Genomic DNA, 57,671 nt, shown 5'->3' on the forward strand with positions numbered 1-57,671 from the left:
AGTTCTGCGAAGACTTTGCAGGTTTCGTACATTGGTATGCAGACACAAGAAGTGGCAATTAAACGCAATCTAAAGATCGTGCTTAAGGCAGATGCTGCTATGCTTGATGAAGTAGTAGTAGTGGCTTATGGTGCTGCAAAAAAGAGTTCGTTAACCGGTTCTGTTGAAATAGTAAAAGCTGATCAGTTGTCAAAAGTACCGGTAAACAGTGTAGACCAAGCATTGCAAGGTAAAGCAGCAGGTGTGCAAGTAACTGCTGCAACTGGACGTCCGGGAGCAAGTGCTAATATTAAGATTCGTGGTACAAGTTCTATATCTGCCGGTAGTGATCCACTATTCGTAATCGATGGTGTACCTGTTTCTTCTGCAGATTTTGCAGCACTAAACTCGAATGATATTGAATATATGTCTGTATTGAAAGATGCATCTGCAACCGCAATATATGGTTCCAGGGGCTCTAATGGTGTTATTCTTATCACAACCAAGAAAGGTCAAAGTGGTAAAACTACAATTGACTTAAAAGCCATCTTTGGAATTTCTACCAGAACCTTATCTGATAGTGATTTTACAATGATGAATGCACAAGAAAAGCTTACTTATGAACGTCAGCTAGGTATTGGCCGCGGTTCATCTGGCGGAGCTAATGGTGGAGCAATGACTGATGCTGAAATTGCTGCTGCTAAAAATACAAATTGGGCTGATGAAATTTTCCGTACCGGTACTACACAGTCTTATGAATTGAATGTGGCAGGAGGTACTGACGCTACTCGTTTCTATTTATCAGGCCAATATTTTGATCAGGATGCTATAGTACCTGGTTCTTACCTTAGAAGAAGTACATTGCGTGCTAATCTTGAGCATAAAATTAAAGATGTAGTGAAAATTGGCTTTAATTCTTCTGCAGGTATTTCCAAGGAAGGTTTGCTAAGAACAGACCGTAATGCTTTGAATCCGTTCAACTATATCTTTAACGCTAATCCTTATGATGCTCCTTATAACGAAGATGGTAGCTATAATACTGACATGAAGGTTGCTGGTAATCAAATTAATATTTTTGAGAATATTGCAAATAATCCTGCAAGCTTAAGTAAACTTAAAATTATTGCAGCTTTCAATTTGGAATGGAGAATTTGGGATCAGCTCAAATATACAACGGTAGCAGGTGTAGATTTTACTCAATATCAAAACTACCAATTTAATAAACCGGAATCTCAATTATCACAGATTTTAGGTTCACCTTATGGTTATCGTAACGATCGTATTCAACAACGTTCTACTTGGGTATGGACCAATATGTTGAGTTATGACAAAACTTTTAATGATGTTCATGAAGTAAAAGCTGCAGCTGCAATGGAAGCTCAATCCAGCCATTACCGTACACTGACAGCTTCTGTTAGTGGTTTTGCAACTGGTAAATTGGATGCTATTTCAGTTGGAGCAACAGATAAAGATGTAGCAGGAAATACTACTGATTGGAGAATGCTTTCATATCTGGCAACTGCCGGTTATACTTATGATAGTAAATACATTATTGATGCAGCAATTCGTTGGGATGGTTCTTCACGTTTTGGAGCAGATAACCAATATGGTATGTTCTGGGCTGTAGGTTTAGGCTGGAACATGGAACGTGAATCATTCTTGCAAGATGTAAGCTGGCTTACTCGTTTGAAAGTTCGTGGTAGTGTAGGTACCAGTGGTAATAATAACATTGGCGATTATGCTGCACAAGGTGTATATGGTTATGGTAGCTATAATGGTGCATCAACTGCTTATCCTGCACGTTTACCGAATCCTGACTTATCTTGGGAAAAGAGTATGCAGGCATCTGTGGGTTTGGATGCTTCTTTGTTCGATTCACGTTTAAACGTTACATTTGATGTCTACCAACGTAAAACAACCGATTTGTTACTTTCAACTCGTTTGTCTATGACTTCAGGGTTCTCAAGTCGTATTGATAATGTTGGTGAATTGATGAACAAAGGGTATGAACTCTCTATCAGTGGTGATCTTATCAGAACCAATGACTGGAAACTGACATTGAATGGAATGATTTCTCAAAATAAGAATGAAATCAAAAAATTATATAAGGGAAATGATATTTCTGTTGGTTGGAATAACCTGATTAAAGAAGGTTATCCTATCAATGTCTATAAGATGGTTCGTTGGGCTGGAGTAAATCCTGCCAATGGTGACGCTTTGTACTATACTGCAGATGGCAGAATTACCAATACTTACAATTCAAATGACGCTGTAGTTTTGGATGGTAAGACTCCTGACCCCAAATATTTTGGTTCTTTTGGTGCAAATCTGTCATATAAAGGATGGGAATTAGCTGCAGATTTCTACTTCTCTGGTGGAAATTATATCTATAATCATATTCGTTTCTTTACGGAAAGTGATGGTGCACAGTATGGTAATAACCAAGATAAGAGTATGCTGTATGACCAATGGAAAAATCCGGGAGATATAACTAATGTGCCCAAACAAAGTATCAACAATAGTTCTTATCAGTCTACCAGATATCTGGAAGATGCTTCATACTTACGTTTGAGAAACTTAACCTTGGCATATACTTTCCCGAAGCAATGGCTAAAGGTAGCCCATGTAGAGAAGTTACGACTTTTTGCACAAGGTTTGAATCTGTTTACTGTAACAGGATTTAAAGGACTTGACCCTGAGGTAGGTGATTCACCTGCAGGTACAGGTGCAGGTGCTACAGGTGGTGTTCTTGACTTTAGCTACCCGGCTTCCAGAACGATCATGTTCGGTATTGAAATAGGTTTCTAATTATTATTTATGAATTTCAAAAAAGACACTCGTATGAAATTAATTAAAAAAACAATAATACCAGCAGTTGCTCTTTTTAGTTTGTCACTGACCGGATGTTCTGGTTTTCTGGATACCACTCCTCACGACTCTCTGAATAGTGACAATGCGCTAGAGTCTATGCAAGACTTTGATAATACAACCAATAGTGTATACGAATCAATTCGTTCGGCATCTTATACCACCGAGTTCATGTTGATGGTTCCAGACGTTATGTCTGATAATCTAACATTGAATCGTGACGGCCGTTTGATTTACAATGAATTTGCCGATTTCAAGTTTTACGCTGATACATATGGTGTAACTGGTATGTGGTCTGCTGCTTATAATGGTATTTTAGGTGCCAATGAGGTTATTACCCGTTTGGATGGTATGGAAATAGCTGAAGCAGATAAAAAGTTAGGTGCCAACCTACTTGCTGAATGTCTGGCTTTACGTGGCATGATACATTTTGATCTGGTACGTTTATATGGTAGAAACTATCAGCAGGCTTCTGACAGTGATTTAGGAGTTACTTATAAAAAAGATACGGAAACTGATTTTCCGGCACGTAATACTGTGAAAGAGGTATATACATGGTTGGTAGAAGATTTGGAAAGAGCGAAAGGATTGATGAGCGATGATTACAATGCTAAAATCAATTATCGCTTAAATAAGAAATCTGTTTGTGCTATTTTGGCACGTGTGTATCTAACAATGGGTGAAAATCAATTAGCTGTAACAAATGCAACAGCTGCTATTACAGGTGATGGCTCTGATATGGCAGATACTCAAGGTTTCAGCAAAGTATATACTACCAGTATGGCAGTTCCTGAGGTTTTATTCCGCATAGCACTTAAATCAGATGATGGAATTCTACCTGGTAACAGCTGGGGGCAAGGTGCTACAACCAGCTATGTAGGTAATTATTCTGTTTCTTGCGGATTAAGAGAACTGTATACAACCACTGACTGCCGTAATTCTGTTATCAAAATGGTTACCAGCGAAAGTGGTGATTGCAATATGGTATGGAAATGGGCTAATGGTGGTGCTTCTGCCGGTCTGGTTGATATTCCCCTTATACGTACTGCAGAAATGTACCTGACTCGTGCAGAAGCTAATTACAATTTGAAGCAGTATACTCCTGCTTTAGCAGACTTGAATATTGTACGCTCAAAACGTTATTCAGATTATGAAGCAGGTAATGAAAGTGGTGAGAGTTTGGAAAAAGCCATTCAGTTACAAAGACGTTTGGAACTGGCATTTGAGGGCCACCGTTTCTTTGACTTAAAGCGCAGACATGAAGATTTGGAGCGTGATGGTCTAGGTTTCTTAGCTGATGGTACAGGTGCTCCAGCCGGTGCTCAAGAAGTATCTGCAGACAGTCCTTACTATCTCCTGCCTATTCCACAAAGCGAAATAGATGCTAATGAGAATATGATTCAAAACAAGTATTAATTTCTAAAAACGGAAACAAATGAAAAAATTGACATATTTAATATTGGCTGTCGGGTTGTTGTTTACTTTTGCTGCATGTGATGATAACGAACCACAATCATTCAGAGCGGCAGATTCTAACGCAAGTTTTCCGACAACGACAGCTTCAGTAGATGAAAATGCTACCGAGCCCCTTCAAATTCCTCTTGCTTTAGCAGGGGTTAAAGGAAGTGGAAAAGTAACAGTAACCCTTACAGCTTCTTCCGAAGGAGAAAGTAGTCCGGCCATTGAAGGAACAGACTTTGTTATTGAAAACAAAGAGATTGTTTTTGAAGATGGTTGTGGAGTACAAAATGTAATTGTAAGACCGATAGATAATGATGTCTTTACCGGAAAAAAGACTTTCAAAATTATTATCTCAGCGACATCTCCTAAATTACTGGAATCTGAACAAAATAGTGTTCTCGTTACGATTGTAGACGACGAACATCCGTGGGCAGCTATAATCGGAACTTATAATATAACTGGTATTTCTGCTTTCGATGAAGTTACTCCGGTAAGTGTTCCAGCAGTAATTAGCGCTTCCGATGAAGATACGAATGTACTAAATGTGAATTTTGGTTATGGAACTCTTGCCAAAATGAGTGTGGAAGAAGTAGATGGGGAAATTGTGGTTGTAATGAAAGATAATCAATATATAGGTCCTATGCCGAAACCTACAGATGCATGGAACCGTTACTTCAGGGCCACTCATGTAGAGGGAGAAGATTTATATACAGTGAGTGCTTTAGCTGGAATTTTTGAGAATGGAGTAATTACGTTTGAATATGGATTTGGATTCCAAGCAATTCATCCATCTACAGGCGCATCTGGTGGCTTCTTTACCTTACTTATGGATGGCGTTGTGGCTACGAAAGCAAAATAATTCCTTCCTTATAGTCATTTAAGAATAAGGTCACCTATTTGATAGGGTGACCTTATTTTGTTTAAAATCAATAATATGATAAAGAAAAGATTACTTTTGATTTGTTTTTGGTGCAACATTTTCTGCTGGATGTATGCTGCTCCTTTTAGCTTTCTTGAAACAACAGTTACTCAACCTGATGGAAGTCAATTAACGCTGTATGCTTCAGGGGATGAATTTTACCATTGGGTACATGACAAAGATGGTTATACAGTATTGCAAGGAGAAGATGGTTACTGCTATTATGCTGAGAAAAATGATATGGGAGAATTGGTTCCTTCACCATTTTTAGTAGGAAAAACATCGATAGTTGATACAAAGCTCAAACCTTGGTTAAAAATTTCCAAAGAAAAATATGATGTTCGTCGTGAACGTTTGCAACCTTTATCGCGGACAAGGGGAATATTTCAACCTCAATATGCTTCTCATAAAAAGCCTTTGAATAACATTGTAATATTTATATCTTTCCAAGATGCTATTACTTTCTCAAAAAAGAGAAGTGTATACGACAGCCGCTTTAATAGTACTACCTCTTCTACAGGTTCCCTTAAGGATTATTACTTAGAAGTTTCTTATGATAATTTGACTATCCAGTCTCATTTCTTTCCTCATGCTGATTTAGAAGCTAATGATGTGGGTTATGTAGATTTTCATAACAGAGGTTTCTACCGGGCTTATAATGCAACGACTAATCCGGATGGATATAAAACTAGTGAAGAATCTACAATGAGAGAACATAATCTTGTTCAGAATGCAGTTGATGCAATGAGAAGTATTATTGAACAAGAGTTTACTCCAGATGAAATAGATAATGATAATGACGGATATGTTGATAATATCTGTTTTGTTGTTCAAGGAAATAGTGACGGATGGAGTGATCTATTATGGGCACACCGTTGGTCACTTTACACAAAAGAATGCTATATACATGGCAAGCGTGTAATGGATTATGTTTTTCAACCGGAAAACCAAGTAACTGTTAATACCCTCTGCCATGAAATGTTTCATGCTTTAGGAGCTCCGGACTTATATCATTACAGTGAAGAAAGTAAAAGTCTAGACCCTGTTGGTGCTTGGGATTTAATGAATAGTGGCTGGTGTCATATGGGAGCCTACATGAAGTGGATGTATGCAGGTAAAAGTTGGATTACTGAAATTCCGGAAATTACGACTACCGGCAGATATTCATTAGTCCCCCTTTCTCAAGGCCCAGATAACTCTTGTTACAAAATAAATTCATCCAATGCGAATGAGTACTATGTTTTGGAATATAGAAAGAAAGAAGGAAAATACGAAAAGAACATTCCAAGATCCGGTTTATTAATTTATAGAATCAATACAACTGTGTCTGATGGTAACCGGAATGGTCCTCCTGATGAGGTCTATATCTATCGCCCTTATGGTTCCTTGGTTGAAAATGGTTTTTTAGATGAGGCTGCTTATCAAACAAACGCTGGAGCAGTTATGACGGATAAAACCTATCCGAAACCTTTCTTATCTGATGATAGTGATGGAGGATTGCGTATTACAAACTTGGTTATTGAGAATGATAAACTTAGTTTTGATATTAATATCACTACCACAGGTGTTGAATCAGAACAAGAAACAAGTTCTTTCAAAATATATCTGGAAGGCAAAACATTGATAATTCATTCCAATGAGTTAATTAAGGATATTGTTATTACTGACCTTTCTGGAAAAGGTATTCTGAAATGGGATAATATAACTCAACCGATATCATTGCAACAGCTTTCCTCTGGAGTTTATATTGTTTCTGTTACTTTAGCTAATGATACGACGTATCAACAAAAAATCATTTTAAAATAATAATAGTATGGCGTCTATTTCTAATAAGATAATTGTATTGTGCTGTTGTTTTGTAAGCACTACTTTGGCTTGGGGGCAAAATGGTAAACATTTTGTTTTTCCCGAATATCAAGAAGGGCAGATTGTTTATAAAAATAAGAAAGTTAACAAAGTAGAGTTGAATTATAATAAGGCAACTGAAGAAATGATCTATACTGGTTCTGACGGTAAGAAAATGGCTCTTCATCCTATTGACCAAATTGATACTATCTATTTCGAAAAGAGGAGTTTTATTCCTTCAGGGAATAGTTTTGAAGAAGTTTTATTGTCAGGAAAGTACCCTTTGTATGCATCCTATCGCTGTCGTTTGAGTATTGGTGCTCAAAATATTGGTTATGGTAGTTCTTCTACAACGGCTATTGATAATATTTCCTCTCTTAATACGGGTGGAGAAATGTATCAGTTGAAATTACCAGAAAATTATAAAGTGGAGCCATATACTATATACACCATAGAAATAAATGGAAAACGTGAGCGTTTTAGGAGAATAAAAGAAGTTATAAAAATATTCCCTGAACGAAAGAAAGAAATCATGAGCTTTCAGAAAAAAAATAAGTTGAAGAATGATAACGAGGGGATTATCCAGGTAATTCAATATATTTCTTCTCTGTGATTTAGTTGGTTCTGATAGAAATAGTGGACTTTATAGTAAATAACTTACACATAAAGCGGGAGGCATATTCTAAATGATATGCTTCCCGTTTTTGTTTTGGATTACAGCTATATAGATAATTATTTTCCAACAATATGCTATCTAAAAGACTTTTAGTTGTAAATTAATAATGCAAACTACAACTATGTTTCTATTTATATGCTTAATAATTAGTAAGTTAGATTTATTATTAGGATATATACGGTAGATCATTATGATAATTATATTAATATATATGTCTTATAATCAATACAATAGTATATACAAATATTCGATTTATGGGTTCTTTTTGTTTTAGTAAATCGCTTATAATTAGGTCGATAGCTATATTGTAGTTCTGCGAAGACTTTGCAGATTTCGTACATTGGAATGCAAGCACAAGAAGTGGGTATTAAACCTACTGTGAAGGTTATTATGAAGTCTGATGCTGAGATGCTTGACGAAGTAATGGTGGTTGCTTATGGTACCGCGAAGAAGTCTGCATTTACAGGTTCTGCTTCAACTATCAAAGCAGATAAGTTGGCAGAGCGTCAGGTCTCTAATATAACTAATGCACTTTCAGGTCAGGTGGCTGGTGTACAAACAACCAGCGGAAATGGCCAACCGGGTACCGGGTCTACTGTACGTATTCGTGGTATCGGTTCGATTTCTGCCAGTAATAATCCATTATATGTAGTAGACGGTGTACCTTATGATGGAGATATTTCTGCTATTAACTCTCAGGATATTGAGAGTATGACAGTTTTGAAAGATGCAGCTTCTAATGCTTTGTATGGTGCACGTGGTGCGAACGGTGTTATTTTGGTAACTACTAAAAAGGGAGCTTCCGGAAAAGCAGTTGTTAACGTTGATGCAAAATGGGGTACAAATAGACGTGGGGTTCCCAGTTATGACGTTATGACCAATGCTAATCAATATGTTGAAACCTATTATAAAGCAATGCTTAATGGCTGGGCAGGTGGTGACCCCAATAAAATTGTTGATTATGCAGGAGATGGTTCTGTGATGATTTCTGGTAATAACCTAGTTAATGCCTTGATTTTTGGCAGTGACTATCTGGGATATCCTATATATACAACGCCGAATGGAGAAAATGTAATTGGTATGGATGGTAAAATTAACCCTAATGCTAAAATTGGTTCTGTTTATGGTGATTATTATGTAACACCAGATGATTGGGAAAAAGAATTGTTTGATAATAGTAATTTGCGTCAGGAATATAATGTTAGTATTAGTGGTTCAAGTGATAAGATGACCTACTATATGTCAGCAGGTTATCTGGATGACAGTGGTATTATTCCGGGCTCTGGTTATTCTCGTCTCTCTACTCGTTTGAAAGCAGACTATAAGGTACAAGAATGGTTGAAAGTAGGTGCAAATTTCTCATATGCCAATGTAAAGAGCCGTTATCCTGATGAACAAACAAAGACAGGAAGTAGTATGAACTTGTTTTATATTACTAATAATATAGCTCCTATTTATCCTCTATATATTCGTAATGCAGATGGTAGCATTAAACAGGACAGCCGTGGTTATACAATGTACGACTATGGTAATGGTATGTATAACAGGCAGGTGAATGGAAAGACTGAGGCTTTGAATCGTCCATTCTTGTCCAATTCTAACCCTGCTTCTTCACTACAGTTGGATAAACGTGAATTCTTAATGGATATTCTTAGTGCGAAAGGATTCGTTGAAATTGAGTTTATGCCAGGTTTGAAAGCTACTGGAAACTGGGGTATGGATTTGGATAATACTCGTTATTCAGAGTTGGTTAACCCGTATTATGGCCAGTATGCTTCAGAAAGTGTTGGCGGTCTTGTTTCTATGGAGCACTCTCGTACTTTCAGTGTAAACCAACAGTATTTGCTTACCTATAAGGATAATTTCGGGATACACAATATAGATTTGTTAGCAGGATTTGAATCTTATAATTATAAATCTCAGTATTTGTCCGGTAGTAAGCAAAAATTGTATAATCCTACAATTATAGAAATAAATAATGCAATCAAGACTCCAGCTGTTTATTCTGCAACTACTAATTATGCAACTCAGGGTTTCTTAGCACGTGCCCAATATGATTATGATAGTAAGTATTTTGCAAGTGCTTCTTATCGTCGTGATGCTTCTTCTCGCTTTCATCCTGACCACCGTTGGGGAAATTTCTGGTCTGTAGGTGCCAGCTGGTTGCTGAATAAGGAGGCTTTCATGAGTGATTTAACATGGATTGACATGTTGAAGTTTAAGGCTAGTTATGGTGTACAAGGCAATGATAATATTGGTAATTATTATGCTTATCAAGATCAGTACTCTGTATCTAATAGTAATGATGATTTCTCTGTTTCTCTTGCATATAAAGGTAATAAGAATATCACTTGGGAAACGTCTCATAGCTTCAATACTGGTTTTGATTTCGAATTCTTTGACCAACGTTTGAACGGTACGATCGAATATTTTAGCCGTAAGACTACGGATATGTTGTATAACAAACCAGTTAATCCGTCAGTAGGCTATTCTGCAATTCCAATGAATGTAGGTTCTATGATTAATCGTGGTGTTGAACTTGACTTGAATGGTGATATTATCCGTACTAATGATATTACGTGGAGTGTAAACTTCAACTTGACTCATTTTAAGAATAAAATCCAGAAACTGCATCCTGATTTGAATGGCGAATTGATTGATGGTAGCCGTATTTATCAGGAGGGGGAGTCTATGTATCAATTCTATTTGCGTAAATATGCAGGTGTAGATGAGGAAACGGGAGTTGCTCTTTACTATAAAGATATAACAGATGCGAACGGTAATGTTACTGGTCAGGAAAAGACTCAGAATTGGTCAGATGCAACTCGCCATGCAACGGGTGATATTCTTCCGAAAGTATATGGTGGATTTGGTACTCGTTTGAATGTTTATGGATTTGATTTTGCTATTTCATTGGCTTATCAATTAGGTGGTCGCGTGTATGATAATGGGTATGTATCCTTGATGCATGCAGGTGATGATCCTGGACAGAACTGGCATAAAGATATTCTGAATGCATGGACTCCGGAAAATAAGACAAGTAATATTCCGCAGATCAACGTATTTGCGCAGTATGCCAATTCTTTGTCAGACCGTTTCCTGACAAGCTCGGATTATCTAAGTATTAATAATATTACGGTAGGGTATACATTACCTAAAAACTGGACCCGCAAAATGTTAATCAGTTCTATGCGTATATATATGGCTGCTGACAATGTTGCTTTGTTCAGTGCACGAAAAGGATTGGATCCTCGTCAGAGCTATACAGCATCAAGTGCTGATGTGTATTCTCCGATACGAACTATTTCTGGTGGTATAACCCTTTCTTTCTAACCCCTTTAAAAAGCAAGAAAATATGAAAATAAATAAGAGTATATTGTTACTTTCATCTGTTTTTGTAATGGCTGCGTGTGATCTGGATAAGTATCCTGAAGGCTCGACCATGACGCAAGACCAAAAAGATGAAGTTATCTCCATGATTCCGGAACGTATTGAGTCTGAATTGAATGGTTTAAAAAGTGGATTGAATGTTTTAGGAACATTGGGTAATCCTAACTCTACCGGTTATCATTTTGACTATGGTTTCCCGGCTATATGTATGATTTACGATCAGGCAGGGCAGGATATGACTTGCAAGAATGATGCTATTGGTTACAATAAATATATATCCCAGCAGAAGTTCAGAGACCGTATAACTACTTCTGTTTTTAATGAGTTTATCTGGAAGAATTACTATAACCATCTGAAAACAGCAAATGACTGTATTGCAACATTGTCGGCTGCTTTCCCTGAAGATAAACGTACTGCTAAAGTAAAGAATTACTTTGGGCAGGCATTAGCTTCACGTGCATTCGATTATTTACAACTGATCCAGACTTATCAGTTTACTTATATTGGTCATGAATCAGCAAAAGGTGTACCTTTGGTTCTGGATACAATGACAGATGATGAGAAATTAAACAATCCTCGTGCAACAGTAGAGCAAGTTTATACTCAAATTATGTCTGATTTGAATACTGCAATTTCTTATTTGGCAGAAAATCCTGTTACTCGTAAGGATAAAGCACAAATAACGGCAGAAGTTGCTTATGGACTTCGTGCGCGTACTAATTTATTAATGGGTAATTGGGCTGCTGCAGCTTCAGATGCTGCTAAAGCATGTGCAGGTGCTCGTCCTTACTCTATGGAAGAAGTTAGTGTTCCTAGATTTTATGATGCCAGTGATGCTTCTTGGATTTGGGGGATTGTGATTACTTCAGAAGATGGAGTCGTGAAAACTGGTATTGTAAATTGGGCTTCTCATCTTTGTTCACTTACAGGTATGGGATATACTACTGCAGCCAGTGCTACAGACGTGTCATTTAGGGCTATTAATAACAAATTATGGGCAGAGATATCAGCGTCTGATGTTCGTAAGGCATGGTGGGTGGATGATCAGCTTCATTCGGATGCTTTGGTTAATGCGTATGGAGCTCAGAATGCTTACGGATGGGCAAATGGACTTTTTGGTTCAACAATATTCTCTCCATATGTAAATGTTAAGTTTGGTCCTGAAGGAGGGCAGATAGCTAATTCTGACAATGCACAAGACTGGCCTTTAATGCGTGTTGAGGAGATGTTATTGATTGAGGCTGAAGCTACTGGTAGAGATAATCTTGCTGCCGGTAAACAGAAATTGGAGGCTTTTGTAAAGGGGTATCGTGATGCTACGTATATTTGCAATGCAACTAATTTAGACGAATTTATAGATGAGATATGGTTCCAACGTCGTATTGAATTATGGGGCGAAGGGTTCTCATTATTTGATGTTTTGCGTTTGAAGAAACCAATTAAGCGTATTGGCACTAATTTCCCAGCAGGTAGTACATTTGCAGATATTGCTGCTGAATCCCCACTTTTGATCTATACAATTCCTGAATGTGAAACTGCAGTAAATAAAGCTATTACTCCTGCAGATAATAATGAAGCAGCGATTCCGCCGACACCTGTTCAGAATTAATGATTAAGTAAGAAGCATTAATATAAAAATTACTTATTGAGTATTAGAAATATGCACCCCAAATGTCGATATCGCCTTTGGGGTGCTTTTTTTAATACACTCTTGTCTTTGTTAATATACAAAATAGTAGATGAAAATATTTGCAATGTATCGAATTTCAGTAAATTTGCAATTTTCTTTTAATTATTCTAATAAATGATGCCTATGAAGAAATTACTACTCCTGTTTTTGGTTCTTCTGTGTAGCTTAACAGCATGGACAGCCCAGCGCTCTCCGGAAGAAGCTCTTTCTATTGCCCGTTCTTTCTTTATGCAGTCATCCGGGGCTGTAACCCGTAATGCTGGTGATATTCAGTTGGTGACAGTTTCCAATGATTTGCTAAAATCTGTATCTACCCGTAGCGTGGAAGGAACAGCTTTTTATATTTATAACTATGAGCAGTCTGCCTATGTCATAGTATCCGGTGATGACCGTATGAAACCTGTGTTGGGTTATTCGGATAATGGGAGTTTCATAACTGAAAACTTACCGGTAAATATACTTGGGTGGTTGGAATTATATAATGCTGCCTATGCTGAACTGGGTAATGGCGAAAAAGCAGTTACTGAACCTAAATTACTTACTAAAACAAGTTTTCCGGCATCTGTATCTCCTTTGCTGGGAAGTATATGTTGGGATCAAAGTGCACCGTACAATAATACCTGTCCCCTTTATCAGGGAGAACGCTGTGTGACGGGATGTGTAGCTACGGCAATGGCTATGATTTTGAAATATCATGAATACCCAGTAAAAGGAAAAGGTACTCATTCTTATAAAGCTCCTAATGGAATTGAATGTTCTTTTGATTATGGAAATACTACTTTTGACTGGAATAATATGCTTCCGCAATATTCTGGAACTTATACTGCCGAACAGGCTGACGCTGTTGCTCAATTAATGTCGGCCTGCGGTGTGGCGGTTGATATGCAGTATTCACCTTATAGTTCAGGAGCTTATTCATATCAGGTAGGCCAAGCATTAATTGACTACTTTGGGTATGATGGTAATTTGGGATTGGTATATCGTCAATATTTTACTTCTGCCGAATGGATGAATCTGATTAAATCAGAAATAAACGAGAGACGTCCTATCTACTATTTTGGCTCATCGGATGATGGAGGACATGCGTTTGTCTTTGATGGTTATGATACTCAGGATATGGTTCATGTCAATTGGGGATGGAGTGGAATGAATAATGGGTACTTTGAGGTTTCTTCTCTGAATCCTGATTCTCCCGGTATTGGTGGTGGAAGTAATCTAGGAGGAGGATTTACGAGAGGCCAAGGAATGTATCTGGGGATACAGCCACCTATTGCTACTTCAAACTTTACTTCTCATTTTTATATGACGGAGTTGGAAGTAAATAAAGAAGAAATTGATAAGGGAGACGTGTTTAAACTGACGATTACTAAGATATTCAATATGAGTATGGCATGCAAGAATAGTAAATTGGCAGTGATAGCAGAAAAAGATGGTAAGCAGTCAATATTAGGGCAGATTGCTTTGGCTACGATGATAAATACGTATGAAGGATATAATACTCTTGTTCTTTCTAATCTGAAAATACCCAATGATTTTGCTGATGGAACTTATTCTGTATATGCAGCTACCAAAGATGAGCGCGAAGCAACATGGAGCCGTGTGCGTGGTTACGTAGGTTCTGAAGCACAACTCATTCTTGTTGTGGCTGGTAATAAATGTACTTTGACTCTGTTTAGTGGTAATCTTAGTTATAGAGAAGACATAGAAGTAAATGTGGAATTAGTACATAATTTGTATAGTGGTCTCAAGGGAGATTTCAAAATGTTGGTTTCTAATAAAAGTACATCGGATGAATATTATGGTTTAGTGGGTGTTGCACTTTTTAAAGCTGATAAAGAACAGAACTTTGTAGCGATAGTCGGAGATGTACAGGTTGAAATAAAGCCGGGCACGGTGAATAGAGAATTGGCTGTATCCGGAGATTTGGCTGTTACAGAGAACGGCGTGACTACCAATATTCCTGCCGGAGATTATTATATTTGTCCCTGCATGGATTGGGGAGGAGCTACGTATGCCATCGGTGAGTTAACTCCGGTAACCATAAAGGAAGCCTATGGAGCTGCCGATTTAAAAGTCAGTCAACCCCGTCTGGAGAAAACGCAGCTTCAAGTGGGGGAGAATCTAAAACTGTTGGCTAATCTTTCATTATCTGGCAATGGAAATGTATATGCTGGGACATTAACAGTGGCTATTTTTCAGTATGATGATCAGTATGCGTCTAGTGTGCACTATCAAAATGTATTTGTGGAAGTAGGGCAGGCAGTTAATCTTGTTATGGAAATTCCTTTGAGTGTAGGTGTAGGGGATCATACGGTTGGTTTGTTTAAACCTGATGCAAGTGGGAACCCTACGCCAGTTCGTTATCTTTCTTTCTCTGTAGGACCAGCTACCGGTATTGAAGATGAAGTGGCTGATAAAGACGAGTTAGTTGTCTGTCAACAACCAGTAGACGATATTCTTAATATCCGTACTTCTAATGCTGTCCAAATGATCTCTGTCTATAATCTGTCCGGACAACAGATGATACAGCAAAAAGAGTTCGGAGATAAAAAAGAATATTCCATACCAGTAAGAGGGTTGACCGCAGGTTACTATATTGTAGTATTACAGTCGGCTGATGGTAAGGTATACAAGAGCAAGTTTATGAAACGTTAGACTATATATTTATAGTATGAAGGGCGAGGCTATACTATTAACTTAGGATGGCCTTGTTTTTTATATTCTAATGAACGATTTTCACTCTAAAACGTTCATTTGCGATAGGATCATCAAAAAAAGTATTCAAAATCATCTGACGAACCATATATTTCAGTAATTTTGTCTTTCTAATGAACAACAAGATAGTGATTTGTGTCATTTGTTGAGGTGCTACTAAAACAACTAACCCCTAACTATATGAGGTGTACACTACTCTTTCTATTAATTCTTCTTACAAGTCGGCTTCTTGCTGATAATGTAACAGCAGAGCAGGCTCATGCTTTAGCTGCCGATTTCTTTAAAACGAATGTTCAAACCCGTAACACTTCTGTATCACCACAGCTGCAATTAGTTTGGGATGGAGAAGATCTGAGTACTCGTAGCACAGGGAATCTTCCGGCTTTCTATGTTTTTAATAATACCGATCGGAAAGGCTTTGTTATTATTGCCGGAGATGATGTGGCTATGCCCGTATTGGGGTATTCTTTTACGGATAACTTTGTGGTAGATGGGATGCCTTCTAATTTGAAAAGTTGGATGAATGGGTTGAGAGAGCAGATCAATAGAGCCAGAGAGACAGGACTGAATGTTTCCGATGTTGTATCCAAAGCATGGAGAGGAGTGTCGGACATGACTACGGGAGACGTGGTGAAACAATATGAAACGGCAAAGTGGGATCAGTTAAGTCCCTATAACTTCCTTTGTCCTGAAATTAATCGCATTCGAACTGTAACAGGTTGTGTTGCAACGGCTGTAGCCATACTTATGAGATATTACGAATGGCCGGATGTGGGTACGGGAACTCTTCCGGCTTACAATTATACAGCACATATAAATGGAAGAGAAATTTCCCAGACAGTGCCAGAAAGGACATTAGGCAATACTTATGCGTGGAATAATATGCCACTTGAATATGATTGGAATTCTTCAGAAGTCACCGAAAATGAAGTTGCAACTTTGATGTACGATTGTGGTGTTATGGCTCAGGCTGAGTTCAATATAGCTTCTGCCGGTGGTACCGGTGCTGCTACATTGACAGCAGTCCGTGGACTGGCTGAGTATATGAAGTACGATAAAAGTATGTTGTGTCTTCGTCGCGAATGGTACTCGGATACAGAATGGATACAAATGTTGGAAAATGAAATAATGACAGTAGGTCCTGTACTTTATGGTGGAGCTACTCTTAGTAATGAAGGGCATCAGTTTATACTGGATGCATACACAACAGAGAATTATTTCAGAGTAAATTGGGGATGGAGTGGGCATAGCAATGGTTTCTTTCTGATTTCCGCTTTAAATCCGGATGATCAGGGGGCAGGAGGTAGTACAGGCGGTGGTTTCATTGCGAACCAAGATGCTTTGTTTGGGCTAAAGCCGGCAAAAGGAAATTCAAACTATCAGACTTTGCTGGGGATGCTTGCCGGAAAAACTGGCAGTGGAGAATCTTATTCCGGTTTGATGACTTCTGAAACACAGTTTAATGTAAATACTAATTTTACAGTGAAATGCGGCTTCTTCTGGAATCTCGGATTAATTCCGTTTTCTGGGAAAGTAGCTTTAGCCATAGTTGATAAGAATCAGAATGTTAGGGAACTTATATCAGGTACTTCATCTATTCCAAGCATGAATACGTATAGTGGTATGGCTTTTACGTTCCCTTGTAAAATCTCATTGTCTCCACAGCCCGGTGATCGTATTGTTGCAGTTTACAAAGGAACAAATGATGCTGATTGGAAAATTGTTCGTGGTGGTTCTGATACTACGAATGAGATTATCGTTAAAACTGATCCTACCCCAATAATCGAGACCGAACAAGAAACCCGGTTTACTGTTCATTGTGATAAGCAACAAGGAACTGTGATTGCCCATTTGCCGGAGAATTCCCATACGTTGAATGTATATGATGTAAATGGGTGTTTATTGAGACAAATATTGTCTGAAGGAAAAGATACTATAATTTTCTCTTGTCGGGAATATCCTGCGGGAGTATATATATTGCAGGTTATAACAGATAAGGGAAGTCAACAATGTAAGTTTTTAAAATGAAAAAGGAAATTAATGTTGTAATAGCGACCTTACTTGTACTATTGGCAGGTTGTCGCTCTGCGAAAAAAGAAACAACGGTTACATCGGATATGCAAAAGATAGAAATGAATTCTGTGGCGATTACTCCACAACTGACAGGGGGGAGTCCAGCCTCTACTTCGCCAATAGTCTATGTCTATAAGACAAAGGCTGATTATTTACATCGGGTACCGGTGATAATGGATGAGGCTCGTACACGTATCTTATCCTATCCCGCACCCGGGGATCTGAAAATGGGTAATGGATTGCGTCTGCCTACTGTTTTGAATAAAGGCTACTTGTTGGATAATAAAGGAATAGGTCCTAATGTGGCTTTTCTTACCTATACATATGAAGAGTATAGCCAGTTGCCCACAGCACCTTCCATGGACGATTTGATGTCACATATTCTTGATAAATATCCTTTATTGGAAATACATGCATGTGGTCGTCGTGCTGATTATAAAGACATTGTTCCAGAATTAAATGAGAAAATAGCAGAAGGAATTCTACAAAAATAATTATATTTGTCGCCCAATATTTAATAAATAGGTATAGTAAATGAAAGAATTTGTAATCTCCGAAGTACAGGCAGAAACGGCGGTATTGGTTGGTCTCATTACGAAAATGCAGGATGAACGTAAGACAAACGAATACCTCGATGAACTGGAATTCTTGGCTGAGACAGCCGGGGCGGAAGTAGTGAAACGATTTACTCAGAAGCTGGATCAGGCACATTCTGTGACTTACGTCGGCAAGGGTAAACTGGAAGAAATAAAAGAATATATCCGGAGCGAAGAGGAAGCCGAGCGGGAAATCGGTATGGTGATTTTCGATGATGAACTCTCTGCGAAACAAATACGTAATATTGAAGCGGAGTTGAAGATCAAGATATTAGATCGTACTTCGCTTATTCTCGACATATTTGCCATGCGCGCACAGACAGCCAATGCAAAGACGCAGGTGGAACTGGCACAGTATAAATACATGCTTCCCCGCTTGCAACGTTTGTGGACTCACTTGGAACGCCAAGGTGGTGGTTCCGGCGCCGGTGGCGGTAAAGGTTCCGTGGGACTTCGTGGTCCGGGTGAAACGCAGTTGGAAATGGACCGTCGTATCATCTTGAACCGTATGTCATTGCTGAAAGAGCGCTTGGCAGAGATTGATAAGCAGAAGGCAACTCAGCGGAAGAATCGAGGACGCATGATTCGTGCGGCATTAGTGGGATATACCAATGTGGGTAAATCTACATTGATGAATCTGCTGGCGAAGAGTGAAGTCTTTGCAGAAAACAAGCTGTTTGCGACATTGGATACTACGGTGCGTAAGGTGATTATTGATAATCTGCCGTTCTTGCTTTCAGATACGGTTGGTTTCATACGTAAGTTGCCGACAGACTTGGTCGATTCTTTTAAATCAACTCTGGACGAAGTGCGCGAGGCGGATTTGCTGTTGCACATTGTGGATATTTCACATCCTGATTTTGAAGAACAAATAGAAGTAGTCAATAAAACTCTGGCAGATATCGGTGCATCCGGTAAGCCTATGATACTTGTTTTTAATAAAATAGACGCTTACACCTATGTGGAGAAAGCGGCTGACGACCTTACCCCCAGAACAAAGGAAAACTTGACACTCGAGGAACTGATGAAGACTTGGATGGCAAAGATGGAGGATAATTGCCTCTTTATCTCTGCCCGCGAGAAGATCAATTTAGAGGAACTGAAGAGTGTAGTTTATGCGCGTGTAAAAGAATTGCATGTACAGAAGTACCCTTATAACGATTTTCTTTATCAGACCTACGAAGAAGAAGAGGTCTAATCAATGAAGAATTAAGAATGAAGAATGAAGAATTGGGCTGCGTGCTCTTGTGCTGCATAGTAATTCTTCATTCTTAATTCTTCATTCTTAATTTACTTATTATGAATTACAGACATTTAACTGAAGACGAGATACTTCGGTTGAAAAGCCAGTCGTGTCTGGCAGATGATTGGGGGAAAGTAACGGTAGCGGAAGACTTTGTTACCGAATTTGTGCATCATACCCGGTTCTCGGGAAATGTACGTTTAGGTGTGTTTCAATCAGAATTCACACTACCGGGAGGAATCAAGAAACACTCCGGTCTGCGCCATGTGACGCTACACAATGTTTCTGTAGGAGATAACTGTTGCATAGAGAATATCCAGAATTACATTGCTAATTATGAAATCGGGCATGATACATTTATTGAGAATGTGGATATTATCCTGGTAGATGGTTTGAGTAAATTTGGTAATGGGGTAGAGGTATCTGTGCTGAATGAAACAGGTGGGCGAGAGGTACTTATCAATGATAAACTTTCTGCGCACCAAGCCTATATCCTGGCGCTTTACCGTCACCGTCCGGAACTGATTTGCCGGATGAAGGCTATTACTGATTTTTATTCCAATAAGCATGCTTCTGCAATAGGTAGCATTGGCAACCATGTCATGATACTCAATACAGGGTCTATCAAGAACGTGCGTATTGGAGATTACTGTCACATTTGTGGGACGTGTCGTCTTTTTAATGGAAGCATCAATAGTAATGAAGAAGCACCGGTACATCTTGGTCATGGGGTCATTTGTGATGATTTTATCATCTCATCCGGTTCGCATATAGATGATGGGGCGATGTTAAGCCGCTGTTTCATAGGACAGGCTTGTCGTTTGGGGCATAATTATTCGGCATCGGAATCTCTCTTTTTCAGCAATTGTCAAGGAGAAAACGGTGAAGCATGTGCCATTTTTGCCGGACCTTTCACGGTGACGCATCATAAATCCACTTTATTGATTGCCGGTATGTTTTCATTTATGAATGCCGGTTCCGGATCTAACCAAAGTAACCATATGTATAAGTTAGGTCCTATTCACCAGGGAACTTTGGAGCGTGGAGCTAAGACTACTTCCGATTCTTATATCCTATGGCCTGCCCGTGTGGGAGCCTTTTCATTGGTGATGGGACGCCATGTCAATCATTCCGATACATCCAATCTGCCTTTTTCCTATCTGATAGAGCAAAATAATACCACTTATCTTGTGCCGGGCGTTAACTTGAGGAGTGTCGGAACCATTCGTGATGCGCAGAAATGGCCGAAGCGTGACGGACGTACTGATACCAATAAGTTGGATTTCATCAATTACAATTTGCTCAGCCCTTATACCGTACAAAAGATGTTCAAAGGGCGAGAGACTTTGCAGAATCTGCGCCATGCTTCCGGAGAACTTTCTGATATTTATTCTTTCCATAGTGCTAAAATCCGTAATTCAGCGTTAGTGAAGGGGATAAAGTTCTATGAGATAGCTATTCATAAATTCCTCGGGAACTCTGTAATCAAGCGTTTGGAAGGTATTGATTTTAAGAGTAACGAAGAAATACGTGCCCGTCTGAAACCTGATACGGTGATAGGTAGTGGTGAGTGGGTGGATATTTCCGGATTGATAGCACCGAAGAGCGAGATAGATGCTTTAATCAATGATATAGAGTGTGGTAAAGTGGACCGTCTGAAGTCTATTAATGCGGAATTCGAGAAGATGCATCAGAACTACTATACTTACGAATGGACCTGGGCTTATGAGAAGTTAGAAGAGTTTTATGGTATCAAGCCTGAGAATATTACGACGGCAGATATTATCCGTATTGTAGAAAAGTGGAAAGAAGCTGTAGTTGGGCTGGACCGTATGGTGTATGATGACGCTAAGAAAGAATTCTCACTGGCCTCCATGACGGGCTTTGGTGCCGATGGTTCGCGTGCAGAGAAAGAAATGGACTTTGAACAGGTGCGTGGAGATTTCGAAAGTAATCCTTTTGTCACTGCTGTGCTGAAACATATTGAAGATAAGACAGCATTGGGTGACGAACTGATAAGTCGTATGCAGCGGATAGCATCATTTTACGCTAATTAAAGAAATATTTCAATAATAGTTCTTACCTTTGTGCTACGATTCATTAATTTAATTTACGAGTAATTATGGCAACAACACCTCCGTTCCATTATCAACCTATGTTTGAGCATGGAGAAGATAAGACAGAGTATTATCTGCTTACAAAAGATTATGTATCCGTAAGCGAGTTTGAAGGGAAACCTATGCTGAAGATTGAAAAAGAAGGTCTCACGGCAATGGCTAATACGGCTTTCCGCGATGTGTCATTCATGTTGCGCCGTTCGCACAATGAGCAAGTTGCTAAGATTCTGCGCGATCCGGAAGCAAGTGATAATGACAAATATGTAGCACTAACTTTCCTGCGTAATGCAGAAGTAGCCTCTAAAGGCGTGCTTCCTTTCTGCCAGGATACCGGTACGGCTATCGTTCATGGTGAAAAGGGACAACAGGTATGGACCGGATATTGCGATGAAGAAGCACTTTCATTGGGCGTCTACAAAACATATACTGAAGAAAACCTGCGCTACTCTCAGAATGCTCCGTTGAATATGTACGACGAGGTGAATACAAAATGTAACCTGCCCGCACAGATTGATATCGAAGCTACCGAAGGTATGGAATATAAATTCCTTTGTGTGACTAAAGGGGGTGGTTCGGCAAATAAGACTTATCTCTATCAGGAAACAAAGGCAATCCTGAATCCCGGTACATTGGTTCCTTTCCTTGTTGAGAAGATGAAAACCCTGGGTACAGCTGCTTGTCCTCCTTATCATATTGCTTTCGTCATCGGTGGTACTTCTGCTGAGAAGAACCTGTTGACCGTGAAGTTGGCATCTACTCATTACTACGATGAATTGCCAACTACCGGTAATGAATACGGTCGTGCTTTCCGCGATGTGGAACTTGAAAAAGAAGTACTGAAGGAAGCTCATAAGATTGGTCTTGGTGCACAGTTTGGCGGTAAATATCTGGCTCACGATGTACGTATCATTCGTTTACCTCGTCATGGTGCTTCTTGTCCGGTAGGTTTGGGCGTTTCCTGCTCTGCCGACCGTAACATCAAGTGTAAGATCAATAAGGATGGTATCTGGATTGAAAAGCTGGACAGCAATCCGGGTGAACTCATTCCGGAAGAAATGCGTCATGCAGGCGAAGGTGCCGTCGTTAAGATAAACCTGAACCAACCGATGGCAGATATTCTGAAAGAACTGACTAAATATCCGGTAGCCACCCGCTTGTCACTGAACGGTACGATTATCGTGGGACGTGATATTGCTCATGCTAAGCTGAAAGAACGTCTGGATCGTGGCGAAGACTTGCCACAATACATCAAGGATCATCCTATTTATTATGCCGGTCCTGCTAAAACTCCCGCCGGAATGTCTTGTGGCTCTATGGGCCCCACTACTGCGGGACGTATGGACTCGTATGTAGAGTTGTTCCAGAGTCATGGTGGCAGTATGGTTATGCTTGCTAAGGGTAATCGTAGCCAGCAGGTGACGGATGCTTGCAAGAAATACGGTGGTTTCTATCTCGGCTCTATCGGTGGTCCTGCTGCTATCCTGGCACAGAACAATATCAAGAGTATCGAATGTGTGGAATATCCCGAACTCGGTATGGAAGCTATCTGGAAGATTGAAGTAGAAGACTTCCCGGCATTTATCCTGGTAGATGATAAAGGCAATGATTTCTTTAAGCAACTGAAACCATGGAATTGTAGTAAGTAAGCATTCTCTTTCTATAGATTAAGTAAAAGCTGTCCCGAAGAAGTTTATTAACTCCTTGGGGCAGCTTTCTCTGTTTATTCTCACCTTGGTGAGTATCTATTCTCTATTAAGTGAGCATTTATTCTCAATACGCTGATATTTGTTTCTCACTATGCTGAGCATTTTTTCTCACTATAGTGAGAAAAAGAAGATGCGAGCACCTGTCCGAAACTATCATTTATTGTGTTTCTTTTTCCACTGCTCGTATTTCTTGAATACTTTCAGCCCGTCACTATTATACCAACTGTATCCGTTACGGCGCTCATATCCGATTTCGGAAATGTCGAACTTCTTCACCCCATCACGATCGCTAACGAACGGACGGTTGTCTTCTAAAGTATAGAAACGTGCCCATAGAGGAGGACAATCTGTGCATGGAACCATACGGAAGTCTTTTTTGCCTTCATCATTCGTGAAGAACTCTTTCTTCATTCCTTCAATCTTTGATGCTTTGAACCATTCGATAGCGTTCTCTATACATTCGATAATCTCTTTTGAAGGATCAGGCAGAGACATTAACAGAATGACGATGTTGTCCGATTCGGCGCCACTCAATGAGGGAAGTTCATAAGCACGTGCTTTGGCGGGGGCAAGGGTGTGTTCATCATGTTGCGCACACCATACAGTCGGTTTTCCATTCAGTACTACCTGAGTTTTTAAAATACATTCTACACCTTTGTCGAAAGCGGCACGGGCACGGTCACAGATACTGTCAGGAACATAGGTGTAGGGCTCTTTCTTTTCATATACTTCACGCAGCAATTCCATGACATTTACCATCGCGTTGTCATTGTAGGTGATATGTGTATAGTAACCTTTAGGGCGGGGCCAGAATTGTGGCCAACCACCATTGGGATATTGTGCTTTGAGAATGTAGCGAATACCATCAAGTGCCCCGTCTTTGTATTTCTCAATGTGGGTGGCCAGGTACAAGCGTGAGAGATATTGTATCTCTGTGCTTGTAGCATCATTATCTATGGTACTTTCGTTTACTTCGTCTTTAGAGGCAAGTACATCTTCTAACTCCTGTTGAGTCAGTTCGGCAGGCATATAAATGTTTTTGGGCCAACCTCCGGTAGTTTGCTGGTAAAGTAAAACGTTGTCGCCAATGCGGATGGCTTCGTCGGTTTTAAAGAATTCGTCGTTGAGTTTGGGGGCCATCTTTACCCAAGTCTTGTACGGCATTTTTTCTTTGTAGTTTACGGTTTCTTGTGCAAATAGGTTTGTCAGGCAGATCAGAGCCAGGCAACACAGGCAAATCTTTTTCATGATCATTGTTTTTTATAGTTCTATGATGGCAAAAGTAGAGGAAAAAAACTTGCCTGATGGGGAATAATTGTTCTATTCCAGGTATTTTGTTACCTTTCCACTGATTTGCAACAAGGAAATCTCACAAACTTTCGTATTGTATTCCGCAGAAAGGATTCTTTCCTCCGCATCCAGAAGGCTCTTTTGTGCTTCACGCATCTCGATACCGGAAAGGTTTCCCAACATATAGCGTTCCATGGCAATCTCGTGATTCTCCTTAGCGGCTACAAGGTTCTGACGTTCCAGGTTTAGCATTTGCAGGTTATTCTGGTAGGCTTGCCACAAATTACTCAGGTCGGCACGCAATGCTTGTTCCAGTTGCTCCCGTTCCAGTCGGGCATTCTGAATGGCAATACGCGCATTGTTACGTTCACGGCGGCGATTCCCATCGAACAGGTTGAAGCCGATAGTCAGACCAAAGTTTGCTCCGAGATTACCACGCTGGATATTGGTAGCGACATCATATTTATTGAAAGTATAGCTATAGCCCCCGTTCAGCTTCAGATAAGGGTAGTCGCGGGAGCAAACCTTCTTGTAATCCAGTTGTGCAAGTGTATTGTTTTGATGGGCTCTCAGCAGGGAGGCATTCGTTTGCAGGGTAGCATTCCAAAGCTCTTCGAAGTTCAGACTGCTGTCTACGTTGATGAGGCTATCTTGGACAACAATCGGTTGGTCCACATCTTCATTTGCCATCAGTTCGTTCAGTTGGATACGGGAGGTATGCAATAACTCTTGCTGCTTCATGTACTGGGCACTGTCGGCATTGAAGTCCACTTTTGCCTGTTGGTAATCCAGACGGGAGAAGTTACCGATGTGATAACGCTCCTCTACGATACGTAAGCGTTCTTTGGATAGAGATACGGCGTAGCGAAAATTATTCAGGCGGATTTTATGTTGCAGGTAGTTGTAATATTCCGCTGCAATATTGGCTATCAAATCTTCTACGGCAATACGGGTGTTTGTTTCACCTTGTCGCTCCAGTTCTTTCAATCGTTGGTAGTTGGCGGTGATGTTGAAACCGTCAAAGATAGTCCAATTCAGATTGAGACCTACATTCATGGCCTGGTCGAATACACCATTCTCTTTGAGGTGTTCTCCGGTGGCACGCACTTTACTGTCAGTGTTATCAACAGTTCCTTTATAACTTGCTGACAGGTCAAGTGTCGGCAGATAGCCGGCGTTACCCAATGTTGCATTGTTCTTGGAAACTTGTTCCTCATTACGGGTAATGCGCAACGAGTAATTGTTTTGAAGTCCGTATTCCAGACAGGATTTCAGTGTATAAGATTGAGGCATCTGCGCCTGCAAAGCAAGCGAGGTGCAACCAACCGTTATGAGGGATAAAATCGTACGTTTCATGATTTCTTTAACTTACTGCGGTTAGTGGATATATAGCTATATATGGCAGGTACGATGTACATGGTCAGGAATGTGGATACCAACATACCTCCCACTACGGCCGTACCCATGGCAATACGCTGATTACAACCTTCCCCCGAAGCGAATGCCAGCGGTATCAGTCCCAGAATGGTAGAGGCACTGGTCATTAGAATAGGGCGTAGACGTTGTAGTGATGCATCTTTGATGGCTTCCATCTTGTCTTCTCCGGCTTCTTGCTTCTGATTGGCAAATTCTACAATGAGGATACCGTTTTTCGCTACCAGACCAATCAGCATAATGATGCCGATCTGGCTGAAGATATTCATCGTAATATCGCCGAAATACATGAATACCAGGGCACCTGCAATGGCCAGAGGTACGGTAAGCATGATAATCAGCGGGTCCTTGAAACTTTCGAACTGAGCTGCCAGAATCAGGTAAATCAGCAAGATGGCCAGTACGAAGGCAAACATCAGACTGGAAGAACTTTCCCGGTATTCTTTTGAGTCTCCGGTCAATGCGGTACGGAATGTATCGTCCAGTGTTTCCTTGGCTATTTTATCCATTTCATCCAATCCCTGTCCGATAGTCTTTCCATCGGCAAGTCCGGCAGAAATGGTGGCGGAAACGAAACGATTGTAACGGTATAACTGCGGTGGGGCAATACCACTAGTCAGTTCAATCAAATTGTCCAACTGCACCATCTCTCCTTTGTCACTACGGATATAGATACCTTTCAGGTCGGCAGGTTTATTACGCTGCTGACGGTTGATCTCTCCTAATATCTCATATTGTTTTCCGTTCATATAGAAGTAACCCATACGCTGGCCGCTCAATCCGTATTGTAAGGTTTGTGCAATGTTGCGTGTACTTACTCCCATGATACTTGCTTTATCACGGTTGATGTTGATACGTGCTTCGGGTTTGCTGAATTTCAGGTTTACATCAGCCATCTGGAATACCGGATTTTCATAAACTTTTGCCATGAATTTGGGTAATACCTCTTGCAACTTTTCGATATTGGTGGCTTGTAGTACGTATTGTACAGGCATGCCACCACGACGTCCGCCGAATGAAGAAGATTGTTGTACAAAAGACCGTGCCTTTGTTTTCTTTTGAACCGCCCGGGAAATCTGTTCCGCTACTTCCATCTGTGTGTAATCACGATCCTTCATATCTTTCAATGTGATACGCACATTACCACTACCGCTTGATACACGCGCGGTAACAGACTCTGCATCCGGAAGTATGGAGTCTACCAGTTGATTAATGTCTTCTGTGTAATCCCGTATATATTCATACGTCACACCCTCAGCTCCACGGGTGTTAATGCTGATTTGCGAACGGTCTTCAAGAGGGGCCATTTCAGCGGGGATCGCATTCCAAAGGAATACAATGATAAATAAAGTACCTAATATAAGAGGCATAGCCAGCCAGCGTTTGCGTAAGAAGATTTCTAGTGACCGGCTATATATGCGGTTCATTCCTTCAAAGAACGGTTCGGTTTTTATATAGAACCAGTTTTTCTTTTCTTGTTTCACCAGCAATTTGGTGGCAAGCATAGGTGTGAAAGTCAACGCAGCAAACGAAGAGATGATTACCGAACCGGATACCACGATACTGAATTCACGGAAAAGCCGTCCTGTCATACCATCCATAAATACAATGGGGAAGAATACGGCCACCAATGTAATAGTGGTAGAAATTACGGCGAAGAAAATTTCTTTAGCACCTTCGATACCGGCTTCTTTTGGGGGCATTCCACGTTCAATGCGGACATAGATATTCTCCGTCATAACGATAGCATCATCCACTACAAGCCCCACTGCTAATACTACTGCCAACATGGAAAGCACATTGATGGAGAATCCTGCCAGGTACATCACGAAAAATGCACCGATAAGCGAAACCGGAATTACGATACAAGGTACCAGTGTAACGCGCCAGTCACGCAGGAAGAGGAAAATAATAATGATAACGAGGATAAATGCCACATATACGGTTTCCTTTACTTCGTCAATGGAAGCACGGATAAACTTGGTGTTGTCAAAACCGTAAGAATATTGCACGTCTTCAGGAAGGTCTTTCTTCATCTGTTTCATGCGTTCGTAGACGGCATCTGCAATTTTAATATGATTGGCACCCGGCTGCGGAATCACAACGATACCCACCATAGGCACTCCATTCATCTTCATGTAACTTTTTATATCCGCCGGACCTAATTCTGCCCGTCCGATATCACTGAAACGAACAATGCGGTTATTATCTTCCCGCAGGATCAGGTTGTTAAACTCCTCTGCCGTATGCATCAGTCCTAACGTACGGATGGTAAGTTCCACCGTATTACCTTCAATACTTCCGGATGGGAGTTCTACATTTTCTTTATCTACTGCATTTTTAACGTCGATAGGGGTAATGCCATAACCTGACATCTTGATCGGATCTAACCACAAACGCATGGAATAACGCTTTTCTCCCCAAATACTAACGCTACTGACGTCTGCAATAGTCTGCAATTGTTCTTTTACGGTGAGGTCGGCAATTTCACTCAATTCCAACAGAGAACGTTTATCACTTTGTAATGCCACCATCAGGATAGGCATGGCATCTGCATCTGCTTTTGATACCGTAGGTGGGTCACAGTCACGGGGCAAGTAGCGTTGAGCACGTGAAACTTTATCACGCACGTCGTTTGCAGCAGTTTCCAAGTCGACGGAAAGCTCGAATTCTACCGTAATACGGGATGAGCCCTGCTGGCTGACGCTGGACAAGGAACGGATACCCGGAATACCATTGATATTTTGTTCCAGTGGTTCGGTAATCTGGTTTTCAATAACATCGGCATTTGCACCCGGGTAGGAGCAAGATACCGAAATGATAGGATTGTCCACGGACGGATATTCTCGGACGCCGAGGTAGCTGTACCCGATAAGTCCGAAAAGCAGGATGATGAGGGTAAGCACCGTAGAAAGTACCGGGCGCCGTATACTGAGTTCAGATATATTCATAAGGCATCCGGTTTAATAAATGTTATCCAAAGTTACAGGTAATCCGGTACGGAGTTGCAAGGTTCCTGAGATTATAATAGTATCCCCTTCCTGCAAACCTTGTAATACTTGAGTCTCGGCTTCCGTGCGTATGCCGGTTTGTATTTCTACAGGCTGGGCTTTCCCTGATTTGTAAAGAAATATCTTATCCTTACCCATCTCCGGAACAATCGCTTCGGATGGAACGGCAAGGGCATCCTGAATCTCGTTTTTGCTTAAACGGATGTCTGCATAGCGTCCCGGCATCACATGACCGTTGGCATTGGGATAAAGGGCACGTAAAGTCAATGTATGGGTGTTTTGATCCATTCTGGATTCCCGGGCATAAACTTTTGCGTGGAAAGTCTCAAGCTTACCTTCAAGTCCGAAATTCACTCCTGCACCGATTTTTACATCATTAGCGTAGCGTTCGGGAACGGAGAATTCTACCTTCAGTGGAGATATTTTGGTTAGTTTGGCTACAATGGTAGTAGGAGAGGCATAAGTTCCTACACTGACTTGGCGCAAACCAATCACACCGTCGAATGGTGCACGAAGCTCGGTTTGTGCAATGTTTGCCTCTATCAGATCTATGTCTGCATTCAGGGTTGCCAGTTCAGTTTTCACCTGTTCATAGGCTTCTTTACTGACTGCATCTCTTTCCAACAGAGCGTTTTGGCGGAATACACGGTCTTCGGCTAATTTCAATTGGGCAACAAGACGTTGCAACTGTGCTTGCAAAGGCCGGTCGTTTACTTTAGCCAGCAATTGTCCTTTTTTTACTTGGCTGCCCTCCTCGAAATTAATTTCAATAATTTTACCGGAAGTTTCGAAAGAAAGATCTACCTCTTCATCAGGCAATAAGCTACCACTGATTTTTATTTCATCTTTCAGCAGTTGAGGTTTTATGATCTTTGCATTTACATTCAGTATTCTCTTATTATTGCGGTTAGTGCTCATAACTTTGTCTGCAGCCGCCAATTCTTTGTTCTCCTTAGGGAGTTGAGAATAAATACCCCCACCTATTAGTCCGGCACCGATAAAAATGATGATGCCCCATTTAACTTTCTTATTCATGTATCAGTATTAGTATTACGTCAGATTATGTCAGCATGAATTTGGACATTTTGAGAACAGGAAGGTTTAATATGAGAAGCGTTAAAAAAGGTGATAAAGTGATGGTGATTTTAATATGCTGCCCGATATTTCCCTTCCTCCTTGTCTTCCAACATATTGAGGTAAGAGCTATAGCGTGACTCGCTGATATAATGTTCTTTTACAGCTTCCCGTACGGCGCAACCCGGTTCCTGGCGGTGAGTGCAGTTGCCATAACGGCAGTCTGCAGAGAATTTGAATATCTCCGGGAAATAGTGCCCTATCTCTTCCTCTTCCATATCGAATGTGCCGAAACCTTTGATACCCGGTGTGTCGATAATATATCCGTCTCCCGGAACGGAAAACATTTCAGAGAAGGTAGTGGTGTGCATACCTTTATTATGATAGGTGGAAATCTCACCGGTTTTTACGTCTTGTTCAGGCAATATCGCATTGATGAGGGTTGACTTTCCCACACCGGAATGTCCGGAGAAAAGTGTTACCCGGCCTTTTAATTCTTCCTGAATTTGTTCTATGCCCTCACCCGTTTTGGCCGAAACTTTAAAACAGGGATAACCGATGGTAGTATAGAGATTGATAAGTCCGTCCAGATAGTGAAGCTCATCTTCATCATAAGCATCTATTTTATTAAAGATTAGCTTAACGGGTACGCGATATGCTTCAGCAGAAGCCAGAAAACGGTCGATGAAAGTTGTGGAGGTTTCCGGATAATTGACCGTAACAATAAGCATGCTTTGGTCAAGGTTGGCAGCAAGAATATGCGATTGTTTAGAAAGATTGGACGCTCTCCGGATAATGTAGTTTTTCCGGTCTTCTATTTCGCTGATGAAAGCAGTTCCTTCCGGATTCAAGATAATTTGCACATAATCTCCCACAGCTACCGGATTGGTACTGCGTATACCTTTGAGACGGAAGTTACCTTTGATTTTACACTCCACACATTTCCCCTCGTCGGTCTTTACCAAATACCAACTACCTGTATTTTTTATTACCAGTCCCCTCAATTTAATTGTCAATTTTCAATTGACAATTGACAATTACTACTTGGCAACATACCTCAGTTACAGTCTCTTTCGGTACTTGTCAATTCTCAATTGTCAATTGTCAATTGGCTTTTATACGGTCATAATTTCTTTATCCTTTGCAATCAGCATATCATCGATCTGTTTGATATACTTATCGTGAATCTTTTGCAATTTTTCTTCACCCCCCTTTTGTGCATCTTCTGCCAGACCGTCTTTAACGGATTTCTTCAAAGCATCGATAGCATCACGGCGAGCATTACGCACACTCACTTTAGCAGTTTCACCTTCACCTTTACATTGTTTGGCGAGCTGCTTACGGCGTTCTTCTGTCAGCGGCGGAATACCGATACGGATAATCTCACCATTATTTTCGGGCATAATGCCGAGACTGGAGTCAATGATTGCTTTTTCAATTACCCGGAACATGCTTTTGTCCCACGGTTTGATAGCGATACTACGGGCATCCGGAGTATTTACGGCAGCTACATTGTTGATAGGAACCATGCTTCCGTAAGAATCCACACGGATACCGTCCAGCAAACGAACGTCTGCCTTTCCGGCGCGGATGTGAGCCAATGCTTCTTCCAGATACATAACGGCCATATCCATTTTCTCTTGCGCTTCATCTAAGATGTCTTTTACGTCTCTCATATTCTTCGGTTTTTGGAATTGTACTTTAATTGAAACTTTGCAAATATAATTATTTTCACCACAGAGCACACTGATATACAGAGTTTTTTCAGAGAAAATTAGTTGTGTACCAGTGTTCCGATCTCTTCTCCTTGCATTACTTTCTTCAGATTGCCTACTGTATCCATGTCAAATACAATGATTGGCAGATTGTTTTCTTTACACATGCAGGTGGCAGTGAGGTCCATAACTTTCAGGCCACGTTTCAGAACTTCATCGTAAGTAATCTTGTCAAATTTAGTGGCAGTAGGGTCCTTCTCCGGATCAGCGGTATAGATGCCATCTACGCGTGTGCCTTTCAGCATAACGTCGGCTTCAATTTCAATGCCACGCAGAGAAGAGCCTGTGTCGGTAGTAAAGAACGGATTGCCTGTTCCGGCAGACATGATAACCACTTCGCCTGCTTCCATAGATTCGATAGCTTTCCATTTATTGTAAAACTCACCGATAGGTTCCATGCGTACGGCTGTCAGTACACGCGCCTTTACACCGGTGGCTACCAAGGCAGAGCTTAATGCCAGGCTGTTGATTACCGTAGCGAGCATTCCCATTTGATCTCCTTTCACGCGGTCGAAACCTTTGTTTGCGCCACTTAATCCGCGGAAGATATTACCACCACCGATGACGATACCTATCTGGACGCCCAACTCATGGATTTCCTTGATTTGTGCTGCATATTCGGCAAGGCGCTTTTCGTCAATGCCATATTGTTTTTCGCCCATCAGGCTCTCACCACTGAGCTTTAACAGAACTCTTTTATACTTTGCCATTATGATATTACATTTAGTTTCTGCAAATATACGCTTTCTGTCTGTAATGATTAACTTTGGTACAAAATTTTTCTACTTAAAACTGCCTGTACGATGCCGCGCAGAGATAAGTAGACGATGAAAGCCAGCCAAAGGGCATGATTTCCCATCCACTCGTGTAAGGAGTAATAAACGAGGAAGAAACCGGCTGAGGCTGCCAGCATTGCATAAAACATTTGCCGGGTGGCAGTGGCTCCAATAAATATTCCGTCCCATAGGAAAGCGGCGAAGCCTGCAAGTGGGATAGCCAATACCCAATAAAAGTAATTTCCGGCTTCCCGGATGACAGAAACTTCATTGGTGAGCAGCCCTAGGAATACCTTGCCACCAAAGAAATAAAGTAATGTGAAGCCCGTAGAAAGTCCGATTCCCCAGATAAAGAGCTGGCGAACGGTACGGTGCAATGCCGGACGGTTGTCCGCACCGATATATTTACCAACCAACGCTTCACCTGAATAAGCAAAGCCATCCATTATATAAGAAAAGAGAGTAAATAGCTGCATTAGCAAAGTGTTGACTGCCAATACAACTTCTCCTTGTGCTGCTCCGGCGGAGGTAAAAAACAGCGTGACAATAACCAGGCAGAGAGTCCGTAGGAAAATGTCCCGGTTCACCTGAAAGAAACGCAGCATAGCTTCTTTTTTCAATATCTCCTGCCAGGCAATACGTTCTTTCAATTTGCCATAATATCGCCTCCATAATAATAATGCCATAAAGAATCCCGCATATTGGGCTGTAAGTGTCCCTAGGGCTACCCCGGCAACTTTCATATGGAACAAATAGACAAAGCAAAGGCTTGCAGCGATGTTCACAATGTTTTGTGTAATGGCAATGTACATTGGGAAACGCGAATTCTGCATACCAATGAACCAACCGGCAAAACCGTAAAGGCCCAGCATGGCAGGAGCTCCCCAAATACAAATTTGGAAATAGAGTGTAGCCAATTGTTCTACTTCCTCTGTCGTTTGTATAAAAGTAAATGCCAGTTTACGGATGGGATATTGTAAAGCCACCAGAATAATGGCAATGAGCAATCCTACTCCAACGGATCGTAACAAAAGTCGGGTAACTTCGTCCATATCGTGTTTGCCGTATGCTTGTGATGTCATTCCGCTGGTTCCCATCCTTAAGAATCCAAAGATCCAGTAGATGATGTTGAATAGCATTCCGCCCACGGCAATAGCTCCGATATACGCTGCAGATCCCAGATGGCCTACGATTGTCACATCAATCAGTCCCAGTAGTGGAACTGTGATATTCGAAATGATCGAAGGTACAGCTATCTGAAGTATTCTTTTATTGATAATATTCGGAGTTTGAGCAATCATTTTAAAGCACTGATTTGTTCTATTTATCGACAAAGGTACTCTTTTTGTCGTAAATGGTAAAAAGGCATTTGATAATAACAATTTTTATAATACATAATATTTTAAAAATGAGTATATTTGCGGAAACAAGAACTAGGTAATATTAATAAGCGATGAGAACCTTAACTTTACTATTTTCATTCATGGTTGCTTTCCCTTTTGTGCTCTCAGCACAATCAGCTGGGGAGTTGCTTCAAAAGGTGTCTGCTGCCTTATCTGAGGGGCAGGATGACTATGCGGTGAGTCTGTTTCGCCAGTCGATAAAGGCTGGGGCAGATCAGACTGAGATGTTTTATTGGACTCAGGTGGAAAAAAACAGCGCTGTAGCTCCGCGTTTGGTAAATGAGTTGGCCACCTATTATAAACGTAAGCGGAATTATGATAAAGCTTACTTATTTTATAGAGAATTTCTGCAGTATCATTCAGACGATGTTCCTGCTCTTGTATCGTGTGCCGAAATGGAGATGATGCGGGGTAAAGAAAAAGATGCTGTAAAAACTTATGAGAAGGTATTGATACTTGATGCTAATAATTTGCAAGCTAATATTTTTCTGGGAAATTATTTCTATTTACAGGCAGAACGTGAAAAGAAAAAGTTGGAAGATGATTATAAGAAGATAACTTCTCCTACACGAATGCAATATGCCCGTTATCGTAATGGGCTTTCTGATGTCTATTCTAACGGCTATTCCAAGGCAAAAGATTATTTGCAGCGGGTGTTGCAGTTGTTCCCTTCGACGGAGGCAGGAAATACTTTGGAAAAGATTAAGAAGTTAGAGATAGAAATCAAGTAAGCTATAGTAGGCTTCATACTAAAAAAATAAACCCGCTTATTTCTGTGATAAGTGGGTTCTCCTCTCTGTTCATTTTTAATTTTAATAGGTGTCACTAAATTCAATGGCTCCATTGGCTTCTCCTCCAATCGGACCATTACCTTGGAATTCCCATGCGAAGGGTGCTTGACCGCCAGCTGTTGTCCACCAGTACCTTTTAATTCCTCCAGAAGTGTTTCTACTGCCGTAAGTAGAGAAAACTTTCCCGTTTGCACTTGTTCCGGTCTTACACGTTACAGTTACTTACCAATAACCATTACAGGAATTTACATAGAAATTGCTTGTGATGTGGTCAGAGCCACTGAATTCTATATAACTACTATACCAATTACCGGCATTAAAAGACATATCTCCATGAAAAGCTCTTGTTTGGGTTTTAAGTGCTTTAGCAGATATATGTTCATCTTTAATTTTAATAATTGAACTTTCATTTACAGTATAGGATTTGAATCCTTTGTTGTTATATAGGGTTAAGGTGGTAGTTATTCCAGCTTGTATGTCCTCTTTGATACTTTTATTGGTCTTTGCTATATCCCGGAATATTCGCTCAACATTAGGATCTGTTAAGTGTTCGGCTTGCATGATACTGTCTGTTATTATAACAGAATAAAGATTGTTTATAGTGTCAATCTCTGTATAGTTGTTCACTATGGCTAATTCTTCGTCATAGGTAAGAACCTTGGGAGAATTTTCAACGGGCTTGTTTTCTTCCCATCTATCCTGACAGCTGCTAAAGCCAATAGCTATAGCAAGCAACGTACTAAATAATAGTTTTCTTTTCATGATTATCTTTGTTTTATAGAGAGGATTTATATTAATCTATTGTGAAGTGTCCTTGTAGGTTTATGTCTTTGTAACTTAATTCTATAGTGAATTCTTTCTCACCGGAAGAATTAAAACAGAAACTATAATTTTGACTTTGTAAAATGGTGAGCTGATTTGTATATATAATATCTTTATATTTATCTCTTATTGTGATTTGCATATTTTCTATTGCTATATCGGAGTGAATATATATCACGTTTCTATCATGTGAAACAGTAGGCTCCATAGATAAGGAGCGATCATCTATTGTTTGGTCTTTCGGAGCATCTCTGTATAGCAAAATGATGATTTCTTGTGCCAAACAATTCATATAAAATATAAAGCTGATAAGAATGAAAAATAATCGTTTCATTGTTTAAAGGTTTTAGTGTTCTTATTGTTTGCAAAGAAAATCTATTACGGATTTTAATCAAAGCATTAGAGTGTGCATTGGAGTGTGCATATTGTTTTACTGTGTGTAAGCAGTGTGCGGAAAAGTGTGCAAATATTGGATAAATATCTTATAATGAGAGAATAAAACTATCCCAATCTTTAGGGGTACCTTTCTTGCCGAATACTTTTTCATAAAGTCTTCGGCGATTAGAAGTAATAGCTTCTTTGCTATGCATAGTTAATTTTGCTATATCTATAGGAGATATATTTATCTTGATAAGTAGACAAACATGGTATTCGTGTTCATTCAAGTCATAGAGTTTGCGCAAGTTTTCGGTAAAACCTTCATAGGTATTATTTATGGCATCTTCGAGTTCTTTCCAATTATTGTTGGAAAGCAGATTTTTACTGATTTTAGTGGTGTGAGGTTGCTTTTGAATATGGTTGTAGATTTCCGATTTTAGAAGTATAGTGCTTGCTTGTTTGCGTCTGGCTAATTTTATTTCAGCCTGTTTGTTTGCACAAAGGGTCAATTCTATTTGTTCTTTCAACTGGTCTCTTAAAACTTTATTTGTTTGGTCGGCTTGCTGCAACTTATATTTGAGTTCTTTAATGTTACGTTTATTTTCTTCGATGAATAGAGCACTTTTCTTGTATTGTTCTTTTTGCAGTTGTTGAAGTTGTTTCAGTTGGATGCTGAGTTGTAATCTTTTCCGTCTGTTATATTGTAAATAGGCAAAGGATAGACTAAGGGTAAGAAGCCCGATTGAAAAGATATAGATGATGAGAATTTGTTTTTTCTCATTTTCCGCTTTTAATTGATTGTTCTCTTTTTCTCGCACTTGATAGTTGTATAGGGAGTTTAAGTGGCGAACGGTTTCTGTATCTGTAATTTTATGGATAGAGTCTGTGCATTGTATATATTGGCGGAGGTGGAGTAGTGCATCCTGAGGATTATTACAATCTATTGCTATTTCCGCTAACCCTTTATGAGCTGCCTGCTTGGCATAGATAGTGCCGCATTTCAGTATTTCTTTGTAGTAATAGATAGCGGAATCTATGTGGCCCGTTTTATGGGAAAGTTCTGAAGCAATGGAGAAAATACTACTTTTGCTACGAATGTCCAAGCTGTCTAATGCTGGTTGTAAAGTTTGCCGGGCTAAATCGTATTTTCCCAGTTCTATGCAGAGACTGGATATTTGGCTTTGGACTATAGTTATGAGAGAATGCTTTTTCTGAAGTTTTGCTATATCAAAGGCTTTCTGGAAGTAATAGAGAGAACTGTCATATTGATCAATGCATCGATAAGAGTAGGCTATGTCTCTTAAATTGAATGCCATACTGATACTGTCTTTTAATATAATATTGCATTTTTGTGCTTTCCTGAACATTTTCAATGCTTCGTCATAAGTCTTTTGATACAGGAATAGTGTTCCCATCTGACTGTATATCTTACTCCTTAAGCGATAATTTGCATCTTCAGGCAAAGTCTCTATTGCTTTTTCAAAATAATCCAGTGCTTGCGGCGCATCCTCCAGATCTCTGTAAACTCGCCCTGCATAATAGTAAGCCTCCGGTAAATGCCGTTCATCCCTTTTTTCTATATAATAATGCAATACAAGCAGTATCAAGCTGTCTGAAGTATGTCGTATATATGCTTTGTCGTTTGCTTTGATGCAGAGTAATCGATAATACATTTGCGTAGACTCTGATTCAGTCTTTATGTTGTCTTCCAGTGTTTTTAATAGAGCAATAGCACTATCCGGCTGTATGCTTGCCAAACTGTCCGCTATAATCAGTGATTGCGGGTAAGGTTTTCTGTCACATGCGTAGAAGCATAGCAGCAGGCAGGTTAGTAGTATGAATCGTGTGTTTGTTTTCATATCTACAAAGATAGTGTTTCTTTGGAAAATATTTTATTTTCTTGGCGATAATGTATTCTATTTTTGTGGCTGAATAATAAATCAGTGGTAGGTGAGAGATTCATAATGCTTTAAACATATTATTCTGCATTCATTTCAAAAAAATCAGCCCATTCATTTTGTTGTAAAAGCTTCAATGATAATTGAGAAGTAAACAGAGGATTCTATATCTTTGCAGTAAGTCCGATTGGGTGTTAACCTTGGTTGACAGGCTTATCAACCTTGACTAACAAGCCGGTCAACCTTGGTTAACAAGCCTGTTGACCAAGGTTGACATCCGATTGTTCCTAAGAGTAAACGGGATATTTCTTAAGAGTAAACAAAATACCCCCCTATGTTGAACACTCCACTGACCTGCTATTTCAGTTAACACCACATGATGACAAGAGGTGACTTCCAAAGGATATGCGGTATGATGAAAACGACTGCAATGGGGTATATCCGCCATTTACGCGGGGAAGGAAAGCTAAAAATATTGGATTACAGACTCGTCCGATATATGCACTAAATGTAAGGTATTGTGTTGTAAGAAAGGTGGTTATGGCGTAAAATGTAAAAAACGGGCGTGAGAGTAGGTCACTTACTCTCACACCCGATTTTTACTCTCACTCATATTCAATAGTCTAATTATCATCAATCTATTTTAAAAGTGAGAGCAGTGAGAGTAAGTTGATACTAACTTTTAGTTGGGCCTTGAGGCCTTGCACTTTAAGGAATATATTGTACTTCCTTAAATAAATATCCGCGTTCCTTTCCTGTCTGGTCTTCAAGAATAAATCGCCCATCCGGTTCTACGCGTAGCAAGTGGGCAATGAATTCGCCGTCCGCATCTGCATAGCGATGAAAGCCATTCCGACGGAATAGGGAATGAGCATAACGGGTGTTAATTAAGTCTGCTATTTTACCTGAACAGTCTGTTTGCAAAAGGGTATAGTACTCTTTTATTCGTTTCATAATATTGGCAAGTATCAGATATCGGTCATGATCTTCTCTTGTAATCTGTTTTAGAGATACCGGGTTGGGAGCATCACTTCGGAAGACTTCCTGATTGATATTCACCCCGATACCGGAAATGCTGCGTCCGATATGATGTCCTGAAAGGTCATTTTCTATCAGTATGCCGCAAATCTTCTTTTCATTCCAGTAAATGTCATTCGGCCATTTTATGGAGATACCTTCTGTCCATTCATCCAACTCTTCTTTGATGGAGAGAGAGACGATCTGAGAAAGGATGAATTGTTGACGTGCCTCAATGAACGTAGGATAAAGTACGAAGCTGAATGTAATATTCTTGCAATCTTCCGATTCCCAACTGTTGCCACGTTGCCCTTTTCCGGCAGTCTGGCGTTCAGCAATTACTGTCATAAATTCCGGAATATCGGTTCCTTGTTCATCGCAAAGTTGTGTTAGGTGCCGATTGGTGGAGTCTGTTTCCATTAATACGAGGAGGGGAACAGGAAATTTCTCAGAGGGAAGATGCACGTTGGGCTCTTTATTCATGTCAGGGTAAGGCTTCATATTCGGCACGCATTTTCTTGGTGAACTTCTTTAAGACTTCCTCATAAGCATGGTCAATGAGACTCTTTATCAACTTATCGTCTGCATCGCCATTAAGAAAAACCTGATTCCAGTATTTCTTATTAAAATGATAGGCGCCTTCGATGGCAGAGTAGCGTTCGCGCAACTCTATGGCATACTCAGGATCGCACTTCATACAGATCTTGTTGGAGTATTCCAGGTCAATCAATACGAACATTTTATTCATAACTTTCATCACGAGTGAATACTCATCGAATGGAAGGCATTCTGTGACTGCTTTCTTGGCTAAGCAGTATTCGTGGGCAGTTTCTATATCCATAATCTCAAATTTAGATTTAAAAAGTAAAATCAAGTTGGCGGCTGACTTAGAACATTGGCGGATAAAATGCATCCTTAATATGTTCTATTTCAAATGCTCCAGCTTCGCCGACCGCGGTGATAATATCAAAACGAACAGGAATGTCTATACTGAAATGCTTGATATATGCATCGGCAGCCACTACAATGTGGCGTATTTTCTGCCAATTAACAGCATCTTGCGGTTCGATGTATTCCGTATTGCTTCGTGTCTTCACTTCCACTACAATCAGTAATTCATCTTTGACTGCCACAATGTCCAGTTCCAGATGGTTTTTGCGCCAATTACGGTGGAGAATGACATATCCATTGCGTTCCAGATACGCTACTGCGGCGTCTTCTCCATCTTTTCCAAGGGTATTGTGTGCTGCCATACCTGTATTTATCCCTATTTTAGCTGTTTCTATGCAAAAATACGTTTTTTCTGCTTTGTATTTACAGAAGTAAAACTAATTTTGCAGTAAATATGAGAAAGAGAGATAAAACGTGTGCGAAAGCAACACCCGAAGAGCCGAAACGTGAACAGCGCATCGTATGTCTGATGAGCGAGGAAGAGCTGCGGATTGTAGACCGTTATCTGGAGAAGTACAAGATAACGAATAAATCACGCTGGCTTCGGGAGACTATTCTCATGTTTATCCATAAAAATATGGAAGAGGACTATCCGACTCTTTTTGGAGAACATGATATGCGGAGATAAGTTATAAATTAAAAATTAAAGGTAAAAGGCTGGTGGACGATAACTTTTATATGAAGCAAGCGCTTGCAGAAGCACGTAAGGCAGCAGAAAGAGGAGAGGTGCCTGTTGGTGCGATTGTTGTTTGCAAAGAGCGTATTATAGCACGTGCCCATAACCTGACAGAAACATTGACAGACGTGACAGCTCATGCTGAAATGCAAGCAATTACTGCTGCTGCTTCTACCCTTGGTGGAAAATATCTGAATGAATGTACTCTTTATGTTACGGTTGAACCTTGTGTCATGTGTGCCGGTGCCATAGCCTGGGCGCAGATGGGGCGGCTTGTATTTGGTGCTGAAGATGAAAAACGTGGATATCAGCGTTATGCACCACAGGCATTACATCCGAAAACGGTGGTTGTGAAAGGGATTCTTGCTGATGATTGTGCTGCCTTGATGAAAGATTTCTTTGCTGCAAAACGGCGTTGAAGTCTGATTATTCTTTAATTTCTTCAAAATCCACATACTCTCCTTCATCTTTAGAGAAGAGTTTTTTGTGTTTTCTATGAATATTATTTCCTTCAGAAGTGGTTCCTTCATCGGTTTGTGAAGAAGAGTTTGGTTGTTGACCGCCTGAGTAAGAATAACCTTGACCAGATTGATAACTGCCGGAGGAAGAACGACGCTTTCCTCCCAGTCCGAAGATAGTCCGGAGAACGGTGCCGATGATACTGAGTCCGATGACCAGAATAACGACTATGATGACAAATAGAAATCCTAAGATATGAAACATGGGCTAATCGTTTTATATATTGTTCGTCTTACGAACGATAGTACAACAACTGTGCCAAAAGATTTGTTTAGAGTCTCTTTCTAACAAACCAGCATAGAATGATGTACCAGCCTATGACAGCAGCAAGTCCTACGAAAATAAGTAGAGGAATACTGACTATCAAAAACAAATAACGGATTTTATTTTCTTCCCAAGAGAGGTTCTTTAATTTGAAAGCAAACATTGGAAACTCGGAAACCAGCAGCAGGGAGAATAGTACAATACAGACTAGTAATCCATACAGAACTACCCCACCTTGTATCAGCCAGTCATGGTATTGCGCAGCGGCTGCCGCCCAAAACAATGTGTTGGCTGGTGTATTTAGTCCGATGAATGAGCTGGTTTGGCGTTCGTCAATATTGAATTTTGCCAGACGCAGTGCTGAAAATATCGCAATGAGAAAAGCAAAATAGGGAACATATTCCTGAAAGCTGCTCATCCAATCGGGATAAGTCATCTCACGCAATAAGGAGAATATGATAACTGAAGGTACTAATCCGAAACTGATATCGTCTGCCAGGGAGTCCAATTCTTTTCCAATGGGAGAAGGGGCATGCAATACCCGCGCCGACATTCCATCGAGGAAGTCGAACACAGCACTGATAATGATAAAAGTCAGAGCCCAGTCATACTTGAACTCAAATGCCATAACACATGCAATACAGCCGGAGAACAGATTCAGGCATGTCAGTGTATTGGGGATATGGCGAGTAATACGGTTAGCCATTGTTTAGTTATTTTAGTTTGGCTATCACGGTCTGGTTTCCTGTGGTGGTTTGTCCCATTTTCACGAACACTTCTGTGCCCAATGGGAGATAAACATCTACACGAGACCCGAACTTGATAAAGCCCATGTGTTCATCGATATAACAGTCTTCGCCGGGTTCGGCATAAGTGACGATACGTCGTGCCATAGCTCCGGCAATCTGCCGAGCCATTACTTCTACACCTTCGGGAGTTTCAATCACCACTGTAGAGCGTTCGTTGTCGGTACTGGCTTTCGGCAGCCAAGCTTTCATGAACTTACCATTATGGTGTGCCACTTTCTTTACGGTTCCGTCTACTGGATACCAGTTGGCATGTACATTGATGACACTCATAAAAATAGAAATCATAAGACGGCGGTCGTGGAAGTATTCGTTTTCATCTACTTCTTCTATGACTACTATTTTGCCATCGGCAGGTGCCACCACAATCTTTTCGGTGTCTTCCTGGCCAAATAGGCGGATAGGGCATCGGAAGAAATTCACCAGCATTCCATACAGGACGATACTGACCACAGCTACGATATAGAACGGTAATTTGCATTCCAGCCCAAAATAAAGTGCTGAATTGACAACCAATAGCAATAGTAAGCTACCGGCCAGTGTATGTGTCCCTTCGCGGTGAATTCGTATCTTTTTTAGCTTTTTTAGTCGACTCATCTAAGTTGTTTTATTCTCTTGAATACAAATTATCGGCAAAAATAGGCTTATTTTGAAAATCTAACAAGCATTTGGAGGGAGAAATGCATCTGTTGATAACTTTTAGGGAAATATTTTTGTTAGGTCTTATATAGGTTGTACTTTTATGCTCTTAATTGAAAGGAGATATTTATGCAGGATTTTGTTCATTTGCACGTTCATACCCAGTATTCCTTACTCGATGGTCAGGCCAGCGTAAGTGCGTTGGTGGACAAGGCTATGAAAGATGGAATGAAGGGAATAGCCGTGACTGACCACGGGAATATGTTCGGCATTAAGGAATTCACTAACTACGTTAACAAAAAGAATAGCGGACCGAAGGGTGAGATCAAAGATCTTAAAAAACGGATGGCCGGCATTGAAAGCGGCGAGATTGCTTGCGATGATAAGGAAGCGGAACTTGCTGACTGTCGTGCGAAGATTGCGGAAGCTGAAAATAAGCTGTTTAAACCAATCATTGGTTGTGAGATGTATGTGGCTCGCCGTACTATGGATAAAAAAGAAGGTAAACCTGACCAAAGCGGTTGGCACTTAATTGTATTGGCGAAAAACGAGAAAGGCTATCATAATCTGATTAAGCTGGTATCCAGGGCTTGGACCCAAGGTTATTATATGCGTCCGCGTACTGACCGTAATGAGTTGGAGAAGTATCACGAAGGTTTGATCGTATGTTCGGCTTGTATTGGTGGTGAAGTGCCTAAGAAGATTATCAATGACCAGCTGGAAGATGCGGAAGAAGCCATACGCTGGTATAAAAATCTTTTCGGTGAAGATTATTATCTGGAGTTACAACGGCATCGGGCTACTATACCGCGTGCCAATCATGAAGCTTATCCGTTGCAGCAGAAGGCGAATGCCAAATTAATAGAGTTTGCAGAAAAATATAATATTAAACTCATTTGTTCCAATGACGTTCATTTCGTGAATGAGGAACATGCTGAGGCGCATGACCGGCTGATTTGTTTGAGTACCGGTAAAGATCTGGATGATCCGAATCGTATGCTTTATACCAAGCAGGAATGGATGAAGACGAAGGCAGAGATGAACGAGCTCTTTGCTGATGTTCCTGAGGCTTTGTCCAATACTCTTGAAATTCTGGATAAAGTAGAATACTATTCCATTGACCATGCACCTATCATGCCTACTTTTGCTATTCCCGAAGACTTTGGAACAGAAGAAGGGTATCGGCAGAAATATACCGAGAAGGACTTATTTGATGAATTCACTCAGGATGAAAATGGTAATGTGGTGTTGAGTGAGGAGGATGCCAAAGCGAAAATCAAACGTCTGGGCGGATATGAAAAATTATATCGTATCAAACTGGAAGCGGATTATCTGGCCAAATTGACTTTTGATGGTGCTAAGATATTTTATGGAGATCCTCTGTCTGAGGAAGTGATGGAGCGTTTGAAGTTTGAACTTCATATTATGAAGACAATGGGTTTTCCGGGATACTTCCTCATTGTACAGGACTTCATTGCTGCCGGGCGTAATATGGGAGTTTCGATAGGTCCGGGGCGTGGATCGGCGGCCGGTTCAGCGGTAGCATATTGTTTGCAGATTACGAAAATCGACCCCATTAAATATGACTTGCTGTTTGAGCGTTTCCTGAATCCCGACCGTATATCATTGCCTGATATCGATATCGACTTTGATGATGACGGACGTGGAGAAGTGCTTCGTTGGGTGACGCAAAAGTATGGTCAGGAAAAAGTGGCACATATCATTACCTATGGTACAATGGCTACCAAACTTGCTATTAAAGACGTTGCCCGTGTGCAGAAACTTCCTCTTTCTGAGTCTGACCGTCTAGCTAAATTGGTTCCTGATAAAATACCCGATAAGAAGTTGAATCTACGGAATGCCATTGATTATGTTCCTGAACTGCAAGCAGCAGAAGCTTCTCCCGATCCTTTGGTGCGCGATACACTGAAATATGCCAAGATGCTGGAAGGCAATGTGCGTGGTACCGGAGTGCATGCCTGTGGTACGATTATCTGCCGTGATGACATTACTGACTGGGTACCTGTAAGCACTGCCGATGATAAGGAAACGGGTGAGAAGATGCTTGTTACCCAATATGAAGGTTCGGTCATTGAAGATACAGGTTTGATCAAGATGGACTTCCTGGGATTGAAAACATTATCAATCATCAAGGAGGCCGTGGAAAATGTGCGCTTGCATCGTGGGCTGGCGTTGAATATAGATAAGGTGCCTATTGACGACCCTGCTACTTATAAATTATATAGTGACGGGCGTACTATTGGTACATTCCAGTTTGAATCTGCAGGTATGCAGAAATATTTGCGTGAGTTGCAGCCATCTACTTTCGAAGATTTGATTGCGATGAATGCCCTCTATCGTCCGGGACCTATGGATTATATTCCGGACTTTATCGACCGTAAACATGGACGGAAGCCGATTGAGTATGATATTCCTGTCATGGAGAAGTATCTGAAGGATACATATGGTATTACGGTGTATCAGGAACAGGTGATGCTTTTGTCACGTTTGTTGGCGGACTTTACCCGCGGTGAGTCCGATGCCTTGCGTAAAGCGATGGGTAAGAAGCTGCGTGACAAACTGGATCATATGAAACCTAAATTCGTTGAAGGCGGCCGCAAGAACGGACATGATCCAAAAGTGCTTGAAAAGATTTGGGGAGACTGGGAAAAGTTTGCATCTTATGCTTTCAATAAATCTCATGCCACTTGCTATTCATGGGTAGCTTATCAGACCGCGTATCTGAAAGCGAACTATCCGGCAGAATATATGGCAGCTGTGATGAGCCGAAGCTTGTCGAACATTACTGACATCACCAAATTGATGGATGAATGTAAATCGATGGGCATCAAGGTTCTTGGCCCGGATGTGAATGAGAGTAATCTGAAGTTTACTGTTAATCCGGAAGGAAATATCCGTTTCGGCCTTGGTGCAGTGAAAGGTGTGGGTGAAGGTGCCGTGTTGAATATCATGGAAGAGCGTGCGAAGAATGGTCCTTTCAAAGGTATATTCGATTTTGTGCAGCGTGTCAATCTGACAGCTTGTAATAAGAAGAATCTGGAATGTCTTGCTTTGGCAGGTGGTTTTGATGAGTTCCCTGAGTTAAGACGTGAACAATACTTTGCTGTGAATTCCAAAAATGAGGTTTTTCTGGAAACTTTAGTACGTTATGGTAACCGTTATCAGGCAGACCAGGCAGCGGCTGCCAACTCGTTGTTCGGTGGAGATAATGTAGTGGACATTGCTACTCCCGAAATACCTGAAGCTGAACGCTGGAGTGATCTGGACCGCTTGAACAAGGAACGTGATCTGGTAGGTATTTATCTATCTGCCCATCCGCTGGATGAATATTCCGTAGTATTGCAGCACGTATGTAATACGCGTATGGCTGAGTTGGAGGATAAAACGGCACTTGCCGGACGAGAGATAACGATGGGAGGCATTGTGACTTCTGTGCGTCGGGGAATCAGTAAAAATGGTAATCCTTATGGCATTGCGAAGATTGAAGACTATTCCGGTTCGGCTGAATTTCCGTTCTTTGGTAATGACTGGGTAACCTATCAGGGATATTTGGGTGAACGTACCTTCCTTTTCATTAAGGCTCGTTGCCAACCTAAACAGTGGAAGCAGGATGAGTTGGAAGTTAAGATTACTTCTATGGAATTGCTTCCGGATGTGAAAGAGAAACTGATTTCGAAAATTACTATCCTGATACCGCTTTCAGTGTTGAACCAGGCTCTGGTTACGGAGCTTGCAGCACTAATGAAAGGGAATCCGGGTACAACGGAACTCTATTTTAAAGTGAGTGATCCTGATAGTAAGACGGTAGTGGACATGATTTCCCGACCTGTGAAACTTTCGGTAGGGCGTGAGTTAATCTCTTATTTAAATGATCGTCCCGAACTGGAATTCCGGATAAATTAGTTATCTTTGCTTCCGTAAATAATTTGACAGTAATCATTAAACATTAAATAATTAATCATTAACGCAATGGCTTTAGAAATTACAGACAGCAACTATAAGGAAATCCTTGCAGAAGGTAAACCTGTAGTGATTGACTTTTGGGCCCCGTGGTGTGGTCCTTGTAAGATGGTAGGTCCTATCATAGAAGAATTGGCAGAAGTGTATGAAGGACAGGTCCTTATCGGTAAGTGTGATGTAGATGAGAATGGTGATGTGGCTGCTGAATATGGTATCCGTAACATTCCTACCGTATTGTTCTTTAAAAACGGTGAGTTGGTTGACAAGCAGGTAGGTTCTGCTGGCAAATCAGCTTTTGATGACAAGATAAAAAAGATGCTCTTATAGGAGTATAATATAATAAGGTATTAACCCTTAAAAAACTAACTGTTATGGGACTGGAAGACGATTTCTTAAAGGATGATCTCGATGATGAAAAAACCATCGAATACATCAAGAATTATTTGCCGCAGGAGTTAAAAGAGAAGTACTCCGATGATGAATTCTATTATTTTCTCGATTTGATTGACGAGTATTATTCTGAAAGCGGCATCCTGGATGCAAAGCCGGATGAAGATGGATGCATCGAAGTCGACCTGGGGCAAATCGTAGATTACATCATCAAAGAAGCCCACAAAGATGAGATGGGTGAGTATGATCCGGAAGAAATCCTGTTTGTAGTTCAAGGAGAACTGGAATATACGGAGTCATTGGATGATGATGAAGAATAAGAAGTTTCAGTTAAGTAAAAGAGAAGTCCGGACAGCTTGTTCGGACTTTTTTTGTGGAATAATTCCACACTTGTAGAGTGAATTCCCCACTCTCATAATCCTTTGTTAAAACTTTAATGGTTTGACTATGAATAATAAAGGTATAGCCATCGAACTTTGGCATGCCGGTTGTGTTTTTATTTATAGGGTTTTTAACATTAACATAAACAGAGAGCTTATGAAACCGTTTTTTAAGAAGAGAGAATTCAGAATAACGAAAAAACAGGCAGTGATTGCCGCAATTGGTATAGTACTGTTAGTAGCGATTTACTGGTTTATTACTCATCGTCCGGCACCTGCACCGGATCTTCCGGTAGTAGCTGTGGAACCGGTGACACAAGATGATGTCGAAATCTATGGTGAATACGTGGGACGTGTTCGCGCTCAACAGTTTGTGGAAGTTCGTGCCCGTGTAGAAGGGTATCTGGAAAATATGCTTTTCGAAGAAGGTACTTATGTGACGAAGAATCAAGTATTGTTTGTTATCAATCAGGATCAGTATCGCGCTAAGGCGGATAAGGCTCGTGCACAGCTGAAAAAAGATGAAGCACAAGCTAAAAAAGCACAACGTGACCTGGAGCGCATTCGCCCCTTGTATGAACAAAATGCTGCCAGTCAATTAGATTTGGATAACGCGGTGGCAGCTTATGAAACGGCAGTGGCTAGTGTTGCTATGAGTCAGGCCGATCTTGACCAGGCAGAACTGGAACTTGGATATACAGTGGTTCGCTCTCCGCTGGCCGGACACATCAGTGAACGGTATGTAGACCTTGGTACATTGGTCGGTACGGGCGGCAAGTCATTGCTTGCCAATATCGTGAAAAGCGATACGGTACTGGTAGATTTCAGTATGACAGCATTAGACTATCTGAAAACCAAGGAACGTAACGTAAATCTGGGACAGAAAGATTCTACCCGTTCCTGGCAGCCGAATATTTCTATTACACTTGCCGATAATACAGTCTATCCTTTCAAAGGCTTGGTCGACTTTGCCGAACCGCAGGTTGATCCACGTACCGGTACTTTCTCTGTTCGTGCCGAAATGCCTAATCCGAAACACGTATTACTTCCGGGCCAGTTTACTAAAGTGAAGCTATTGCTGGATGTGCGGGAGAATGCAACAGTGGTTCCCCTGAAGTCTGTTATTATAGAAAAAGGTGGTGCCTATGTATTTGTTATGCGTCGTGATTCTACTGTAGAACGTCGTTTTATAGAGTTAGGACCGGAGTTCCAGAATCAAGTAGTGGTGGAGAGAGGTTTGGTGCCGGGTGAAACAATAGTGGTAGAAGGATACCATAAACTGAGTCCGGGGATGAAAGTTAAAGTTAACAATGCCCTGTTGAAGAAAGAAGATGAAGAGGGAGGGGAGAGCGTATGAAAGTAAGTTTCTTTATAGACAGACCGGTCTTTTCGGCTGTCATCTCTATACTGATTGTCATTGTGGGTATCATCGGACTGACGATGCTTCCCATTGACCAATATCCGCAGATTACACCGCCGGTGGTGAAGATTAGTGCTTCGTATCCCGGTGCCAGTGCGCTGACGGTATCCCAAGCGGTAGCTACACCTATTGAGCAAGAGTTGAACGGAACGCCGGGAATGCTCTACATGGAGTCCAATAGCTCAAACTCCGGTGGTTTCTCAGCTACAGTTACATTTGATATTTCTGCTGATCCTGACTTGGCAGCGGTTGAAATACAAAACCGCTTGAAGTTGGCGGAATCCCGTCTTCCGGCAGAGGTGGTACAAAACGGTATATCCGTAGAAAAACAGGCAGCCAGCCAGTTAATGACTATCTGTCTGAGGTCTTCTGATCCGAAGTTTGATGAAATTTATCTGAGTAACTTTGCTACATTGAATGTGCTCGATTTACTTCGCCGTATTCCCGGTGTAGGTCGTGTGTCGAATATTGGTAGCCGTTACTATGCTATGCAGATTTGGGTGCAACCAGATAAGTTGGCAAACTTTGGACTGACCGTAGCCGATTTGCAGAATGCTCTGAAAGATCAGAATCGTGAATCTGCAGCTGGTGTATTGGGACAACAACCTGTGGCAGGACTGGATATTACCATTCCTATTACAACGCAGGGACGTCTCTCTACAGTAGGACAGTTTGAGGAAATCGTAATTCGCGCTAATGCGGATGGTTCCATTATCCGTTTGCGTGACGTTGCACGTATCTCATTGGAGGCTTCTTCGTACAATACGGAGAGTAGTATCAATGGTGAGAATGCGGCTGTGTTAGGTATCTATATGCTTCCGGGCGCCAATGCTATGGAAGTGGCGGAGAATGTGAAAAAGGCAATGGATGAAATCAGTAATAACTTTCCTGACGGATTGAGTTACGAGATTCCATTTGATATGACTACTTACATTTCAGAGTCTATCCACGAAGTATACAAGACTTTGTTTGAAGCATTGATACTGGTGATTATCGTAGTATTCTTATCATTGCAAAGCTGGCGTGCTACCCTGATTCCAATTGTAGCAGTACCTATCTCTCTGATTGGTACGTTTGGTTTCATGCTGATATTCGGTTTCTCTCTCAATATACTTACCTTACTTGGATTAGTACTTGCCATTGGTATTGTGGTGGATGATGCCATTGTGGTGGTAGAGAATGTGGAGCGCATCATGCATGAAGAGAAATTGCCACCTTACGAGGCTACAAAGAAAGCGATGGAAGGATTGACGGGAGCGATTATTGCTACGTCTCTGGTATTGGCAGCTGTGTTTGTACCGGTTAGTTTCCTCGGTGGTATCACAGGGCAGCTTTATCGTCAGTTTACGGTGACAATTGTGGTTTCCGTATTGCTTTCTACTGTTGTTGCGCTGACTTTGAGTCCGGTGATGTGTTCATTGATATTGAAACCGGAATCTCATAAACGGAAGAATATTGTATTCCGCTATATCAACTACGCACTGAATACGGGCAACCGTAAGTATGTTCGCCAGATTTCACGTGTGATAGGTAATCCCCGCAGGGTATTGAGTGCATTTGGTGTGATACTGGTAGCTATTTTGTTGATAAACCGCCTGATACCGACCAGCTTTTTGCCTGTAGAAGATCAAGGATACTTTAAAGTGGAATTGGAATTGCCTGAAGGTGCGACACTGGAGCGTACGCGAATCGTATCGGAACGTGCTGTAGAATATCTGATGCTGAATCCGGCTGTAGAGTATGTTCAGAGTGTAGTAGGTAGTAGCCCCCGTGTGGGTAGCAGCCAGGCACGCAGTGAATTGACTGTTATTCTGAAACCGTGGGGTGCACGTGACGGACAGACTATCGATGAGGTAATGGCTCAGGTGAAAAAGGATTTGCAGGAGTATCCCGAGTGTAAGGTATATCTTTCCACACCGCCGGTTATTCCGGGACTGGGAAGTTCGGGTGGTTTCGAAATGCAACTCGAAGCACGTGGAGACGCTACTTTTGATAACCTGGTACAAGCGACAGACACGTTGATGTATTACGCTTCACAACGTAAGGAATTATCCGGGTTATCATCATCTTTGCAGGCAGATATTCCGCAGCTCTATTTCGATGTGGACCGTGATAAGGTGAAACTGGCAGGTGTGCCGCTGGCGGATGTGTTTTCAACCATGAAAGCTTATACTGGTTCGGTATATGTAAACGACTTCAATATGTTTAACCGTATCTATCGTGTATATATCCAGGCAGAAGCACCTTACAGGGAACATAAGGAAAATATCAACCTGTTCTTTGTACGTGGGGCGGATAATGTGATGATACCGCTAACTTCCCTCGGAACTACCTCATATACCACGGGGCCGGGTAGCATCAAGCGTTTCAATATGTTCAACAGTGCTGTGATCCGTGGTGGAGCAGCCGACGGCTATAGTTCCGGTCAGGCAATGGAGATTATTGAGCAGATTGCCCGTGAGCATTTGCCGGAGAACATAGGTGTGGAATGGAGCGGACTTTCATATCAGGAGAAGCAGGCCGGCGGACAGACGGCAATGGTGTTGGCACTGGTATTCCTGTTTGTATTCCTCTTCCTGGCTGCCCTTTACGAGAGTTGGACAGTACCGATTGCGGTATTACTTTCATTGCCGATTGCTGCATTGGGAGCTTATCTCGGAGTATGGGCTTGCGGTTTGGAGAATGACGTCTACTTCCAGATCGGGCTGGTTATGTTGGTCGGACTGGCGGCAAAGAATGCAATCTTGATTGTAGAATTTGCTAAGGAACAGGTAGATCGTGGTGCGAATGTAGTTAAAGCAGCTTTGCATGCATCACAGTTGCGTTTCCGTCCTATCTTGATGACATCTTTGGCATTTATCCTTGGTATGCTGCCGATGGTGATTGCCAGTGGACCGGGTTCTGCAAGCCGTCAGGCTATTGGTACAGGTGTATTCTTCGGAATGATTCTGGCTGTAACGGTAGGTATTCTTTTAGTGCCGTTCTTCTTCGTACTGATTTATAAGGCGAAGGCAAAAGCGAAAAGCGCGAATATTAAGAAAGTTACGAAGCGATTTAAACGATAAGTTATGAAAAGAAAATATACAATATATGGTATGATGGTGCTGATGGTACTGGCGTTCAGTTCCTGCCAGTTGGGTAAACACTATGCACGTCCGGAGTTGAATTTGCCGCAGCAACTTGACTCTACAGAACAGGACACACTTTCTATTGCTGACCGGCAATGGTGGGAACTCTATACTGATACCACGCTGCAAGCACTTATTGAGCGTACTCTTGAATATAATAAAGATATGAAAATTGCTGCTGCACGGGTAAAGGAGTTGGCAGCAATGAAACGCATTGACTTTGCTAATCTTTTCCCACAAGTCAGTGGAAAGCTGTATGCAGACAAGGAGGCGGAAAACTATGGCGGAGATAATTACGATTCGGACCGGAGTTATGAAGCCAAAGCAATAGTCTCATGGGAAGTGGACCTTTGGGGAAACCTGCGTTGGGCAAAAGATAAGAGTATGGCAGATTTCCTGGGTTCGATAGAAGCACAACGGGCACTGAAAATGAGTCTGGTGGCAGAAGTGGCTCAGGCGTATTTTGAATTGGTAGCCTTGGATAACGAATTGGCTATTGTGCGGCAGACACTGAATGCCCGTAAAGAGGGAGTTCGTTTGGCAAAGCTTCGTTTTGAAGGCGGACTGACTTCGGAGACTTCTTATCAACAGGCACAGGTGGAATTGGCACGTACTGCAACCTTGGTGCCGGATCTGGAGCGAAAGATTTCCATAAAAGAGAATGATATTGCGTTTCTGGCTGGTGATTATCCGCAGAAGATTGCACGTTCTGTATTGCCGGAAGAAGTGAAATTACCGGAAAGCCTTCCTGTTGGACTTCCTTCCACATTATTGGAGCGTCGTCCGGACGTACGTCAGGCGGAACAGAAGTTGATTGCAGCCAATGCATCAGTGGGGCTTGCATATACTAATATGTTTCCTCGTTTGGCTTTGACAGCGCATTATGGTTTGGAGAGTGCTGAGTTCTCGGATTTCCTGAAATCACCATATCATTTTTTGAGCGGATCATTACTGACACCCTTGTTTGCTATGGGAAAGAACCGCGCAATGTTAAAAGCAAAGAAAGCGGCTTATGAACAAGAGGTGTATTCTTATGAGAAATCAGTATTGACAGCATTTAAGGATGCGCGGAATGCCATTGTGGATTTCAGTAAAATCAAAGAGATTTATGAATCGCGTCTACAACTGGAACAAGCGGCACGGAGTAATGTGGAGTTGGCGCAGTTACAGTATATCAATGGCGTAATCGGATATCTGGACGTGCTGGATGCACAACGTGGATATTTTGATGCACAGATAGGTTTAAGCAATGCGATACGGGATAAGCAGATAACGTTGGTGCGGTTATATAAAGCACTTGGCGGAGGATGGCAATAGAATCCTTGAGTTTTTAGACGCAGATAATGCAGGTGTTGCAGTTTCTGCGTCTAAAAAATTATACCGTAGGTGTATTCAGAAAGAAGAACACCGACATTCCGATAAGAATAACTCCCAGTACACCATAGAATAACCGGGCACGTTTTCTTCCCACACTTTTTACAGCGAATTGTGTATTTCGGGCAGTGAAGAACCACTCCCAGTCAAATATTGCTGCCAGTAATGAAATAATGCCGGCTACTGCAAAGATGCCTTGTACGATGTATTGACTCATAAGATATTAACCTAAGTTTTCCATTGTCAACTTGCGTGAACCATCTTCCAGTTCTTCGATGGTTACTTTCACTGTATTGCCCGGCAACAGTTCTTCTACCAGCTCCGGCCATTCAATGAAACAGAGTGCCCCACTGTAGAAATAATCCTCATAACCCATATCATATACTTCTTCCAGCTTCTTGATACGATAGAAGTCGAAATGGTAAATGAGTTCTCCCGCTATGTCCGAACGATACTCGTTGATAACGGCAAAGGTGGGTGATGTAACGACATCTTCAACACCCAGTTCCTGACAAAGTGCTTTGACAAAAGTAGTTTTACCGGCTCCCATCTTTCCATAGAGAGCAAAAACAGTGTTGTCGCCCATAGCAGCGATAAACTCGCGGGCGGCTTCATGGATATGGTCCAGAGATTGAATTTTAATTTCCATATTAGATTGAATTTACAATTTACTTTCAGCTTCGTCCGCTCAGTGTGATGAGCGGGATTATCATTTCCTCCATCGAAATACCTCCGTGCTGGAAGGTATCGGTGTAGTAACTGACATAATGGTTGTAATTATTGGGGTAGGCAAAGAAATCGCGCCCTGTGGCAAAGATATAGCGCGTACTCACATTGGGTGAGGGAAGGTGTATCTCGGTCGGGCGGGTGATTTCAAATACCTGTTTGGGGTTGTATGCCATATTGCGTGATAGCTTATAGCGCAGGTTGGCATTGATTTCCTTACTGTTGCTCTGTACTTTTACAGGGTTATCTACGCGGATACTGCCGTGGTCGGTCGTGATAATGACACGATATTGACGGGATGCAAGTGCTTTCAGCAGATCGCTCAAGGGTGAATGGCGGAACCATGAAAGGGTAATGCTGCGATAGGCAGCTTCAGTAGAAGCGAGTTCACGTATCATTTTACTCTCTGTACGACTATGGCTCAACATATCGATGAAATTGAATACGGCAACGTTTAAGTCATTCTGTGCCAGGGCAGGGAGTTGTGCCAGTAAGCGTTCTGCACCGGCTGCATCATTGATTTTATGATAAGAGAATGTATCGTTGCGGCGATAACGCTCAATGATTGTACGTATCAGTGGAGCCTCGTTCAGGTTTTTGTTTTCTTCTTCGTCTTCATCTACCCACAGTTCCGGAAACAATTTAGCTATTTGGTCAGGCATCAAACCGGAAAAAATAGCGTTACGGGCATATTGTGTGGCAGTGGGCAGAATGCTGAAATAGAGTTGCTCGTCTATATTGAACAGACCGGATAATTCGTCGGCAAGTACGCGCCACTGGTCGTAACGGAAATTATCGAGTACTATGAAGAAAACCTTCTCGCCTTTGTCCAATGCCGGGAAAAGAATACGCTTGAAGAGATCTGGACTCATTAGGGGACGGTCGGCAGGTGCATCTTTGGTTGATACCCAATCTGCATAGTTCCTTTTAATGAATTTCGCAAAAGCACTGTTGGCCTCTGTTTTCTGCATGGCAAGCATTTCGCTCATGGGGCTGTCTGTAGCTTCCAGTTCCAGTTCCCAATAAACAAGGCGGCGATATAATTCCATCCAGTCGGTTGCCGTTAGTGAGTCATTAATCTGCATGCCTATCTTACCAAAGCTCTGCTGATAACCGGTTTGTGCGGCTTCGCTGACAATATCCCGGCGATGCAGGTTCTTCTTTAGCGATAATAATATTTGATTGGGATTGACGGGCTTGATCAGGTAATCTGCAATTTTCTGGCCGATAGCCATGTCCATGATATTTTCCTCTTCACTCTTGGTGATCATGACCACGGGGACGGTGGGGCAGATATCTTTTATCAAAGCCAGGGTTTGCAGGCCGCTCAGTCCAGGCATATTTTCATCCAGAAAGATCAGGTCATAGGTTGTAGCACGGCAACGGTCCAGTGCATCCTGTCCGTTGGTTACGGTGTCTACTTCGTAACCTTTGCCTTCCAGAAACAGGATGTGCGGTCGCAGCAAGCTGATCTCATCGTCTACCCAAAGGAGTTTATCTTTCTTCATAACACTACTCACTTTTTCAGTCCTCAAAGATAACACCATTTTCCGGGTCATCCTCTTCCGTAGGCAGATTTTCTTCTTTCTGTCGTTCTTCTTCCTCTGTTGGCAGGTTCAGTAGTGGCTCATCCAGCGTGTAACCTTTTAACTCAGGTTCCGGTATGGAAGAGAAGTGTGCACGGTAGAAGGTATCGTAATCGTCGAAACTATACTGTTTAATCAGTTGTTCGTAGTTGGCTTCCGATATGAGTATGGCACGCATACCACTGAGTCGTGTAGCCATTTCGGGATTGGCATAAAGACGGCGGAAGTATTGCTGCGCCTCATCGTAGTTACTGAATGGTCGGATTTGCAGCATGCCGATGCCCCGTTCGTGAGCAAACGCAAGGTCGAAGTTTTTTACTAGGAAAGTGGAGAAGTTATAGCGTGCCACTTCAAACAGTAGCATGTTCTCATTTACCTTTCCTTCTTCGTAAGCCAGAATATAAAGGAACGGTGTGTTGCGCTCTGTACTGAATGCGCTGTCCGGAGGAAGAATAGCGCTACCACTCAGACTGTCGCTTGTTAACTTGCCAGCCTCGGCAAGCTCAGCATTCCGCCGTTGCCAGATGGAGCCAAATGTATGACTGTCGCGAGCCAGCAGACGTCCTTCCTGTACCCCTTTCAGAATATGGGCAGCCAGATCAGTGATTTCATTTTGTGGATATTGCTGTACAAGTTCCTTCAGGATAGCAAGGTATTGATCAGTTTCCCCTCCCTGTAGTCGGGTGACGGCGTTGAGGAACATGAATTTGGGACGATGCTGCCCCAGAGGGTATATCTCGGCAGAAAGATGTTCGGCTGAGCGAACGGTGGTTGTATCGCCCAGTTGGAAATGTTTGTAAGCACGGGCATAGAGGGAGTCCTCACGTTGTTTGCCATATACGGCATTTTCTGCAAAATCCGGGTCGGCCAGTGTCTTGGCATAGCGGCTTTTGGGGAACCGGGCGATAAGTTCGGCCTTATATTTCTCTGCACGTTGCAGGGCAGGAAGTTCTCCATAATAATTTAGAGCCAGTTCGGTCAGGAATAACTGATAATATGCTTCATCCGCTTGTGTAAAGTCAGGGAACTGGCGTACCAGTCGTTCAAACGCAGCTTCTGCCCGTTTGAAATCCTGCATACGATCCTTGAAAATCACTCCGGCACCATATAAGGCTTCTGATAACAGTGTGTTTGAGGCTTGCATAGCTTCTTCTGTCAACGGAATTTGTGCCAGGTAGTATTCCGGGCGGTGAGTATCACCGGCAATGCTGTCGGCAGTGTTCTTTTCGTTTTCTTCTTTCCGGGGAATGGAAGAATCCATAGTTTCATTTTCCCGATTGCCATGGATTGTGTCTCCTTTAGCAACACCTTCCTCCGGTTCACTGTAATCTATCGCTTCAAAATCATCCAGTGCAACTACTGTTTTATTTTTCCTTCGCCAGTTATCTTCCAGCTTTCTGCGTCCCCACAAGCGTTGGAATTCAGCTTTTCCTTGCTCTACCAATTGAGGGTTATAGAAATACCAGTCTTGCTTTCCTCCTATTGTAGGTTGGAGGGTCTGTGGGGTAGTGACTGCATTTTCCTGTCCCGGTCTGCTGATAATTGAAGTAGCAGGTAATTGACTTTCTGCTTCTTCCCTCATCTTTTGGCGGTTTGCCTCCCGTTCAGCTTCTTCTGCAGCCTTGCGTTCAGCTTCTTCCCGGGCTATCACTCGTGCTATGATTTTCTCTATGGCTGCCATTCGCTCTGCTTCCGGCAGTCTGGCAAGATGTTGTAAGCTATCTTGTAGCTGTATGGCATTGGTATGTGGTACCAGTTCGTCCAGAATCTCTGAACGATTGGTGATAGTGGCATATTCCCGATGGGCTTTGTCTATCAATCCTATCGCTTCGGCGTATGCTTTTTGTGCTTCGGCATAACGCGCTTGCTGCCAGTACAAATTGC

At 41.5% G+C, this 57,671-nt stretch carries 42 protein-coding genes and 1 pseudogene (1 of these 43 running past the window's edge); 22 read left to right on the plus strand and 21 right to left on the minus strand.

What is annotated here, in order from left to right:
• From BWI44_RS16345 to BWI44_RS16405, 13 genes and pseudogenes are all read left to right on the plus strand, one after another.
• Positions 1-2,787 (plus strand): SusC/RagA family TonB-linked outer membrane protein (locus tag BWI44_RS16345; protein ID WP_044155420.1); only part of this gene is annotated, 2,787 nt, incomplete at its 5' end.
• Between the two features lie 33 nt (positions 2,788-2,820).
• Positions 2,821-4,263, plus strand: a complete 1,443-nt coding sequence (locus tag BWI44_RS16350) for a RagB/SusD family nutrient uptake outer membrane protein (protein ID WP_117692472.1) — start codon at positions 2,821-2,823, stop codon at positions 4,261-4,263.
• Between the two features lie 19 nt (positions 4,264-4,282).
• Positions 4,283-5,167, plus strand: coding sequence for a Calx-beta domain-containing protein (locus tag BWI44_RS16355; RefSeq protein ID WP_195209766.1), 885 nt, complete (start codon positions 4,283-4,285; stop codon positions 5,165-5,167).
• Positions 5,168-5,242: 75 nt separating this feature from the next.
• Entirely contained in the window at positions 5,243-7,033 is a 1,791-nt protein-coding gene (locus BWI44_RS16360; RefSeq protein ID WP_229036234.1) for a M6 family metalloprotease domain-containing protein, read from the plus strand.
• 7 nt (positions 7,034-7,040) lie between these two features.
• Positions 7,041-7,685 carry a hypothetical protein gene (locus tag BWI44_RS16365; protein ID WP_117692462.1) on the plus strand — a complete coding sequence of 215 codons (645 nt, stop codon included), beginning with the start codon at positions 7,041-7,043 and terminating at the stop codon, positions 7,683-7,685.
• A 372-nt stretch (positions 7,686-8,057) separates the two neighbouring features.
• Positions 8,058-11,081, plus strand: a pseudogene (locus tag BWI44_RS16370) (SusC/RagA family TonB-linked outer membrane protein); the annotation flags it as partial.
• 22 nt (positions 11,082-11,103) lie between these two features.
• Complete coding sequence (locus tag BWI44_RS16375) at positions 11,104-12,747, plus strand: RagB/SusD family nutrient uptake outer membrane protein (RefSeq protein ID WP_138293184.1); 1,644 nt, start codon at positions 11,104-11,106, stop codon at positions 12,745-12,747.
• Positions 12,748-12,951: 204 nt separating this feature from the next.
• The gene (locus BWI44_RS16380) at positions 12,952-15,483 is read left to right on the plus strand and encodes a C10 family peptidase (RefSeq protein WP_229036236.1); all 2,532 of its coding nucleotides are present in this window, start codon (positions 12,952-12,954) and stop codon (positions 15,481-15,483) included.
• 240 nt (positions 15,484-15,723) lie between these two features.
• Positions 15,724-17,571, plus strand: coding sequence for a C10 family peptidase (locus BWI44_RS16385; RefSeq protein WP_195209769.1), 1,848 nt, complete (start codon positions 15,724-15,726; stop codon positions 17,569-17,571).
• Positions 17,568-18,110, plus strand: coding sequence for a hypothetical protein (locus tag BWI44_RS16390; protein WP_138293181.1), 543 nt, complete (start codon positions 17,568-17,570; stop codon positions 18,108-18,110). Before BWI44_RS16385 ends, BWI44_RS16390 begins: the two co-directional genes overlap by 4 nt.
• 40 nt (positions 18,111-18,150) lie before the next feature.
• Entirely contained in the window at positions 18,151-19,410 is a 1,260-nt protein-coding gene (hflX, locus tag BWI44_RS16395; RefSeq protein ID WP_007667314.1) for a GTPase HflX, read from the plus strand.
• 101 nt (positions 19,411-19,511) lie between these two features.
• Positions 19,512-21,512, plus strand: coding sequence for a DUF4954 family protein (locus BWI44_RS16400; RefSeq protein WP_117693950.1), 2,001 nt, complete (start codon positions 19,512-19,514; stop codon positions 21,510-21,512).
• A 65-nt stretch (positions 21,513-21,577) separates the two neighbouring features.
• On the plus strand, positions 21,578-23,218 hold the full coding sequence (locus BWI44_RS16405) for a fumarate hydratase (RefSeq protein ID WP_007667312.1): 1,641 nt from the start codon (positions 21,578-21,580) through the stop codon (positions 23,216-23,218).
• A gap of 213 nt (positions 23,219-23,431) precedes the next feature.
• Here BWI44_RS16405 and pelA read toward each other — a convergent pair whose 3' ends face one another.
• From pelA to BWI44_RS16445, 8 genes are all read right to left on the minus strand, one after another.
• Complete coding sequence (pelA, locus tag BWI44_RS16410) at positions 23,432-24,526, minus strand: pectate lyase (protein ID WP_117693973.1); 1,095 nt, start codon at positions 24,524-24,526, stop codon at positions 23,432-23,434.
• A gap of 72 nt (positions 24,527-24,598) precedes the next feature.
• A complete protein-coding gene (locus tag BWI44_RS16415; RefSeq protein WP_195209770.1) occupies positions 24,599-25,924 on the minus strand; it encodes a TolC family protein in 1,326 nt (441 codons plus the stop codon).
• Positions 25,921-28,953: an efflux RND transporter permease subunit gene (locus BWI44_RS16420; RefSeq protein ID WP_195209771.1), complete on the minus strand. Its 3,033-nt coding sequence runs from the start codon at positions 28,951-28,953 to the stop codon at positions 25,921-25,923. The genes BWI44_RS16415 and BWI44_RS16420 overlap by 4 nt, the downstream gene beginning before the upstream one ends.
• Positions 28,954-28,965: 12 nt before the next feature.
• The gene (locus BWI44_RS16425; protein WP_195209772.1) at positions 28,966-30,048 is read right to left on the minus strand and encodes an efflux RND transporter periplasmic adaptor subunit; all 1,083 of its coding nucleotides are present in this window, start codon (positions 30,046-30,048) and stop codon (positions 28,966-28,968) included.
• A 110-nt stretch (positions 30,049-30,158) separates the two neighbouring features.
• Positions 30,159-31,091 (minus strand): ribosome small subunit-dependent GTPase A, encoded by a 933-nt coding sequence (gene rsgA / locus BWI44_RS16430; RefSeq protein ID WP_195209773.1) that lies wholly within the window; start codon positions 31,089-31,091, stop codon positions 30,159-30,161.
• 111 nt (positions 31,092-31,202) lie between these two features.
• Positions 31,203-31,763, minus strand: a complete 561-nt coding sequence (gene frr, locus BWI44_RS16435; protein WP_117693976.1) for a ribosome recycling factor — start codon at positions 31,761-31,763, stop codon at positions 31,203-31,205.
• A 98-nt stretch (positions 31,764-31,861) separates the two neighbouring features.
• Complete coding sequence (gene pyrH, locus BWI44_RS16440) at positions 31,862-32,572, minus strand: UMP kinase (protein ID WP_195209774.1); 711 nt, start codon at positions 32,570-32,572, stop codon at positions 31,862-31,864.
• Positions 32,573-32,622: 50 nt separating this feature from the next.
• Positions 32,623-33,939 (minus strand): MATE family efflux transporter, encoded by a 1,317-nt coding sequence (locus BWI44_RS16445; protein ID WP_195209775.1) that lies wholly within the window; start codon positions 33,937-33,939, stop codon positions 32,623-32,625.
• Positions 33,940-34,091: 152 nt separating this feature from the next.
• On the opposite strand from BWI44_RS16445, the gene BWI44_RS16450 reads away from it, so the two are divergent.
• Positions 34,092-34,772 carry a tetratricopeptide repeat protein gene (locus BWI44_RS16450; protein WP_115501966.1) on the plus strand — a complete coding sequence of 227 codons (681 nt, stop codon included), beginning with the start codon at positions 34,092-34,094 and terminating at the stop codon, positions 34,770-34,772.
• Positions 34,773-35,054: 282 nt separating this feature from the next.
• Here BWI44_RS16450 and BWI44_RS16455 read toward each other — a convergent pair whose 3' ends face one another.
• The 6 genes from BWI44_RS16455 to BWI44_RS16480 all read right to left on the minus strand — a co-directional run bounded on the left by BWI44_RS16455 (position 35,055) and on the right by BWI44_RS16480 (position 40,200).
• Entirely contained in the window at positions 35,055-35,594 is a 540-nt protein-coding gene (locus tag BWI44_RS16455; protein ID WP_286815190.1) for a hypothetical protein, read from the minus strand.
• 31 nt (positions 35,595-35,625) lie between these two features.
• A complete protein-coding gene (locus tag BWI44_RS16460) occupies positions 35,626-35,988 on the minus strand; it encodes a DUF3244 domain-containing protein (protein WP_195209776.1) in 363 nt (120 codons plus the stop codon).
• A 148-nt stretch (positions 35,989-36,136) separates the two neighbouring features.
• A complete protein-coding gene (locus BWI44_RS16465; RefSeq protein ID WP_195209777.1) occupies positions 36,137-37,891 on the minus strand; it encodes a tetratricopeptide repeat protein in 1,755 nt (584 codons plus the stop codon).
• Between the two features lie 747 nt (positions 37,892-38,638).
• On the minus strand, positions 38,639-39,448 hold the full coding sequence (locus BWI44_RS16470) for a biotin--[acetyl-CoA-carboxylase] ligase (RefSeq protein WP_195209778.1): 810 nt from the start codon (positions 39,446-39,448) through the stop codon (positions 38,639-38,641).
• Positions 39,432-39,788 (minus strand): MmcQ/YjbR family DNA-binding protein, encoded by a 357-nt coding sequence (locus BWI44_RS16475; RefSeq protein WP_195209779.1) that lies wholly within the window; start codon positions 39,786-39,788, stop codon positions 39,432-39,434. Before BWI44_RS16475 ends, BWI44_RS16470 begins: the two co-directional genes overlap by 17 nt.
• A gap of 46 nt (positions 39,789-39,834) precedes the next feature.
• Positions 39,835-40,200 carry a YraN family protein gene (locus tag BWI44_RS16480; protein WP_115501961.1) on the minus strand — a complete coding sequence of 122 codons (366 nt, stop codon included), beginning with the start codon at positions 40,198-40,200 and terminating at the stop codon, positions 39,835-39,837.
• 92 nt (positions 40,201-40,292) lie between these two features.
• Here BWI44_RS16480 and BWI44_RS16485 point away from each other — a divergent pair, with 92 nt between their 5' ends.
• Entirely contained in the window at positions 40,293-40,526 is a 234-nt protein-coding gene (locus tag BWI44_RS16485; RefSeq protein ID WP_007212260.1) for a hypothetical protein, read from the plus strand.
• A 32-nt stretch (positions 40,527-40,558) separates the two neighbouring features.
• Positions 40,559-40,993 carry a nucleoside deaminase gene (locus BWI44_RS16490; RefSeq protein ID WP_022391962.1) on the plus strand — a complete coding sequence of 145 codons (435 nt, stop codon included), beginning with the start codon at positions 40,559-40,561 and terminating at the stop codon, positions 40,991-40,993.
• Positions 40,994-41,000: 7 nt separating this feature from the next.
• On the opposite strand, the gene BWI44_RS16495 is transcribed toward BWI44_RS16490, so the two are convergent.
• From BWI44_RS16495 to BWI44_RS16505, 3 genes are all read right to left on the minus strand, one after another.
• Entirely contained in the window at positions 41,001-41,297 is a 297-nt protein-coding gene (locus BWI44_RS16495; RefSeq protein WP_007667261.1) for a DUF4834 family protein, read from the minus strand.
• 67 nt (positions 41,298-41,364) lie between these two features.
• Positions 41,365-42,063, minus strand: coding sequence for a CDP-alcohol phosphatidyltransferase family protein (locus BWI44_RS16500; protein WP_167507370.1), 699 nt, complete (start codon positions 42,061-42,063; stop codon positions 41,365-41,367).
• Between the two features lie 7 nt (positions 42,064-42,070).
• Entirely contained in the window at positions 42,071-42,760 is a 690-nt protein-coding gene (locus BWI44_RS16505) for a phosphatidylserine decarboxylase family protein (RefSeq protein ID WP_007667255.1), read from the minus strand.
• Positions 42,761-42,931: 171 nt separating this feature from the next.
• On the opposite strand from BWI44_RS16505, the gene dnaE reads away from it, so the two are divergent.
• The 6 genes from dnaE (at position 42,932) to BWI44_RS16535 (ending at position 53,418) form a co-directional block, all read left to right on the plus strand.
• On the plus strand, positions 42,932-46,726 hold the full coding sequence (gene dnaE, locus BWI44_RS16510) for a DNA polymerase III subunit alpha (protein ID WP_195209780.1): 3,795 nt from the start codon (positions 42,932-42,934) through the stop codon (positions 46,724-46,726).
• Positions 46,727-46,792: 66 nt separating this feature from the next.
• Positions 46,793-47,110, plus strand: coding sequence for a thioredoxin (trxA, locus tag BWI44_RS16515; protein ID WP_007667249.1), 318 nt, complete (start codon positions 46,793-46,795; stop codon positions 47,108-47,110).
• 44 nt (positions 47,111-47,154) lie between these two features.
• Positions 47,155-47,493: a hypothetical protein gene (locus tag BWI44_RS16520; RefSeq protein WP_007667246.1), complete on the plus strand. Its 339-nt coding sequence runs from the start codon at positions 47,155-47,157 to the stop codon at positions 47,491-47,493.
• A 217-nt stretch (positions 47,494-47,710) separates the two neighbouring features.
• Positions 47,711-48,910, plus strand: a complete 1,200-nt coding sequence (locus tag BWI44_RS16525; protein ID WP_021967085.1) for an efflux RND transporter periplasmic adaptor subunit — start codon at positions 47,711-47,713, stop codon at positions 48,908-48,910.
• Complete coding sequence (locus tag BWI44_RS16530) at positions 48,907-52,038, plus strand: efflux RND transporter permease subunit (RefSeq protein WP_115501958.1); 3,132 nt, start codon at positions 48,907-48,909, stop codon at positions 52,036-52,038. Before BWI44_RS16525 ends, BWI44_RS16530 begins: the two co-directional genes overlap by 4 nt.
• Positions 52,039-52,041: 3 nt before the next feature.
• Complete coding sequence (locus BWI44_RS16535; RefSeq protein ID WP_044532055.1) at positions 52,042-53,418, plus strand: efflux transporter outer membrane subunit; 1,377 nt, start codon at positions 52,042-52,044, stop codon at positions 53,416-53,418.
• A gap of 58 nt (positions 53,419-53,476) precedes the next feature.
• On the opposite strand, the gene BWI44_RS16540 is transcribed toward BWI44_RS16535, so the two are convergent.
• The 4 genes in view from BWI44_RS16540 to porW are tightly spaced (at most 25 nt apart) and all read right to left on the minus strand, a layout consistent with a single transcriptional unit that may run on beyond the window.
• Entirely contained in the window at positions 53,477-53,692 is a 216-nt protein-coding gene (locus BWI44_RS16540; RefSeq protein WP_044532054.1) for an immunity 17 family protein, read from the minus strand.
• A 6-nt stretch (positions 53,693-53,698) separates the two neighbouring features.
• The gene (gene tsaE / locus BWI44_RS16545) at positions 53,699-54,124 is read right to left on the minus strand and encodes a tRNA (adenosine(37)-N6)-threonylcarbamoyltransferase complex ATPase subunit type 1 TsaE (RefSeq protein WP_021967083.1); all 426 of its coding nucleotides are present in this window, start codon (positions 54,122-54,124) and stop codon (positions 53,699-53,701) included.
• A 25-nt stretch (positions 54,125-54,149) separates the two neighbouring features.
• Positions 54,150-55,709, minus strand: coding sequence for a T9SS response regulator signal transducer PorX (gene porX / locus BWI44_RS16550; protein ID WP_138293171.1), 1,560 nt, complete (start codon positions 55,707-55,709; stop codon positions 54,150-54,152).
• A 16-nt stretch (positions 55,710-55,725) separates the two neighbouring features.
• Positions 55,726-57,671: the 3' portion of a type IX secretion system periplasmic lipoprotein PorW/SprE gene (gene porW, locus BWI44_RS16555; protein ID WP_455550323.1), read on the minus strand. Its footprint extends 1,087 nt past the window's final position; the window shows 1,946 of its 3,033 coding nt (coding positions 1,088-3,033); its start codon lies beyond the right edge, outside the window; its stop codon occupies positions 55,726-55,728.

Origin of the sequence: Bacteroides sp. Phil13, from assembly GCF_001940965.1 — a bacterium.
Taxonomy (GTDB): domain Bacteria; phylum Bacteroidota; class Bacteroidia; order Bacteroidales; family Bacteroidaceae; genus Bacteroides; species Bacteroides intestinalis.

Bases quoted from the DNA above. Each gene is read 5' to 3' on its own strand.
- BWI44_RS16350 (WP_117692472.1), top strand. From the start codon at position 2,821: ATGAAATTAATTAAAAAAACAATAATACCAGCAGTTGCTCTTTTTAGT.
- BWI44_RS16355 (WP_195209766.1), top strand. From the start codon at position 4,283: ATGAAAAAATTGACATATTTAATATTGGCTGTCGGGTTGTTGTTTACT.
- BWI44_RS16360 (WP_229036234.1), top strand. From the start codon at position 5,243: ATGATAAAGAAAAGATTACTTTTGATTTGTTTTTGGTGCAACATTTTC.
- BWI44_RS16365 (WP_117692462.1), top strand. From the start codon at position 7,041: ATGGCGTCTATTTCTAATAAGATAATTGTATTGTGCTGTTGTTTTGTA.
- BWI44_RS16375 (WP_138293184.1), top strand. From the start codon at position 11,104: ATGAAAATAAATAAGAGTATATTGTTACTTTCATCTGTTTTTGTAATG.
- BWI44_RS16380 (WP_229036236.1), top strand. From the start codon at position 12,952: ATGAAGAAATTACTACTCCTGTTTTTGGTTCTTCTGTGTAGCTTAACA.
- BWI44_RS16385 (WP_195209769.1), top strand. From the start codon at position 15,724: ATGAGGTGTACACTACTCTTTCTATTAATTCTTCTTACAAGTCGGCTT.
- BWI44_RS16390 (WP_138293181.1), top strand. From the start codon at position 17,568: ATGAAAAAGGAAATTAATGTTGTAATAGCGACCTTACTTGTACTATTG.
- hflX (WP_007667314.1), top strand. From the start codon at position 18,151: ATGAAAGAATTTGTAATCTCCGAAGTACAGGCAGAAACGGCGGTATTG.
- BWI44_RS16400 (WP_117693950.1), top strand. From the start codon at position 19,512: ATGAATTACAGACATTTAACTGAAGACGAGATACTTCGGTTGAAAAGC.
- BWI44_RS16405 (WP_007667312.1), top strand. From the start codon at position 21,578: ATGGCAACAACACCTCCGTTCCATTATCAACCTATGTTTGAGCATGGA.
- pelA (WP_117693973.1), bottom strand. From the start codon at position 24,526: ATGAAAAAGATTTGCCTGTGTTGCCTGGCTCTGATCTGCCTGACAAAC.
- BWI44_RS16415 (WP_195209770.1), bottom strand. From the start codon at position 25,924: ATGAAACGTACGATTTTATCCCTCATAACGGTTGGTTGCACCTCGCTT.
- BWI44_RS16420 (WP_195209771.1), bottom strand. From the start codon at position 28,953: ATGAATATATCTGAACTCAGTATACGGCGCCCGGTACTTTCTACGGTG.
- BWI44_RS16425 (WP_195209772.1), bottom strand. From the start codon at position 30,048: ATGAATAAGAAAGTTAAATGGGGCATCATCATTTTTATCGGTGCCGGA.
- frr (WP_117693976.1), bottom strand. From the start codon at position 31,763: ATGAGAGACGTAAAAGACATCTTAGATGAAGCGCAAGAGAAAATGGAT.
- pyrH (WP_195209774.1), bottom strand. From the start codon at position 32,572: ATGGCAAAGTATAAAAGAGTTCTGTTAAAGCTCAGTGGTGAGAGCCTG.
- BWI44_RS16445 (WP_195209775.1), bottom strand. From the start codon at position 33,939: ATGATTGCTCAAACTCCGAATATTATCAATAAAAGAATACTTCAGATA.
- BWI44_RS16450 (WP_115501966.1), top strand. From the start codon at position 34,092: ATGAGAACCTTAACTTTACTATTTTCATTCATGGTTGCTTTCCCTTTT.
- BWI44_RS16455 (WP_286815190.1), bottom strand. From the start codon at position 35,594: ATGAAAAGAAAACTATTATTTAGTACGTTGCTTGCTATAGCTATTGGC.
- BWI44_RS16460 (WP_195209776.1), bottom strand. From the start codon at position 35,988: ATGAAACGATTATTTTTCATTCTTATCAGCTTTATATTTTATATGAAT.
- BWI44_RS16465 (WP_195209777.1), bottom strand. From the start codon at position 37,891: ATGAAAACAAACACACGATTCATACTACTAACCTGCCTGCTGCTATGC.
- BWI44_RS16470 (WP_195209778.1), bottom strand. From the start codon at position 39,448: ATGAAGCCTTACCCTGACATGAATAAAGAGCCCAACGTGCATCTTCCC.
- BWI44_RS16475 (WP_195209779.1), bottom strand. From the start codon at position 39,788: ATGGATATAGAAACTGCCCACGAATACTGCTTAGCCAAGAAAGCAGTC.
- BWI44_RS16480 (WP_115501961.1), bottom strand. From the start codon at position 40,200: ATGGCAGCACACAATACCCTTGGAAAAGATGGAGAAGACGCCGCAGTA.
- BWI44_RS16485 (WP_007212260.1), top strand. From the start codon at position 40,293: ATGAGAAAGAGAGATAAAACGTGTGCGAAAGCAACACCCGAAGAGCCG.
- BWI44_RS16495 (WP_007667261.1), bottom strand. From the start codon at position 41,297: ATGTTTCATATCTTAGGATTTCTATTTGTCATCATAGTCGTTATTCTG.
- BWI44_RS16500 (WP_167507370.1), bottom strand. From the start codon at position 42,063: ATGGCTAACCGTATTACTCGCCATATCCCCAATACACTGACATGCCTG.
- BWI44_RS16505 (WP_007667255.1), bottom strand. From the start codon at position 42,760: ATGAGTCGACTAAAAAAGCTAAAAAAGATACGAATTCACCGCGAAGGG.
- dnaE (WP_195209780.1), top strand. From the start codon at position 42,932: ATGCAGGATTTTGTTCATTTGCACGTTCATACCCAGTATTCCTTACTC.
- trxA (WP_007667249.1), top strand. From the start codon at position 46,793: ATGGCTTTAGAAATTACAGACAGCAACTATAAGGAAATCCTTGCAGAA.
- BWI44_RS16520 (WP_007667246.1), top strand. From the start codon at position 47,155: ATGGGACTGGAAGACGATTTCTTAAAGGATGATCTCGATGATGAAAAA.
- BWI44_RS16525 (WP_021967085.1), top strand. From the start codon at position 47,711: ATGAAACCGTTTTTTAAGAAGAGAGAATTCAGAATAACGAAAAAACAG.
- BWI44_RS16530 (WP_115501958.1), top strand. From the start codon at position 48,907: ATGAAAGTAAGTTTCTTTATAGACAGACCGGTCTTTTCGGCTGTCATC.
- BWI44_RS16535 (WP_044532055.1), top strand. From the start codon at position 52,042: ATGAAAAGAAAATATACAATATATGGTATGATGGTGCTGATGGTACTG.
- BWI44_RS16540 (WP_044532054.1), bottom strand. From the start codon at position 53,692: ATGAGTCAATACATCGTACAAGGCATCTTTGCAGTAGCCGGCATTATT.
- tsaE (WP_021967083.1), bottom strand. From the start codon at position 54,124: ATGGAAATTAAAATTCAATCTCTGGACCATATCCATGAAGCCGCCCGC.
- porX (WP_138293171.1), bottom strand. From the start codon at position 55,709: ATGAAGAAAGATAAACTCCTTTGGGTAGACGATGAGATCAGCTTGCTG.